The following is a 55878-nucleotide window of genomic DNA, read 5'->3' as shown; positions in this document are numbered from 1 at the left end:
TTTCGGGTTGACGGTTTGCGCATGCACAGGGCTTGTCCAGGATTTCGGAAATGTGCCGGGGCCCGGAGGCCCCGGCGGTTATGCCTTATCAGGCATCTTCAGTGGCGGGACCACGGACTTCTTCGGCAGGGCTGGCCTGACCTTTGATGAAGAAGCTGCCGAGGTAAACCACCAGGCCGGCCATGAAGAAGGAACCGGCTACGAATCGCATCCAGTAGAACAGGGCAATCTGATCCTGGCCTGCCATGAACGACATGGCCTCACCGCTTTCCGGAATGCGCTGCAGCCAAACCTGCAGTACGCCGGCACCGGTCAGGAACAGGGTGATGAACACCATGGAGATGGTCATCAGCCAGAAGCCCCACATTTCCACAATCTGCGCCGTGTTGCTGTTGCCGTAAGGACGGCCACGCATGATCGGCACTGCGTAGGAAATGATGGTCAGCACGATCATCACGTAGGCGCCGTAGAACGCCATGTGGCCGTGAGCCGCTGTAATCTGGCTGCCGTGGGTGTAGAAGTTCACCGGAGCCAGGGTATGCAGGAAGCCCCACACGCCAGCACCGAGGAACGCCATCACGGTAGTACCCATGGCCCACAGCATGGCGGCCTTGTTGGGGTGGTTGCGGCGGCGACGGTTGATCATGTTGAAGGCGAATACCACCATCATGAAGAACGGCAGCGGTTCCAGTGCAGAGAACACAGAACCCAGCCACAGCCAGTACTCAGGCGGCCCAATCCAGAAGAAGTGGTGCCCGGTACCGATGATGCCGGTAATCAGTGCCATGGCGATGATCACGTACAGCCACTTCTCGATCACTTCGCGGTCCACACCGGTGAGCTTGATCAGCACATAGGCCAGGATAGCGCCCATGATCAGTTCCCACACGCCTTCTACCCACAGGTGCACGACAAACCACCAGAAGTACTTGTCGGTAGCCAGGTTGCTGGGGTTGTAGAAGGAGAACAGCCACAGTACCGCCAGGCCAACCAGGCCGGTGATCAGTACGATGTTGACCACGGTCTTGCGACCTTTCAGGGCAGTCATGGCAATGTTGAACAGGAACGCTACCACAACCACGGCGATACCAATCTTGGTTATCGTCGGTTGTTCCAGGAACTCCCGCCCCATGGTGGGCAGCAGCTTGTTCATGGTGACCTCCGCCAGGGTGGCGTAGTCTACGAACAGGTAGCCCAGAATGGTCAGGGTGCCGGCTACAGCGAACACCCAGAACAGAATCCACGCCAGCAGCGGGCTGTGCAATTCAGTTTGAGCTTCTTCCGGAACCATGTAGTAGGTTGCGCCCATAAAGCCGAACAGCAGCCAGACAATCAGCAGGTTGGTATGAACCATCCGCGCAACGTTGAAGGGAATTTCCGGAAACAGGAAATCGCCCACAACGTATTGGAGACCCAGAATCAGGCCGAACACAATCTGGCCGGCAAACAGAATCAGGGCAAAGATGAAGTAGGGCATTGCTACCCTTTGAGATTCGTATTTCATGTCTGCTCCCTTACCCTTCGATGTTGGGTGGCCAACCGTTGTCGTCGATCTTGGATGTCCACTCCAGGAAGGCGGCCAGGTCTTCGATCTCAGCATCGCTCAGATTAAAGTTAGGCATCTGGCGCCGGCCCGGGATATTGGTGGGCATGGCGTTCATCCAGGCTTTCATGTAGGACTTGAAGACCTCGGTATCACCACCGCCGCGGCGGTCGAATACGTTAGCCAGTTCCGGAGCGAAGTAAGCACCCTCGCCCATGAGGGAGTGACAACCCACACAGTTGTTGTTCTCCCAAAGATGTTTGCCGCGAACTACTTGCTCGGTAAGCTCCTCGCGGTTATCCCGCTCGGGCATAGCTCGCAGCTGAGTGTCAAAAGTCAGGGCCAGGAACAACAGGACGAAGAATGCACTCCCCCCCAGATATATGTTCCTGGCCATGCTTTTGGTAAAGCGCTCGGCCATTGGTCTCTCTCCTTGGTTGTTTCAAATACCTGACTGCCCCACTAGGATATAAAGATGCATTCCTAATGCTGTTGATGATTATCAAAGAATGCCCGGTGTTTCTCTATTGCGCCGGGGAGTTACCTCCAGATGGGTAGGTGATAGACTGCGCCGCCGTCCTGTCTGTAAACAATCTGTCCATATGGAGTGTCGATGGCCGCTGCGTTTGCCCTTTTCTTCAAGCTGATCCCGCTTTACGTCACGGTTGGGCTGGGCTGGATTGCCGGCCGTTACCTGGAAGCCAGCGGCCGGCATATTGCCGGCATCATGCTGTACATCGTCACGCCGTCTGTGGTGTTTTCCGGTGTTATGGCGGCGCCGCTGTCGCCGGAAGTCATCCTGTTGCCGTTCCTGGTGTTTGGAATTTCCTCGTTACTGGGCATTGTTCAGCTGAAGCTGGCGAGAAAAGTCCTGACCGATGGCAGTGCCAACATCATTCCCCTGTGCGTGGGTTCCGGTAATACCGGGTACTTCGGGGTGCCGGTGGCGCTGCTGCTGTTCGGAGAAGAAGGGTTGGGGCTTTATATCGTGTGCATGTTGGGCACCACCCTGTTCGAGAACTCGGTGGGCTTCTACCTGGCGGCCCGGGGCCGATACAGTATCCAGGATGCGCTCTGGCGGGTGCTCAAGCTGCCTTCGGTGTACGCTTTCCTGGCGGCCGTGGCCCTGAACCTGGCGGGGGTGGGCATTCCGGACATCTTCGTGCCGTTGTTCGACAACCTGCGCGGCGCCTACAGCATTCTGGGCATGATGATTATCGGCATGAGCATTACCAGCTTCCGGGGGCTGGCGGGTAACGTCCGGTTCACGGCGCTGGCATTTTTCGGCAAGTTTGTGGTCTGGCCGCTGGTGGCGATCCTGTTCTGGTGGGTTGATTCCACGATTCTGGGCGTCTACGAGCCGGCAGTGCACCAGGCCATGTTCCTGATTTCCATCACGCCGATCGCGGCCAACACGGTGGTGATTGCGACCCTGCTGGATACCTCGCCCAGGCAAGCCGCGGGCACGGTTCTGCTGACGACGCTGTTCGGCCTGGCGTTTATCCCGGTGATGATCTCTCTGGCGTTTTAGGCCATCCGTTCAGTGGGTTGTCCCGTTCGGGCAAGGGGCACCGCCCCGTTCCCATTGAATGGTGGTGTGATGGATGTTGAACTCGGCCGCCAGCATGGCCGAGGCCTGGTGGATGGCCTCGTCATCGCCTTCCGGGTCCGGCTTGACCAGGTGCACCGTCAGGGCATTCTCGGTAGTGCTCAGGGCCCAGATGTGCAGGTGATGGGCAGACTGCACGCCGGGCAGGTGCTCCAGGTGCTCGCGCACGGCAGCCGGGTCGATTCCCCTGGGAACGGCATCCAGCGCCAGGTTGATGGATTCTTTCAGCAACTGCCAGGTACCCAGGAAGATCACAACGGCAATAACCAGGCTGATCACCGGGTCGATCCAGGCCTGGTCGGTGAACATCAGTATTGTGCCTGAAATCACCACCCCGACCGATACCGCAGTATCGGCGGCCATATGCAGGAAGGCCCCGCGAATGTTCAGGTCACCCTTCTGGCCTTTCATGAACAGCATCATGGTGATGCCGTTGATCACCACGCCGATGCCGGCCACCACAACCACCACAAGGCCCGCGATTTCTCCCGGATTGCCGAGCCGCTGGAGGGCTTCCCAGGTGATACCGCCCACCGCGGCAATCAGAATCAGGGCATTGAACAAGGCTGCCAGGATGGTGGTTTTCTTCAGGCCATAGGTTTTGCTGGTGGTGGCCGCTTTGCTGGCAAGCCAGCTTGCGGCCCAGGCCAGGAGCAGGCCCATCACATCACTCAGGTTGTGCCCGGCATCGGCAATCAGCGCCAGGGAGCCGGACAGCACGCCGTACACCGCTTCAATCACTACAAACAGGGTGTTCAGGATCACCGCAATGGCAAAGGCGCGGTTGTGGGTGCCGAACTGGTGGCTGTGATCGTGGCCGTGGCTATGGTCGTGGCTGTGCATGGTTTCCTCGTTCGGGGAATGTTCGGGCGGCGGCTTAGCCCTTCAGGGCCAGGATGCGCCGGGCTCCGCTCAGTACAATGAAGCCGACAATGGTGCCGATGACCAGGTCTGGATAGTTAGAGCCAGTCCAGGCCACCAGCGCGCCGGCAACAATAATGCCCAGGTTGATGATCACATCGTTGGCGGAGAAGATGTAGCTGGCCTTCATGTGGGCGCCACCTTCACGATGCCGGGAAATCAGCAGCAGGCAGGCGGTATTGGCGATCAGGGCGACTACCGCGATAGCCATCATCAGCGTGGACTCCGGCTCGCTGCCGAAGACAAACCGCCGGCCCACCTCAAGCAACACCCCGAGCGCCAGGATAAGCTGCAAAATGCCGGCAACATGGGCTGCCCGCACCTGCATCTTCACGCCATGGCCCACGGCGTAAAGCGCCAGGCCATAGACTGCGGCATCTGCAAACATGTCCAGCGAATCTGCAATCAGCCCGGCAGACTGGGCGATCAGCCCCATCACCATCTCAAACACGAACATCAGGCCATTGATGGCCAGCAGGATCCAGAGCGTGCCGGCTTCCTGTTGCTGGCTTGCCCCGGAATCGGCAGCTGCCTGAATGGCTTCCGTACTGGCCTTGCGGGTATCCCGGAGCTCTGCTCCGAGCCCCAGGGTGGAGAGCTTGTCGGTAATTGGCGAGGCCTCTCCGTTATGCAGTACCTCAAGGGTGCGGCCCGGCAAGTCAAACGACAGGCCCTGAACGGCGCTGAAACCGCCCAGCGCCATGCGAATCATCCGCTCTTCGGAGGGGCAATCCATCCTGGGAATCCGGTAGGTGCTCAGCCAATCGCCGGACGCGTCATTGATATCGCTCCGGGCCGTTTCGCCTGCTGCAGGTTTACTGTTGCTGCAGCAGTTGTTGCAGGAAGTGCTCATTCATAGCTCCGGTTCATGAATCGGGTCATCCTATTAGAAAACCTGTTAGTTACTGCAGGGTCAAGACAGTTTACACAAAGAAGGATCATGGTCTTAACTGTAAGAGATGCTCATCAATAATGATGAAGAGGTGGATCTCATGAACAGGTTTACACGAATAGTCGCATACTCCGTTTTGGTGTCAGCCCCCTTGCTGGCTTTTGCCCAGGGCAACTCTGGACAAATGCCCCGTGGAGGCATGATGAATCAGGGTGGCATGATGAACCAGGAGCAGATGCAGCAAATGCATCAGAACATGTCTCAGATGCAGGAGATGATGCAGGAAATGCGCAACGCCAAGTCCGACGCCGAGCGCCAGCGTATCCGCGAGCAACACATGGAGTCCATGCAGCAGCATATGCAGTTGATGCGTGGAGGCGCAGGCCCGGGCATGATGGGACAGCGCCAGGGGCCGTCGGATGGTGGCCAGGGCATGGGTAACCAGCCCAAAGGCCAGGCCGGTGGTATGGGCCCTCGTTCCGGCGGTGCCGGTATGGATCCGGAACAGCGCCTGGAAATGATGGAGCAGCGTATGGAGCACATGCAACTGATGATGGAGCAAATGCTGGAGCACCAGGCGCAGAGCCAGAGAGGGCGGTAAACAAACTTGGAGTTTGTTGTTTTTCCGTTGAGTGATTTAATCAAATAAAGACAGCTGGTTGTCCTGTGTCTGCTTGGCTGCCGCTTTCGGCCGTGTTTGGTGCGGCCCCTTGCGGCTGCCGTGGCGGTCCAGCACCCGGCCAGTCTCTTCCCGGCTTATGTGTTGTTTTCGGAAGTCGCCCACCGCCTTGCGCGCTGCCCGGGCCGCCTGTTCATGGTCGCACACCGGGGCAATGTAGGTGTTGCCGCCGAACTTCGCTTTCTGGGTAGGCGTCATCAACCAGGGAGTATGGATCATTTCCCGGGGCACCCCAGCCAGCTCGGGAATCCAGCGCCGGATAAATTCGCCGTTCGGGTCCAGCTTCTGGCTTTGCAGCACCGGATTATAGATGCGCAGGGCATTGATGCCGGTCAGGCCGGATTGCATCTGGGCCTGGGAATAGTGAATGCCCGGCTCGAAATCGGTGAACAGTCGCGCCAGTTGCAGGGCCGGATCACGCCAGTGCAGCCAGAGTTGATAGCTGGCCACGGCCATCAGCATCGCCCGCATCCGGAAGTTGAGCCAGCCGGTATATTGTAGGCTGCGCATGCAGGCATCCACCAAAGGCCAACCGGTTTGCCCTTGCTGCCAGCGCTGTAGCCGTTCGGAATCGTTCGGCCCGGTTTTCATGCCCTCCAGTTCCCGGTGCATGGCGCGGAACTCCAGCTCCGGCTCGTCTTCAAGTTTCTGGATGAAGTGGCAATGCCAGTGCAGACGGGAGCGGAAGCTGGTCAGGCTTTTCTGTTTCCGGGGCAGGGTATTCCGATGATTGCCGGCCGCTGGTGTCTGGCTGCTGCCAGTATTCGTCTTCAATGACGTACAACGGAATCACCGGTTCAGCCAGAGTCGCGGCAGCCACCAGCGGGGGCGTGATCGCGGGTGCGTAGATCCCGCTTGAACCAGACCACTGTGGTCATGGCTGCGTGCTCCGGGCGCGGCGGCAGCGTTCACTGCAATAGCGAACATTGTCCCAGTCTTTTGCCCACTTCTTGCGCCAGGTGAAGGGGCGCTGGCAGACCGGGCAGGTTTTTTCGGGCAGGTGTGGTTTTTTGTGCATCCGGGGTTTTTGGTTTTTACTGAGGGTATGGGTTTTGATGGATATACGTGACTGAAACGGCAAAGGTTTTCTTATGACCAAACTGAACGAAGGACTGCAGCCCCCATCGGTCCTGATCTTCGACTGGCACGGCACGCTGGTGGACACCCACGATGCCATGTTCAGTGCCATGGAGGAGATGCTGCCCCAGCTTGAAGAGCTGGGCTTGGTAGAGCAGCTCTTACCGGAAGACCAGTGCCGCACCGAGGACGACGCCCGGCTGGTACGCTACATCCGCATCTTTCGCCGCTTGCACCCGCGCATTCTGGCGGAGCGCCGGGTGTCCCGCACGGATATCTTCAACGCCATCTTCGGCCCCAACAAGGCGGCCAAGTTGCAGGCGCACAAGGCCTACAACAACGCCTATCGAAAGTATTTTGGCCAGGTTAGGCCGTTCCAGCCCGGTGCCTACGAGTACTTGTCAGCCCTCAAGGCCATGGGCATCAAGCTGGCGGTGTCCACCAACCGTAACCGGGAGTTCCTGGACAAAGAGCTGGATATGGTGGACGAAGGCCGTTGGCGCAACCTGTTTGATGCCACCGTGTGTGCCGACGATGTCACCGAATACAAGCCGGACCCGCAAGTCATCCTGAAGGTGCTCGAGCAACTGGAGCTGCCGGCAGACCAGAAGGCCTGGTACATCGGCGACAGCTACGTGGATATGCTCACCGCCCACCATGCGGGGGTGTCTGGCGTGTTCTACAACGGTGCTTGCTGGGAGCCGGAACGTATCGACAGCTGGTTCACCAGGCGCGATGCACCGGCCGCCGTTCTGGACAGCTTTGAAGGCCTGATGGACCTGATGGCGCTGCTGGAGCGGGAGCAACCGGATGCGTTCAGCGTCAGCCCGGCAGAAGTGCGCCCGAAGCCTTTCCCGGCACCGGAGCGGCCGGAGCCCCGGATCGAGCCGGACTGGCACCCGGCGGTGGTAAAACTGATTCGCCCGGCGGTGATCCTGTTCGACTGGCATGCCACCTTGGTAGATACCCTAGATGCCATGTACCACGCCGTGGACGACATGTTGCCGGACTTCCACAAGCTGGGACTGATGGACCGGATGGTGGCGCCGGAAGACAGCAAGACCCCGGAAGATGCCCGGCTGGTGGCCTACGTGCGCGAATTTGCCAAGTTACACCCGAAAGTGAAGGCAGACCGGAAAATCTCCCGCACGGATATTTTTGAAGTGCTGTTCGGCGACGACCAGGACGCCAAGCAGATTGCCCACAAGGCCTTCAACCATCACTACCGTAACCACTACGGCACGGTGAAAGCATTCGAGCCCCGTGTAAGGGATGTGCTGGAGGGCCTGCACCGGCTGGGGATACAGGTGGGGGTGATTACCAACCGGGACCGGGAGTTCTTCGAACACGAACTGGCAGCGGTGGAAGACACCGGCTGGACCCATCTGTTTGAGGTGGATGTGTGCGGAGACGACACCCCATTGCGAAAGCCGCACCCGGACCAGCTGTTACTGGCGGTACAGAAGCTGGATTACCCGCCGGACCCCAGCGTCTGGTACGTGGGAGACTCCACCACGGATGTGATTGCAGCCAAGCGGGCAGGGATGACGGCGGTATTCTTTAACGGTGCCCAGTGGGACTTGCCCTGGCTGAACCGGATTTTTCCGGGCACCCACAAACACCCGGACAAACCGGATGTGGTGGTGAATGATTTCTCGGAGTTCTGGGCGCTGGTGCTGGCCTGTGAGGTAGGCCCGCCCTAATCGCTGGCGCCTTTCAGGGCTTCTTCGATGGCAAGCCCGATGGACAATACGCCTTCTACGCCGTTGTTCGGCTCGTCCAGCGGCAGGGGAAAGCTGACGATCACCTGGAACCGGCTGGTGGATGCATCGTAGCGAATCGGGGATACCCAGAAGTCTTGCCTGCGGGTTAAGCCCTGACTGGTTTCTTCAACCAGGTCCTGGAACTTTGCTTCATCCCCCTGCCAGTAATCGGAGGACAGTTGGCTCATGGCTGACAGGGCACCCTGGCTGTCGATCAACAGAATCTCGGTAACCAGAGGGGCTTGCTTCGACTGCCAGTTTGCCAGGGCCCGGGAGGCTGGCAGTTCCAGGATCTGGCGGGCCAGGGGTGTCATGCTGGCCGGGGCCAGTGCCTGCCAGACGGTGTCCTGGGTGAGGATGTCAGTAAAGGTGTTGTAGTGGCTGCCCTGGTGCAGGGCTCTTTGCAGGTCTACCTCGCCTGCCAGGCTGCGGGCCAGTTCTCCGGCTATCCTGGTTACCTGCTGGTGTTCCTCGCCGGATAACTGTGTCTGGGTGCCCATGCAGGCGGGCAGGCTCAGATTGAACCGATTCATGAAATCCGGGTGCCGGGTGACAAATTGCGGGTTCAGGTACAGGTGTAACGGGGCGTAGCGCAGAAAGGTGTGCTGAATACCCTGATGCAGCTCCGGCTGGTTTTCCCGCAGCCCGGACATCACTCGCTCGTCCAGCAGGGCCAGGTCGATGCGTTTTCGTTTCAGCAATGCCGGCAACTGGCTGGCGCTGCCCACAGCAACAAAGGCTTCGAGCCCTTGCTGCCTCAGCCAGAGTTCTTCATTGCTGCCACCCACCACGCCAATGCGGGCGTTTTCAGGTACCGGTTGCTCGCCGGTATAGAACCAGTGCCATTTCTCCAGGGCAACCGGGTGGCTTGCCCAGGCGCTCTGGTCCAGCTCCGGTGAGCGGTCGACTGCAAAGTAGCCGTCTACCAGGTTGCGCTTCAGCGAATACAGGGCGCGGTTCTGGGGGACCAGTCTGATCTGGGTATGGGCTCCGGCCTGTTCCATGGCGCAGCGTATGGTGTCTGCGGTTTCCCCGGCAACCTCCGGGCCATTGGGTGTCTCATTGGCGTATTGGTAGGGCGGGGAATGAAAGGTGTAGAGGGTGTAAACCCGATGGTCCGCTGCCGCCTGGGCGGCAGCCACAGCCAGAAACAATCCGATTGTCAGAGACCGAATCTGCATAGTTTGGCGAGCATCCCTGTGACCAATTTGTGAAAAGTGACAGAAGCATAGCAGTGATTGCCCAATATTTCTGCTGGCAGCGGGGCCCCGGTTCACAGGTTTTCGATGTCCTTTAACAGCTCGTCGGCCCGGGCCAGAATCGCTTGCCGGCGTTCCGGGGCTTGTTTGTCCCAGTTCCGGTACATCATGGTCATGCGCGGATTGTTGGCAAAATCCTGCCGGTGCCGGTCAATAAAGTGCCAGTACAGGCTGTTGAACGGGCAGGCCCGCTCTCCGGTGGCATCCTGCACCCGGTAGTGGCAGTTCTGGCAGTGGTCAGACATGCGCTGGATGTACTTGCCGCTGGCAGCGTAGGGCTTGGAGCCCAGGTAGCCTCCATCGGCGTGCATCACCATGCCCAGGGTATTGGGCAGCTCCACCCAGTCGAAGGCGTCGATATACACCGCCAGGTACCAGTCGCAGATGGCTTCCGGTTTCACCCCGGCCAGCAGGGCAAAGTTGCCGGTAACCATCAGCCTCTGAATGTGGTGGGCATAGGCGTTACGGGCAGTGGCGTCGATGGCCTTGTGCATGCAACGCATCCGAGTGTCGCCGGTCCAGTAGAACCATGGCAGCTCCCGTGTATTGCCCAGGCGGTTTTCCTCGGCGTAGGCGGGCATCAGCAGCCAGTAGATGCCGCGCACGAATTCCCGCCAGCCGATGACCTGGCGGACAAAGCCTTCCACGGCGTTCAGTGGCGCCCGGCCGGCGTGCCAGGCTCGTACCGCTTCCTCGCAAACCTCCATCGGCTCCAGCAGCCCGGTATTCAGGTAGGGCGACAGAATGGAGTGGAACAGCCAGTCTTCGTTGTCGGACATGGCATCCTGGTAGTCACCGAAGCAGGGCAGGGCAAAGTCGATAAAGTGGCCAAGGGCCTGGCGGGCCTGTTCGGCGTTGACGGCGTAGTGGAAATCGTCTGTGGTGCCGAAATGTTCCGAAAAGTGCTCGTTCACCAGTTCGATTATGTCAGTGGTGATGGCATCCGGTTCCTCCCGGAACGGAGCCGGGGCAGGAGGTTTGCCGGTCCATTTCTTGCGGTTATCGGCGTCGAAGTTCCAGTGGCCACCTTCGGGCTGGCCATCTGACGTCATCAGCAGGCCGGTTTTCTTGCGCATTTCCCGGTAGAAGAACTCCATGCGCAGCTGTTTCTTGCCCTTGGCCCAGCGGGCGAACTCGTCAATGGCGCACACGAAGCGGGTATCCGGGCGGATTTCGACATTCAGGCCCAGCGTTTTATGCCACTGGCTGACCTGGTTGTGTAAACGCCACTCACCGCACTCCGTGGTGATCACGCGTTCCGGTCGGTGTTCCCGGGCCAGCTCCGCTATCACCTGTTCAAGAGATTGAGCCGGGTTGTCCGGGTGGTAGTGCTGGTAATGCACCCGCCAGCCTTCGCGTTCCAGCTCCTGGGCAAAGTGCCGCATGGCGCTGAATATGAATGCCAGCTTCTTCTTGTGGTGGTTGGTGTAGCTGGCTTCGCTGTGGACTTCGGCCATCACGATCAGGTCGTTTTCCTTGTCTGCGCCATCCAGCGCGGAGAGTCGGGGGCTGAGCTGATCGCCCAGAATCAGTATGAGATTGGCCATGTCGGGCTCCGGCTGAGTTTATCCTTTAGAGGTAGGCAGAATACGCCATGGGCGCAAGGGTGGTTCATTGGTTAAGTTGATACACTCAGCTGATTCGCATCAAATCGTGACAGCCGCCGGTCAGGCATAATGCGCGCTTTCCGGCATGCCAATCCTATTCGACGTTAGAGTTTTACTATGGCTTCTGATACTGCTGCAGCAAACAACCTGCCCGCTTTCATCTGGGACGAGGCGCTCATCCGCCGCTATGACCTGAGCGGCCCCCGCTACACGTCTTACCCCACGGCGGTGGAGTTCACCCCGAACTATTCCATTGAAGACATGGTTAAAGCGGCAGGCCGCAGCAAGGCCTCCGGCGGGCCAATCTCGCTCTACACCCACCTGCCGTTCTGTGCGCACCTGTGCTACTACTGTGCCTGCAACAAGGTAATCACCAAGAAGCGCGACAAGGCCATGCCTTATGTTGAGCGGGTACTGAAAGAGGCAGCCATCCAGTCAAAACTGTTCGGTGCCGACCGGCCCGTCCAGCAGCTGCACTGGGGCGGTGGCACACCCACCTTCCTGCCCCGGGATGTGATGCAGCACCTGATGGCTGGTTACGGTGAGTTGTTTAACCTACAGTCCGGCGATGAGCGGGACTACAGCGTGGAAATCGACCCCCGCGAAGTGGACGAAGATACCCTGTCGACCCTGTGGGAGCTGGGCTTCAACCGCATCAGCCTGGGCGTGCAGGATGTGAACCCGGAAGTGCAGAAAGCGGTAAACCGCATCCAGCCCCGGGAGATGACCGAAGCAGTGCTGAACGAAGCCCGCCGTATCGGCTTCCGCTCCATCAACCTGGACCTGATCTACGGCCTGCCGCATCAGACTCCGGAAAGCTTTGCCGAAACCCTGGAGTCGGTGATCGAGATGTCTCCGGACCGCCTCTCGGTGTTCAGCTACGCGCACCTGCCGGATCGCTTCTACCCGCAAACCCGGATCCAGGCGGATACCCTGCCGAGCCCACAGCAGAAGCTGACCATTCTGCACAACACCATCAACCGTTTACTGGAAGCCGGCTACGAATACATCGGTATGGACCACTTCGCCAAGCCGGACGACAGCCTGGCGGTGGCCCAGCGCGAAGGCCGCCTGCACCGAAACTTCCAGGGTTACACCACCCACTCCGATTGCGACCTGGTGTCTCTGGGTGTGTCTGCTATCGGCCAGACCGACGATGCCTACTTCCAGAACAACCACGACCTGCCGTCGTGGGAAGCGTCCATCGATGCCGGCCAGCTGGCCATCATCCGTGGCGTAGGCCTGACCCGCGACGACCGCATTCGCCGCTGGGTGATCGGTCAGCTGATCTGCCAGTTCCGGCTCGATCGCAAGCAGTTCGCCGATAAGTGGAACGAAGATTTCGACCGCTACTTCGCGGATGAAATGAGCCGCCTGAAGCCGATGATCCAGGACGAGCTGATTGCGGATTCCGGTTCCGTGCTGCAGGTTCAGCCGGCCGGACGGCTGCTGATCCGGGCCATTTGCCAGATCTTCGATCTGTACCGTAAAGAGGGCGCCAGCCAGCGGTTCTCACGGATTATCTGATCGTACACTAATATTCTGTCCTCTAAAGACTGGACTAGGGAGTGCCAAATGCGTATGGTTTGGCGCTCCCTCCTCCGGGCTGTTTCTATTTGTGGTGAAGAGGACAGAAAATACCATGACATCTAAAGACTTTCGTGGCCTGCTGGCCCATCTGAGCTTCCCTTAGCAAGTCTGACCTCCGGGCGCCCCTGCCCACCTTTCGTTACCCCGTTGCCCCGCTGCAACACCTCCGCGTGTGCGGACTTTCCAGACGAATGGCTCCACCCTGGCGAGCAACTAGTGCGTTGCAGACTGCCGGTGGGTTTCTGTCGTTTTGAACAGAGGTTGAGATTTGAACGAGAACGGATTTACCCAATTTTCGACAATCACCGTATTGTTGCTGCTTGCCGCCTTCTACGGTGGTACCTACCTGCTGACCTTGCTGATTCGCAAGGAAAAAGAAGATACCTCCGGCTTTATGGTAGCCGGCCACCATGTCGGTTTCGGTATGGGCGCGGCCAGTATGACCGCCACCTGGATCTGGGCCGCGTCTTTCTACGCGGCAGCCACCTCCGGGTACACCTACGGGGTGTCCGGGCCGATCCATTATGGCCTCTGGGGCGCGCTGATGATCCTGTTCATCTACCCCTTCGGCCGCCGGTTCCGCAAGCTGGCCCCCAACGGCCATACCCTGGGTGAGCTTATCCACGCCCGTCATGGTTCTTCCAGCCAGCTGATCCTGGCCGGGTCCAACGTGCTGGGCAGCATTATCAGCCTGATGGTCAACTTCACGGCCGCCGGTGCGCTGGTGTCGGTGCTGTCGCCGTTGTCGTTCGAAACCGGTGTGATTGTGGCCGGTGTGGGCGTGTTGGCCTACACGCTGACGTCCGGTTTCCGGGCCTCGGTGTTTACCGACTTTGCCCAGCTGGTGGCGCTGATGGCGATTGCCATCATTATTATCCCTGCGGTTCTCTACTCTGCCGGCGGCCCCAGCGTCATGGTGGAAGGCCTGAGCAAGATGACCGACGAGCAGGCCAACCTGTTCTCGGTGGAAGCCATCATGAACCAGGGCGCACCTTTCTTTGTGGCGGTCCTGGCCTATGCCATCGGTAACCAGACCATTTCCCAGCGCCTGTTTGCGGTGCGCGAGAAGAACATCAAGTCCACCTTCGTGACCGCCACCATCGGTTACGGTGCCATTGTGATCGGCCTGGGCATGATTGGCCTGATGGCGCTGTCGGTTGGTGTAGAGCCCATCGACGGCAAGATGAACAACCTGATTCCGCAGATGGTGTCTACCTACCTGTCGCCGTTCTTCGTGGCCTTGTTCTTTATCCTGGTGATCGGCTCGCTGTCGTCCACCGCGGATTCTGACCTGTCCGCGCTGTCTACCATCATGATGGCGGATGTCTACGGCAAGAATATCGCCAAGGACAACCCAAACCCGAAAGTGATGATGCTGGTTGGCCGCATCACCATGATTGTGGCTACCGTGGCGGGGCTGATCTTTGCCAGCTTCTCGCTGGATATCCTGGTGATGCTGGTGTTCGTCGGCGCACTCTGGGGTGCCATCGTGTTTCCGGTGATCGTCAGTTGCTACTGGGACAGGGTCACCAATTCCGCCTTCACCTGGTCGGTGGTGGTGGCCATGGCGCTGTTCTGTATTGCCCGCTTTGAGCTGCTGGAAATGACCGGTATGACCGTACTGGCCTTCGAAGTCCTGGCGTCTGTCGGCGGAGCCGTGGTGATCGGCATGATGGTGTTCGGTTTCTTTGGCCGCGCGGCAGGACTGGTTGCCGGTGCCATAACACTGGTGGCCATGCTGATGTTCGCCACCGGGTTCCTGAGGGACTACATGGTGCTGGTAGCTTCACTGACGGCCTACGGTGCCAGTGCCGTGGTGTGTACCGCCATGACCCTGCTCAGCAAGGAAGAACGCTTTGACTTCGACCTGATCAAGAAACGGGTTGGTGACTATGACGACGCCGACAGTGAAGACACTGCCGGCCTGATTCCGGAGGGTGCGAAATGACAAACGAACTGGTTTACGGTGCTTATATCCTGGTGTGGCCGGCCATCACCCTGGTGGTGCTGGGCGTGATCTGCGGCGCGGTAGCCCGGGATGTCCGCCGAGCCCGCAACAACGATGATGACCTGATCTGACCCCGGTCTGACAATGGTCAATGCGCCGGCAGGCCCGGGGCAGTAGGTTAGCTCCTTCACCATGTGGAGGAGTGTAATGGAACTTGTCTGCCCTGCCGGTAGCCTGCCGGCCCTGAAAACCGCTGTGGACAATGGTGCCGATGCGGTTTACTTCGGTTTCCGAGACAGCACCAACGCCCGCCAGTTTGCCGGCCTGAATTTCAACGAGAAACGCGCCGGGGAGGGCATTGAATACGCCCATTCCAAAGGCAGCCGGGTGTTCTGCGCCATCAATACCTATCCGCAGCCAGACGGCTGGGAGCACTGGAAAGGCGCGGTAGACCGGGCTGCATCCATTGGTGTGGATGCCATCATCCTGGCCGATATGGGCCTGCTGGACTACGCCGCCAACAAATACCCGCACATCCCCCGCCACCTGTCGGTACAGGGGTCGGCCACCAGCCACGAGGCCCTCTCGTTCTACAAAGACAACTTCGATATCCGCCGCGCCGTATTACCCCGCGTATTGTCGCTGGACCAGGTACGGGGTGTCGCTAAACACAGCCCTGTTGAACTGGAAGTGTTTGCCTTTGGCAGCCTGTGCATCATGGCGGAAGGCCGTTGTTATCTGTCGTCCTATCTCACCGATGAATCCCCGAACACCCGCGGTGCCTGCTCTCCGGCCAAGGCCGTGCGCTGGCAGGAAACCCCGCAGGGGCTGGAGTCGCGCCTGAACGATGTGCTGATCGACCGCTACGGCCCCGGTGAAAACGCAGGTTATCCCACGCTGTGCAAAGGCCGCTTTGAAGTGGAAGGCAGTGTGTACCACGCCATTGAAGAACCGGTCAGCCTGAACACCATGGATATCCTGCCGGAGCTGCAGGAACTGGGCATCAGCGCGGTGAAAATCGAAGGCCGGCAACGCAGCCCCGCCTACATTGCCGACGTGGCCCGCACCTGGCGCCAGGCGCTGGACGGGCTGGCAGCACACCCGGGCATGTTCACGGTAGAGGATGCCTGGCGTAACACCCTGTCTGGCCTTTCCGAAGGTGGCCTGACCACCATCGGCGCCTACCATCGCAAGTGGAAATAAGGTTGTATCCATCATGATGAAGCTATCCCTGGGCCCGATCCTCTGGTTCTGGTCTAAGCAAAGCGTGTTTGATTTCTATGCCAAGGCCGCGGAATGGCCGGTCGATACCATCTATCTTGGCGAGGTGGTGTGCTCCCGCCGCCGGGAACTGAAACCTGATGACTGGCTGGACCTGGCCCGGGATTTGAAAGCCTGTGGCAAGAATGTGGTGCTCTCCACCCTCACGCTGATTGAATCCGAAGCGGACCTGCGCCGTCTGCGCCGGTTCTGTGAACAGGACGAATTCCTGGTGGAAGCGAACGACCAGAGCGCCCTGCAGGTGGCTGTCCGCAACAAGATTCCGTTTATCACCGGCCCGTCCATGAACATCTACAACGTGGCCACCCTGAAAATCCTGGCCAGGCAGGGCTTGCAGTGCTGGAACCTGCCGGTGGAATTGGGCAAGGAAACCCTGGGGCAGTTAATCAGCGAGCTGAAGGCTGAAGGCCTGGACCTGCCTGCCGAAGTGTTCTCCTGGGGCTTCCTGCCGCTGGCCTGGTCGTCCCGCTGCTTTACCGCCCGCCATTACAACCTGCCCAAGGACAATTGCGAATTCCGTTGCCTGGAGCATCCGGATGGCATGGAACTGCGCTCCCGGGAGAGCCAGGAACTGTTCCGCATTAACGGCATCTCCACACTCTCCGGTTCCCGCTATGACCTGATGCGGGAGCTACCGGATATGGAGCGCATGGGGGTCAGCACTGTGCGCCTGAGCCCGGAACATCAGGGCATGGACGAGGTGGTCAAACGTTTTGATCAGGTCCGCCGGGGGCAAGTGCCGGCCGCCGACCCGCTGCAGCTGGTAGAGGCACCACCCTGCAACGGGTATTGGTATGGCAAGCCGGGCATGGACCTGGTAGGTGCCTGAGCACTAGCAAAAGGCCGGGGCATTGAACCCGGCCTTTTGCGTCAGGACCCGTTATTCCGGGCCCAACCCAGATCCTCAAGAATGGCATAGAGCGCTGGCAAGGCCACCAGGATCAGCACGGTGGATACCAGCAAGCCGAACACCACCGAGATCACGAGTGGAATCACCGCCATGGCTTGGGTGCTGGTTTCCGCCAGCAGCGGCAGCATGCCAGCGACCGTAGTGCTGGTGGTAATCAGGATGGCCCGGAAGCGAGCCCGGCTGGCGGCACCGGCAGCTTCCTGTGCGCTCATGCCCTGTTCCCGGTAGCTCTTGATGAACTGCACCAGCAGGATGGCGTTGTTCACCACAATCCCGGCCAGTGACGCGGCACCGATCAGTGAGGGCATGGACAGGTTGTAGCCCATCAGCAGGTGGCCCCAGACGGCACCCATAAATGCGACCGGAATGGCCAGCATCACGATGACCGGCTCCAGGTAACTACGGAACTGGAACGACAGAATCAGGAAGATCCCCAGCAGGCCGATCAGCAAGCCCCGGGCGATGGACTGGCCGGTTTCCCGGGAGCGGGCGGTCTGGCCTTCGACCTGTAGGGTGATTTCCGGCCATTGCTCCTGAAGTTTCGGGAATACCTGGCTCTGCAAATCCGCCACGATGGCATCGGCGTTGGTTGTCCGGCCGTTCACATCGGCAGACACGGTGACCGTGCGCAGGCCGTCAATCCGGGTCACCTGCGCCCACTGGCGTTCCTCGGTTATATCGGCCACCTCCCGCAGGGGCACCATCTGGCCCTTGCCGGTGGTGATCGCGGTGTCTTCCAGGAACTGGCGGGTGTTGCGCTCGGCGCTGGTCTGGCGCACCAGGATTTCGATGTGCTGATCACCAATCTGCACCGTATCCACAATATCCCCGAGCAGCCCGGTTCGGATCTGGCTGGCCACGTCGGATGCCGTCAATCCGAGCGACAGGGCGCGGTCGTTCAGCGACAGTGTGCGCTGGGGCTTGCCGGGGCGAAGATCATCCAGCACGTTGAAGGTACCGTTATAAAGGGCAACTTCGTCGCTCAGATACTGGGCCGCGGCCTTCAGCTCATTCAGGTCAGTACCCTGCAGGCGCACTTCAATGGGGATGCCCGCGGGGCCGAAACCGGGTTCCTGGATATTGAGGGCAATCAGGCCGGGGATGTCTCCGATCTCTTCATGCCAGCGGTCGGTGAGGGTGGCCAGGTCCACGGTGCGCAGCTCCGCGGTCAGCAAATCGGCCATCACCGTGGCCACGTGGGCGCCTTTTTCACCGGCACCGGCGTGCTGGTTGAAGCGGGTCTGGATGTTCTGTACCAGTGCTTGCTGGTCGGGCTGGTCTGGCGTGTATTCCTCGTTGAGCCGGAGCATGGTCGAGGTGATGCGTTCGGTAATGGCCCGGGTCTGGTGCAGGGGGGTGCCCTGGGGCATCAGTACCCTGGCTTCCAGTACATCTCCGTCGATTTCCGGCATGGCTTCCATGCGCACATGGCCGCCGGCCATCAGCCCCACCGAACCCAGCAGTATCAGCAGCATGGCGGCCAGTACGCCGTAGCGGAACCGGATGGCGCGGTCGGCCAGTTGCCCCACTTTCTCCCGGACGTTTTCAAAGCCGTTGTCGAAGGCGGAACGAAAGCGGGAAGGGGCCTTCTCGCGCCTTTTGCCCAGGCCGCTTTTCAGGTGGTGAGGCAGTATCCAGAAAGCTTCGATCAGCGAGGCGGCCAGGGCGGCAATCAGCACCACTGGCAGTACCTCCAGCACCGCTCCCAGCTCTCCGGCCAGAAACGCCAGCGGGATGAACACGGACACCGTGGTCAGGAAGGAGGACAGCACCCCGGGCAGGATCTCCTGGGTTCCTTTGGCAGCCGCCTCCAGCGGGCTGTTGCCGTCGGCGTGCCACTGGGCAATGTTGTCGGTAATCACCACCGAATCGTCCATCACAATACCGATGGCCATGAGCAGGGCCACCAGGGTGATCATGTTCAGGGACAGTCCGGTGAGGGCCATCACCACAAAGGCACCGGCAAAGGCGGCTGGCAGGCCGAACAGCGCCCAGAAGGCGAGACGGGGTCGGAAGAACAGGGCCATCACCAGGCCCACCAGCACCAGCCCCGTGATGCCGTTGCCCACCAGCATTTGCAGGCGGTCCTTCACAATCGAGGTCATGTTCTGGGTGATTTCCAGCTCGACATTGCCACCACGGCGGGCTTTTTCCTCGTCGATAAAGGCTTCCAGGGAATCCATCACCCGCAGGGCATCGTCATGGCGGTTTTTGTGGATCTCCAGAACGATGGCGCGCTGGCCGTTGAAATCCACCCGTTCCTCCTCCCGTTCGTGGGCCTCGGTGATGGTGGCAATGTCGCCCAGCGTCAGCACAGCGCCGGCTGCTCCACCGATAACCGGCAGTTCGGCCAGGGCCTGCAGGGAACGGCGTTCATCCACAAACCGCAGCTGGATGTCCTGGCTGTCGGTCTCGATAGTGCCCAGGGGCATGTCCAGGTTCTGGCTATTGATGGCCCGGGCAATATCCCGCACGCCCAGGCCGTACTGGCGCAGCAGGTCCCGGGACACTTCGATGTGCCACTGGCGCTGGGACAGGCCCACGGGAATCACATCGGCCACCCCTTCCATGGCGAACAGGCGGTCTTCCAGCTGGCTGGTGTAGGCCTCCAGGTGAGAGAAACTCATGGGCCCGTACACCGCGATGGCCGCGACCAGGCTGGTGCGGTAAAGCTCCCGGATGACCGGGTCTTCGGCCTCTTCGGGCAGGTCGGTCAGGGCTTCGATTTCCGTGCGGATATCATCCAGGAACCGGCCCATATCGCCCCGGGGTTCCATGCTGGCAATGGTCTGGGCCTGGTTGTCCCGGGCGGTACAGGAAACCTCCTTCATGTAATCCACCCGCTGTAGCGCTTCGCCCAGCCGCTGGCAGATGGCTTCCTCCACATCCGCAGCGGTGGCACCCCGGTATTCCATGGTGATGCTGACTTCCGGCGGCAGGTAGTCGGGGAAGGTTTCCCGGGTCAGGTTGGGGGCAGCGAACAGGCCTACTGCCAGAATCAGGATCAGCAGCAGGTTGCCGGCGGTCGGATGCCCCGCGAACCAGCGGATCATGGCTGATCTCCCGGAGCAAGCAGGGTGCCGTCGATGGCAGGAACCAGGTCATCCAGAACCAGCCGGTCTCCCGGTGCCAGTCCGTCATCGATAATGACATCTTCACCTTGTTGCCAGGCGACAGACACTGGCTGGCGCTGCAGGCGGTTGTCCTCATCGGCAAGGTAGACCACACCCTGATGCACCGCGCTGGCCGGGATGACGATGACGGGCTCGGGAGTCTGCGCGGTAATGCTGGCCTGCACGAACATATTGCGGACCAGGGGCGGGCGTGCTGGCGGATTGGCGTTGCGGTAGGGTTCGTCTACAGAAATAACGGCCTGGACTGTGCGGGTGGCCGGGTCCAGGCTGCTGGTGACCCGGGTGAGTTTGCCGGGCCAGTGGGCATCCGGCACGTTGGTGGGGGTTACCCGGATATCAAGTTCGCCCAGGGGCAATTGGTCATGAAAGTCGGTGAAGTGGTTGGTGGAGCCCGTTTCCGGCAGGCTGCGCCCGGACAGCTGCGACAGCACCCGGCGCAGTTCCGCCACTTCCAGCTGCACGGTGGCTTCGGCGCGGGTGATGTCGTCGGCAATAAACAGCGTCTGCCCGGGGCTGACATGCTGGCCAGTGTCGATGTCGGCCTGGTGGACACGCAGATCCCAGGGCGCTTCAAAACGGGTGTCGTCCAGGTCTTCCCGGGCACTGGCCAGGGCAGACTCGGTTCTGGCCATACGGGCTTGCAGGGTCTCCCGCCTGGCAGGAATCAGGTTCTGCTGGTTGCGCAGGGTCTGGATTGCCTGCTCCTGTTGCAGGGTGGCCCGTTGTTGTTCGTCGTAGCGGGTTTGCGACAGGGCACCCCGCGCCACCAGGGTTTCAGCCCGGTCCAGCTCCCGCCGTGCCAGTGTTAACCGGTGTTCTTCCAGCTTGAGTAACTCGCCGGTATTGCGTTCTTCCTGGTCCAGTTGTCGCAGCTCCGCTTCAATGCCAGCCAGGTCGGCCCTGGCGGAGGCTTCGGCCAGTTCATAGCGGGTCGGGTCGATCTCAAGCAGCCGTGTGCCCCCTGGGATCAGATTGCCACTTTCCAACTCTGGGTGTTTCCAGATAACCCGGCCACCCACATTGGCCACCGCATTCCAGCTTCGGGCCGGCAGCACCTGACCATAGCCGCGGGCTTCGGTACGGAACTTACGGGGAGTGATTTCCATAATCCGCACCGGCGTCGCAGTTGCTTGAGCCTCGACCCTTTCCGGGGGTTGTTTCAGCTTTACCATGATGACCACAAAGGCAATGCCGGCAATCAGGGCCAGCGCCAGCGTCAGTTTATTTTTCCGGGTCATTGCTCATCTCCTGAAAACTGGCGCTGTAAAGTTTGAAAATTCGGGGGGCAGTCTGCTCAAGCGTCGCAATCTCTCCGCTGACCATTGCCTGAACCACCAGCCCCTGAATGGCGCCGAGGTACAACACCGCCGCCGCTTCGGTATCGATACCGGCGGCTATGCGCCCCTGTTCGATGCCTAGCTTCAGTAAACCGACCACCTTTTTGCGGTAGCGGGCAAGGGCCTGGCGGACGATGGTTTTGGCGGGGCCGTTGCCGGGTTTTTGCAGCTCACCCAGCATCAGGCGGGGAATGCCCGGGTGTCGGGCGATAAAGCCCACATGGGCGCGAAACATGGCTTCCAGGGCCTGATCAGCGTGTTCGTGCCGGTCCGCCTCCCGGAACACCTGGCTGGTCAGTTGCTCCGAGACCCAGCCTGCCACGGATTCCCACAACCGGCTTTTGTTCGGGAAATGCTTGAACAGCGCACCCTGCGACAGCCCCACTTCATCGGCAATCCGGGCGGTGGTCAGGGTGGCCGGGTCCTGTTCGGCACACAGCTGGACGACCGCCTCGATAGTGGCGGACTGGCGCAGTTCGGTGCTTTGGTAGGTTCGTTTTTCGGGCGCTTTTGTGGTTGCCATTGGAGCTTCCCTGAAAGAAAGTAATCAATTGCTTTATTCTGGTAGGTGGTTGCCGATTACGCAAGAAACAAGGTGGGCAAGTCATGGTTCAGGGTGTAGGTAAAAGCCGTGTAAAGGCCATCCGGTTTGATTTACCTCAAGCATTACGATCGGTGGTAAGCGTAGTTTGCTATTTGTTGATGGCGACGCAGAGGAAATTGTCATGTCGCGTATTCCGTTGTTTTTCTGGGGGCTGGTTGCAGTCGTCAGTGCTGCCTGGTTCGCAGCCGATAGCCTCTGGGTGAGCCCGTTTGCTTACTTCCCGTTCCGGTCGGTGTTTGTGCAGTATTCGGGGATTCTTGCTCTGGTCATGATGGCGGTGGCCCTGTTGCTGGCGCTGCGGCTCCGGGCTCTGGAACGTTGGGTTGGTGGCCTGGACAAGGTGTACCGGCTGCACAAATGGCTGGGCATTGGCTCGCTGGTGCTGGCCACGTTGCACTGGTGGTGGGCGCAGGGCACCAAGTGGATGGTGGGCTGGGGCTGGCTGGAAAAGCCGGTCGGAAAAGGGGCAGGGCAGCAACTCACCGGTCTTGAAGCCTGGTTCCGCAGCCAAAGGGGGGTGGCAGAAACTTTGGGAGAATGGGCCTTCTATGCGGCTGCCGTGCTGATTGTGCTGGCGCTGGTGAAGGCCTTTCCCTATCACCTGTTCCGTAAAACCCACAAATTGCTGGCGGTGGTTTTCCTGCCCCTGGCCTGGCACAGCTTTATCCTGATGGAGTTTGATTACTGGGCAGCGCCTATTGGCTGGCTGACTCAGGCCGCTGTTGTGGCTGGCAGTGTTGCAGCCGTTTTACTGCTGGTGGGCTGGCCGGGCAAGGTTCGGAAGGTACCGGGGGAGGTGGTTTCCGTGGCTCACTATCCTGATCTGAAAGTCTTCGAATTTCTGGTGAAGGTGGTGCAGGGATGGTCCGGCCATAGTCCCGGGCAGTTTGCCTTTATCACCTCGGATGCTGCGGAAGGCCCGCACCCTTACACCATTGCATCAGACTGGAACCCGGAAACCCGGTGCCTGAAGTTTGTGGTCAAGGAACTGGGGGACCACACCCGCCGGGCCAGCCGCCGGATCTGCGAGGGTATGCCGGTTGCGTTGGAGGGGCCCTATGGCGGCTTTGATTTTGAAGATGATTGCCGCACCCAGATCTGGGTAGGGGCGGGCATCGGTATTACTCCCTTTATTGCCCGGATGGGTCGCCTGGCGGGTTGTCCTGACAATCGCACCGTTTACCTGTTCCATCCAACCGCGGATGTCAACGAGGAGGCCCTGGCAAAGTTGCGGGCAGATGCGGAAGCCGCGGGCGTTAACCTGGTCATTCGATGCAGCCGCACCGAAGGCCGACTGACGCCGGAGGAAATCCGGGATGCCGTGCCCGACTGGCAGCAGGCCAGCCTTTGGTTCTGCGGTCCGGTAGGTCTGGCCAAGACCCTGTTCAGCCAGTTCCGGAAATGGGGTATGCCGGCGAAACGGATGCACCGGGAGTTTTTTGATATGCGTTGAGGGCTGCGCTTACTGGTGCTGGAGCCAGCCTTGCTTCCGAGCTTTCTGATACAGACTACGCCCACACCAGTTCTGCTGCTGCCAGAAGAACCGGAAGCGCCAGGCGAGCTCTGGAATCCAGAAGCGCTCGGGCGTTTCCAGTGAGGGCTCTCCGGGCGTCAACTCCAGGTCGGCGGTAATGACCCCGGGGCCTTCTTGGCGGTGGCGGCGGGCCAGCCGGTTGCCTGTATGGTCGATAATCTGCGCCTCTCCCATCAGTTCTCCCTGATATCGGGGAGAGGGCAGGCCGAAAGGTGCCATTGGGATGGTGCCTTCCAGCGGGCCGCAGTGTGCCGCGTGAATGTTGGCAACGCCCAGCATGCGCGCAAACTGACCCGGTGCCTCCGCCATGTAGTCGGCATTCATGCTGGCCATGGTGTCCATAAAACCCCTCAGAACTGGCCAGTTGAATGGCGGCGACCACCAGTGGCTGCCGGTCATGGCGAAGTCGATTTTGCCTTTGAGCCGATGCACGGTGCCGGTGCGAATGGTTTCCCAGCATACGGCAGTGCCGACCAGCCCAAATGCTGTGTCGTGCAGGCCATGATCACTGCCACCGGTGTAGTAGGCATTTTCGATCATGGTGGGCAGGTCTTTGTCATGCCGGCTGACGGTGCCATCAGGCTGCACCAGAGTGTAGCAATTGTAGACATCGGCAGACTTGCCCGTGCCCCGGTGCTCCAAATAGGACCCGCCCACCAGCAGGTTATGGTCGGTGGCGTATTCTCGGAGTAAATCCAGCGCCGGGTTTTCGGTCGGCAGGCTGGCGGCCCAGAGTCTCGGGTTTTCAACAATCGGGGTGGTAAAAAACTCTGGTACGGCAACAACCCGGGCCTTCTGGTGAACCGCTTCATCCAGTAGCTCCCGGATATGATCCAGGTTGTAGTTAAGGTCACCCAATCGCCCTTGCATCTGTAGGGCAGCTACCCGGGTTTTCGTCATGCTGTGTCTCTGCTTTTTATGAGTGATGGATCGCCGCGCCGGCATACAGTCGCAGCTGAAGCTTGTGGCTGTGGAAAACAACCCGGGGCTTCAGGTTATCAATGCCCAGCGACCGGAGCCGTTCGGCCATCGGGTGTTGGCTGCTGCCCACCCGGGCGCGAACACTGCCCGGCAGGCACGCCTTGCCGCCGCCACGGGTGATCACCTGGGTGCGTAGCAGTTCCTTGTTATGCCATGAGTAAAGCACCAGATCCAGTTGCGGCCCAGGTATTCCCGGTTGGCCTTCGAACAGGGCCTCGGCTTTGGCGTAATCCACTTCCCACATGCCAAGAAAATTGGAGTTGTCATAGTAAAGGATAGGCAGGTCAACCTTGCCTTCGCTGGTTTCGAAGGGGGTCAGCGGGTACTGAAAGAGCGGGTCTTGTTGCCACTTGCTCATGGTTAAACTCCTGCGGGCTGCCAGGCGCGGCTGGCCTCGGTATGCACCAGGCTGCGGATGGCCCGGGTTTCGGCCGCCATGGTGGCCAGCGTCTGCTGAACATCCTGATAGTGAATCAGCGCTTTGCCGCCGAGTTGATAGTCCCGAGCAAAGGCGATAGCTTTTTCGGTGGCGGCTCGGGCAAAACCAACACCCATAGCGGCCACCGGTATGCGGGAGGCATTCAGGGAGGCCCGGTTCAGAGCCCAGCCTTAACGCAAACCGCCGACGACATTTTGGTCGGGCACGAAAACATTGTTGAGTTCCAGCTCGGCTGCTCCGGACGCGCGCATGCCCATTTTCAGTTCGGTGCGGGCCACCTTGAAACCGGGTGAGTCCGCCGATACGTAGAAGCAGGTCCAGGACTCCATGCCCTCGCCCTCGAGTGCGGCGAATACGGTCAGGCTGCGGGCCAGATCACCGCCACTGATGTAACACTTGCGACCATTCAACACCCAGCCGCCTGGTTGCTAATTTTAGTTTTCAGGCCAAATGCCTGCGGGCTGGGGACATTCCATGAGCTACTTCGACGAATATCGGCGCGGAATAACCAGTGCCCGGCTGATGGTGGATTACTTTCAGGCGCAGGGCGCCAGTGTGACACGGCTTCTGGCAGGAACTGGGCTGGCCGTGGGTGACCTCAACGATCCCAATACCGACATTCTGGCTCGCCAGGAGCTGCGCCTGGTCGCGAACATTCTGGCTCAGGTGCCGGATGCGCAAAGCCAGGCGGCGGCTCTTGGCAATCGCTACCACTTTTCTGCCTATGGTTTGTGGGGCTATGGTCTGGTGTGCTGCAACACGGCGGCACAGGCACTGTCACTGGCCCTGAACTATCTGCCGCTGACCTATGCGTTCAGTGGTATCGGATACCGGGAAGAAGGCGATAAGGGATTTTTGTGTTTCACGCCACCACCTCTGGAACCGGAGGTCAGCCAGTTTGTGCTGGCGCGGGATATGGTGGCGGCTGCCTTGCTGGTTCGGGAGCTGTTAGAGCAGTACCGCAATGCTGAGGCCTGCCGGCTGTTGCAGCAGAGTGATCTGACCATCAGTGACATTGCACTCCGGCTGGGGTTCAGTGATACCTCTACGTTTTCCCAGGCATTCAAACGATGGCAGGGCGTGGCGCCAAGCGTTTACCGAGTGCCTCCTCCCTCTTTTTAATCCATTCTGTGAAAGTGACTCGGCCAGGCTCACCGTCAGGCAGACCTGCACATTCACGACCTGGACATGCTCAGTGGTTACTGTGCCGGCTGGTCTTTGCGTACCCTGTTGCACGAGGGCCTGAACGGTGTGCCAGGCAAGGTGGAAGCGGCCCCGCCCAAGCACCTCTCAAGCGCCATCGGCCAGATGGTCAATTTTCTTGGCACCCTGCAGAACGAATGGGCCGGCGCCCAGGCCTTCAGCTCCTTCGACACCTACCTGGCCCCGTTTATCCGCAAGGACAACCTGGACTACGCCACCGTGCGCCAGTGCATCCAGGAGTTTGTTTACAACCTGAACGTGCCATCCCGCTGGGGCACCCAGACTCCGTTCACCAACATCACCTTCGACTGGGTCTGCCCGGACGACCTGCGGGAACAGATACCCATTATTGGCGGTGAGGAAATGCCATTCAGTTACGGCGAGTTGCAGGCCGAGATGGACATGATCAACCAGGCCTACATTGAGGTGATGACGGCGGGGGAAATCACCTGGCAGCAAGCTCTGGAGCACCTTTTAAAGCGCCGTGGCCTGCTGGATGCGGTGGTGTTCAGCGGCGGAGAGCCGACGATCCAACCCGCGCTGTTGCCCGCCATGCAGCAGACCCGGACACTCGGATTCCGCAACGGCCTTCATACCGGTGTGCCGCAACTCAGACGGCTGACGCCTTTGTTGCCGTATCTGGACTGGGTTGGGCTGGATATCAAGGCGTTACCTTCTGATTACGAACTGATCACCACCAATCGCCGGGCCGGGCTGGACAGCTGGGCCGCGATTGATGCGCTGCGAACGGCCGATGTGGACTTCGAGTGTCGGTTAACCTGGCATGGTGCCTGCCCCCTGAGCGGTGAAGATCGTCTGCGGGTTTGCAGCACCCTGCGTCCGCTCTTTGAAACCCTGGAGTTTCGGGCGTAGGCTGGGATTGCTATTTTCAGGATGGGGGGAATATTGATGGACATTCGCCTGAAACGCGCCTACGACACCGCCGCCCGCTCTGATGGGCCCCGGGTGCTGGTGGATCGCATCTGGCCCAGAGGTGTAGCCAAGGAGGATGCTAGCATCGATCACTGGCTGAAAGGGCTGGCGCCCTCCACCGAGCTGCGTAAATGGTTTGGCCATGACCCGGACAAGTGGCCGGAGTTTCAGAACCGGTATCTGGAAGAGCTGAAGCAAGCGGAGGCTGAGGAAGATCTGCAGGCTTTTATGACACTCTTGGAAGACCACAAGCGGATCACGCTGGTATTCGCCGCCAAAGATACCGAACACAACAATGCGGTGGCGCTGCGGGAGTTTCTGTTAACCAATCGCCTGCCGTAACATTGAATGTATCCTCACTCCGCGGCAGGGCCCAGCAATCGCCGCTGCCAGTCTTCGATTTCGCCGTGGGCCAGGCGGTTTTTCGCAAGCTGGATCAGGTTGGGCGAGAGAGTGGTCAGGCTTGCCATGCCGCGTAACGATTCCAGCTCCAGTGGCCGCTGGTAGAGTACTTCCAGCACCCGGCTCAGGGGCCAGTCGGAATTGTCTCTTTGCTCCAGTTGCAGGCTGTCGTGGGCGTGAATCATGCCTTCCTGCAGCACCCGATAGTACCACCCGGTACGCAGAGTCTCCTGAAACCGCCGGGACATATCGGCGATACCAAACCGGGTATTCAGCCGCCAGCAGGGCTGCCTGGGCTGAGATACCTGCAACCGCGCGTCGCCCAGCCGGAACACATCCCCCACACAGACATCGGACTCCGTTAGCCCTTCGGTGACCAGGTTTTCCCCAAAGGCGCCCGGTTGGCAGTGCCCGGCGGCGGGTTCGGGCAGGCCATTCTGCAGGCCCCGGTAGTGCTCCGAGGCGAAATGATGCAGGGCCTTTTCAGGGCCGCCGTGATGTCGTGGGTCGCCGTGTTCATCCTGCTCAAGGCCGGTAGTGGTGAGGAAGGCCTGATCCACCGGCTGTTTGTAGATGCCGGTTTCAACACCGCTGGTGGCCAGAGTCTGCAGGCGCCCGATGCGCAGTTGCAGCAGCTTGATCGGGCCGGGTTTGCGGGCGTGAGTCATCGTCAATGTCCTTGCTGCGGGTTTTGCCAACAGGCCCGAGCGCTTGGTGACATTGTCACTGAGCCGGGCGGGTAATGGCGATAAGCTTGGTTACAGGTTCCAGATTCCGGTCAGGGCGCCTGCGCTCAGAATCAGCGAGCCGCCGATTTCAGCAACAATCAGGGCCACCATAAAGCCGTGTACCAGCCAGCCTGGCAGGGAGGCTGTGCCTAGCCGGTGTGGCTTACGTAACTGGTTGCTGGTGTCGCGCAGAATGCCGTGGATTATGTAGGTGCCAATGGCCAGTGCGAAAAAGCTCAGGGCAGAAGCGGCCGCCAGGGTGTTCAGCCAATCCGGGTAAACACTGTAGCGGGTCAGCCAGGCCAGTAAGAGCGCGGCAAAGCTGTACATCAGGGAGCTGCGGTGGGCAATGTCCACATAGCGCGGTGCCGCAGCCCTGGGGCTTCGGGCCATGCAGGCGTACTTCCAGACACCGGTCAGCAGGCCGGTGATAAAGAAAAGCGCAGCGGCGCTGAGGCAGAGTTTTTCGGCCAGTGACATGAACACGTCCTGTTTTGGATAACGGGGATGGTTTAGGTTTTTATACCAACTTGGGAGATTGATTATGACGGTTAATGAAGGCCTTCGCCTGATGGCCGGGGTATTTACCCTGGTGTCGATCCTGCTTGCCCATTACGTAAGCCCTTACTGGTTATTGTTCACCGGCTTTATAGCACTCAATCTGATTCAGTCGGCGTTTACCAGATGGTGCCCGGCGATGATGATCTTGCGCAAGCTCGGGCTACGGGATGCGTGATTCAGGCCTGGTTTGACCGGGTTCGGGGGTGTTGATCGGGGTTTGATCGCCGTGGTGAATGCGCAGGCTGTTGCCGAGCACACACAGGCTGCTCAGGGACATAGCCACTGCGGCGATCACCGGCTGCACCCAGCCTGCTACCGCCAGCGGCAGAGCCAGGCCGTTGTAGGCGATGGCCCACACCAGGTTCTGCCGCATCAGTCGCCGCGCCTGGCGGGCAAAATCGAGCGTGCTGGCAACGGTATCCAGGCCACCGGTAAGCTGCACCGCCGCGGCCGATTGGGCGGCCTCCGGGGCGGTGTTGATGGCGATGCCGATGCGGGCAGAAGCCAGCGCCAGGCCATCGTTCAGTCCATCGCCGATAAACGCGGTGGGGTAGTGATTCTGCAGGTTTTCGACAAACCGCAGTTTTTGCTCCGGTGACGCTTCGGATATCACCCTGGCTGGCGGTATGTTCAGGCGTTTTGCCAGCGCCAGGCTGGAGCGTCGGGTATCGCCACTGAGCATATAGATGGCGATGCCCCGGGCTTTTAGCTGCTTGACCAACCTGGCAGCCTCGGGATTCAGCCGTTCCTGAAAATCAATCCGGCCTGCGTACTGGTCATCAAACGCCAGGTGCAGGCTCATGCCGGTATCTGCCAACTCTGGCAGGCTCACTCCCTGCTGTTCCAGCCAGCGACTTCGGCCAGCCAGTACCCGATGCTCGGCTAACCGCCAGAGGGTTCCCTGGCCGGGTATGGCGGTGCGGGCCCCCATGTCTTCGGGCAGGCTGGGGGCACCTTCCAGTGCCAGGCCCCGGGCCGTGGGATGGCTGGAGCCCTGCAGGGTATTGATGGCCAGTTGCAACAGGGCCTGAGGTGTCCAGCCGGGTTGTGGATGGCAGGCTGCGATGGCGGGGCGGTCGGTGGTGAGCGTGCCGGTTTTGTCGAAAACCACCACCTCAATATCAGCCGCCAACTCAAAGGCGGCTGGATCCTGCAACAAAATGCCCCGGGTCGCCAGCCGGGCATACCCCATCATTATCACCAATGGAATGGCCAGGCTTAGGGCGCAGGGGCAGCTGATGATCAGCACGGCCAGCCCCCGGGCCAGTGATTCGCCCGGCGCTGCTCCCTGAAACCAGGCCAGCACTACCGAGGCCAACGCTGCAACCACTACGGTGGGTAAAAGCACCCGGGCAATGCGATCGGTCAGCCGTTGCAGCGAAGTTTTCCGGCACAAGAGTTGATGTATGGCACGGGTAATACCATCGATTCGCCGCTGGCCGACCCCTGCGGTTACCTGGATTTGCGGGCAGCCCTCAATAACTACACAGCCAGCATACACCCGGTCGCCGGGCCGAACCGGGACGGGCTGGCTCTCGCCGGTGATCAGCGCAAAATCGATCAGTGCTTCGCCCGCGCCGATCTGGCCATCCAGGCAGAGCGGTTGCCCGGCCTCCGGCAGAATATGCATGCCCGGTGTTGCCTGGTCTGCCGGTATTTGCCGGCAACTGCCGTCGTCGAGAGTCACCGGGCTGCTGTTGCTCTGGCCCAGATAGCGGTGAATGATGTCGGTGGCCCGGCGCCGTACATTGGTATCCAGCAGCCGGGCAATCAGTTGAAAGGTAATCAGCATGACTGCCGCATCAAAGTAGACGTGGCTCTCGCTCTGGCTCAGGCGCCAGGCGCCAGGCGGATAGCAGGGTGGCGGCCACCACCGCAAAGGTAATCAGGGTATCCAGCCCGGGCACGCCCATGCGCAGGGTGCGCCAGCCAGCCCGGTAGAAGTGGGCACCGGAGTAGGTGAGGACCGGCAGGGCGAACACGCCGCTGGCCAGAGCCAGTGGCCAGGTGGCTTCCGGTTCCACCAGCCCCAGCGGAGCCAGGTAAACCAGCAGTGCGGGCATCATGCACCACATCCCGAACACTACGGCAGCGGCCAGTCGCCACTGCAGTTTTTTTCGGGCCAGATCGACCCCCTGGCTATTGGCGTTCGGAGGCGCATCCTGCAGTCGATAACCCAGCCGGCGAACCACCTGCGCCAACGTTGCAACGCCGGTTTGAGTGGTATCCCAGCGCAACAGGGCGGTGCCGGCGGCAAAGTTGACGGCCGCATCCAGCACCCCCGGCTGGCGTTTGAGCAGGCTTTCCACCGCGGCTGCACAGCTGCCGCAGTACATGCCCCGAACGAACAGGATGGTGTCGTCTGGTTGTTGCTTGCTTGCTACGCCTGGCGCGTTCACATTAGGGGGCCTGATAGGTTTCCTTCAGTTCATCGGCTGACCAGGGTCCTCGCTCGCCAACGCCAGCCTGATGTTCCTCCACCTGGGCCCCGGTGATGGGTTCTGCCTGGTTTCCCCACTCCTGACGAATGTAACTGAGCACAGCGGCAATTTCGTCATTGCTCAGGGTACCTTTGAAGGCGGGCATCATGCCGTTGTAGGTCTGGCCTTCAACCTCAATCTCGCCTTGTAAACCATCATGGACAATGGCAATGGGGATGTCGCGGGTGGCCACCACCCATTTACTGCCGGCAAGCGGCGGAAAGGCTCCTGGCACACCCTGGCCATTAGCCTGATGGCAGGCTGCACACTGGGCATTGAACACGGTTTTTCCGTTGATGCCACTGCCGCCTTCGCCGCCAGCACTGCTGACGTTTACCTCTGGCGCAGTGCGGCTGTCGCCGCCCAGTAATGGCTTGCCGATGTTGTAGGCGTAGTAGCCCACCCCCCAGATAATCAGCACGGCAATCCACAGCAAAACGATCATCGGGGTCTTCCGCATCCCTTCTTCGGGTTCCGGGTTTTCTCTCTGGCGTGCGCGTTCGTTGTCGGTTATCACGGTGGCAGTTACTCCTGGGTCTTTTCAGGTTCGGGCAGCGTCGGTGCCGGATAGGTTCGATCCAGAGCCAGCAGATAGTCCACCAGGGCCAGCGCCTGTTCTGTGGGGACGATGTAGCCTTCTTCCGGAGCATAGGGTTCCGGCAAGCGGACGACCGTGTCGTCCTCACCCACCGAGCGAACCCAGCGGAACAGGAACCGGTAGGGTGGCATGATGCTGTCTTTCACCACCGCCTGCGGGTTATAAAGATGGAGCAGGTGCCAGTCTTTACTGGGCTGGCGGGCACCGATATTGAACAGATCCGGCCCGGTACGCATGGTGCCCAGCAGGTGGGGCGTGTCGTAGGCATAGTCGCCGGGCACAGACGGGCGGCCCCAGCCGCGGTCTTTGTCGCCGCTGGCGAAGGACGGATCGCGGGGCTGCTGGCTGTGGCAGTAAACGCAGCCATTGGCAATGTAGATTTGCCGCCCTTCGAGTTGCCGCTCGGTGTAGGGTTTCAAGTCTGGTGGCACCTGTTCTGCCGACATTTGCAGATAGGGCATAACCACCAGTGTCAGTGTGGCCAGCAGCAGAATCAGCGCGGCGCCGACCATGATTGCGAGTGCGCGTTTCATTGGCTTACCTCCCGGGCCGGATTACGAAACAGTGTGGGCTGGTCTTGCAGCCGGCCTTTTCGCAACAGCATGGCGACAAAATGGAACGCAAAAACGATGTGGCCAGCAGTCATCAGGCTGCCACCGATAGTTCTTGCTTCGAGGTAAGGCAGAGTCATTCTTACAATATCCATAAACGGTGTGTCGGCGGTGAGCAGTTCCACGCCCTGTTTCCAGCCACCAATGGTCAGAGACACCACGTAAATCAGGATGCCGATGCTTACCAGCCAGAAGTGCAGGGCAATCAACCGCCGCCACGGCCATTCCCAGTTCATCAGCCGGGGCATGATGAAATAGACCGCGCCAAACAGAATAAAACTGAGGAAGGCGTACATGCCCAGGTGGGCATGGGCCACGGTGTAATGCGTGAAGTGGGTGATCACGTTGACGCTGCGCAGGGCTTCCATGGAACCCTGTAACGACGACACCGTGTACATCAACGCGCCGATCCAGACAAACCGCAGCGTGGGTGAGTCTTTCAGCCGGTGAAAGTTGCCCATCATGGTGCCGTGGTGGTTGATGGCAACGGTGATCACCGGGATCGACATCATCACGCTGTGCACAATCGACAGGGTGACCAGCCAGGTGGGAATGGGGCCGCCCACCAGATGGTGAATACCCACCTGGCTGTAGAACAGCGCCAGCGACCAGAAACCGATCAGTGACAACTGATAGGAAATAATCGGCCGCCCGAGGATTTTAGGAATCATGTAGTAGGCGATGCCGATGCCAATGGGAGTTACCCAGAGCCCGAGCACGTTGTGAGCAAACCACCAGTTAACGGTGGCGCCCGAGGTGCCGGGAAAGACGTAAGGCAGGTTGGCGATCAGAAACAGGAACGGGAACCACACCAGTGCCGCCAGAAAGTACCAGCTGGTGACATAAAGGTGAGAGACCGTCCGTTGCTTAGCGGTCAGCAGCAGCGGCACAGCGGCGAGCGCACCTCCGGCAACGAACAGCAAATCTACTTGCCAGGGAAATTCCAGCCATTCCTTGCCGTCGGACAGTCCCAGATTGATAGCCCCCAGCCCAAGCACCAGCCCGATGTTCCAGAGCACTGCGCCGATAACCGCAAAACGGCCACCGGCCAGGCGGGTTTTGAACAACCGCGGAATCAGAAAAAGGGCAATGGCAATCCCGGCCATGGAGGCCCAGCCATAGGTAACCGCATTCAGATGCATGGGGCGAACCCGGCCGAAGGTCAGGAACTCGCTGTTGGCTAGCAGCTCCGGCATATGCATCTTGGCGGAGGACAGCAACCCGTAAGCGGAGCCAAGCAACAGCCAGAACACGCTGGACGATAGCCAGCTCAGCGTGGCCAGCCGGGACGATTGATCGGCATCGTAACGGGCCCGATATTCGGCATCCGACAGCTCCTGCTTTTGTCGTTGCGGTGCTTCTGCGGGGTCTTCTCCAATGCCTTCCTCGCCGGGCGAGAAGATCGTTCGGGCCGATTTCTGGCCGTGGCTGAACTGGTTGTTGGCGATCGACCAGATCAGCAGCAGCAAGCCGACGGTTGAGAGCAGGAAGGTGATGATCAGGAGAACGGCAATGGTGGGCGTCATAGATCTTCCCGATTAGATTTATTTAAAATGCGTTAATTTGACCGTGTTCAATGTGAGTGAAGCGGATGTGCCTGATAGACTCTTTCCAGCACAACCCGTGGTAACCATAAGATTAACCAGCGGAGGTATCGAGCGGTAAATTGATTCAGATCAATTTATCCTGGTCGTGAGGGTGATTTTTCGGGGAGAAGCGCTTTTTGATGATCATTTCTAGCACTTAAGATGTATTGAAAATAAATCTATCGTAGTTCTTAATGTCGAGATGGTGGCCTTGGTGTTCGATTAAAGGAGCTGCCATTGGATGTCCAAATAACAAGAGATGAGATCAAGGAGCTTCAGATGACCCATCTAAAACGACAGTCATTGATGATACTGGCTGCTGTACTGTTGGCGTTTCCCCTGGCTGGCCACGCCGAAGACGAAAAAAAGACCGACGTTTGGCTGCCGAGCCTGATCACCGAAACCCCGCAGCAAGGATTTGAACTGGCGATCAAGCTGTCCCGTATGGGGGTGAAAAGTACCCAGTCGAACAAGGAGGTGCTGTTTCGCGAGCGGGCCGAGTATTCCCAGGATGGTGAGGCACTGATCCACGCCTCAGAAGTGATTGCGGTGCACTTTCAGACCGTGGCTGCTGCCAATAACTACTGGAAATAAGACGCTGAGCACCCGGCCAGTACCGCGTCTGGCCGGGCCTGTCTCACCCCCGTGTTTTTACCAGCATGGTCTTGATATGGCCAATGGCTTTCATCGGATTCAGGCCTTTCGGACAATAGGCGGTGCAGTTGCCGATACCCCGACAGCGAAACACGCTGAACGGATCTTCCAGTCGGGCCAGTCGTTCCTGGGTGGCGGTGTCTCTGGAATCCACCAGAAAGCGATAGGCTTGTAACAGCCCGGAAGGCCCGATGTACTTTTCCGGGTTCCACCACCAGGACGGGCAAGCCGAGGTGCAACAGGCACACAGAATGCACTCGTACAGGCCGTCCAGTTTGGCCCGGTCTTCCGGGCTTTGCAGTCGCTCGATGGCCGGTGTCGGCTCATCATTAATCAGCCAGGGCTGCACCTTCTCGTACTGTTTGAAAAACAGCGACTGATCCACCACGAGATCCCGGATCACTGGCATACCCGGCAGTGGCCGAATCTCCAGCAGGTTCTTTTTGCCCAGTATATCGGCCACACGGGTGATGCAGCCTAGCCCGTTTCGACCGTTGATGTTCAGCCCGTCGGAACCGCACACGCCTTCCCGGCAGGAACGGCGGAATGTCAGCGTGGTGTCCTGGGTTTTCAGGTGTTCCAGCACATCCAACACCATCCGATTGCGGAAACTGGCGTCAACTTCGCTATCCTGATACCAGGGTACCGAGTCCTGTTCCGGGTTATAGCGGTAGATTCGTACCTTTAACGGCTCCATTGTGTTGCCCTCCTGAAATTCATTTATTTCAAGTGTGGGTTTAAACTCAGGATAGCAGATAGGCACACAGTCGATTTGATCGGTATGTTTATTCTTGCAGCCCCTCAGCCAATGGCCTTGTGGGCAATGTCTCCCTCTTTGCCTTTGAGCATGTAATCAAAGTAAAACGGCGGCAGAACTCGCTTCTTTACGTGCCAGTAGAATCGGGATTCCTTGAACGGGCTCAGGGGCAGCGTGGGCGTTACCTTACCGCCATAGATGAACTCGGCCAGCATAACGGTGCCATAGCCGGTCACTACCGGGCATGAGGTGTAGCCATCATAGCTGGCATCAAGACCACGGCCTGACAATCGGGCCAGTATGTTGGCAGCGGCAACCGGTGACTGTTTGCGAACGGCTGCAGCGGTTTTGGAGGTGGGCAGAGAGCTGGCATCACCCAGGCTGAATACGTTGTCGTAACGAACGTGTTGCATGGAATGCTGATCTACCTCTACCCAGCCTTCGGCATTGGCCAGGGCGCTGTTCCGGATAAAGTCCGGCGCGCACTGTGGCGGTGTAACATGCAGAAAGTCGAAGTTCTCTTTCACCTCGCTGACTTCGCCGGCGCTGTTGGTGAAACGGAAGGTGGCAACCTTGTTCTCGCCGTCAACGGCAACCAGATTGTGGTTCATCAGCAATCCGACATTATGTCGTTTGGCGACCTGAGTCAGGGGTGGAACGAAATCGGGCACGCTGAACAGCGCACCACCGGCTGCGTAGAACTTCAGTTCGCTGCTGCCGCTGAGGCCTTTTTTGCGCACATAATCTGCTGCAAGGTAGGCGATTTTCTGGGGGGCACCGGCACATTTGATGGGTGCTGGTGGTTGAGTAAACAGGGCTTTACCGCCCTGGAATGCCTTCAGGCATTGCCAGGTGTATTCCGCCATTGCCGGGTCGTAATTACTGCAGACGCCGTTGCGCCCGATTGCGTCTCGCAGGCCTTCCACTCCGTCCCAGTTCAGTTTCAGGCCCGGTGTCACTACCAGAATGTCGTAAGCCAGTTTGCGGCCATCCGAGAGCAGCAGGGTGTTGGTGTCAGGCTGCAATTCGGTAACGGCAGCTCTTACCCAGCGGGCGTTGTCTGGCAGGGTTTCGGCCTGGGGGCGGGCCGTTTTGGCAAGCGAATAGGCACCGCCGCCCACCAGAGTGAATGCGGGCTGGTAATAATGAACATCGCTGGGCTCAACAATCGCAACGTCCAGCCCCGGGCGCTGGCGGAGTAGCGAGGCGGCAACGCTGGTGCCGGCGGCGCCGGCGCCGATAACAACGACGGTGTGATGCTGGGTAGTCTCCGGTTTGGCCATAATGCTATTCCACTTGTCGGTTCTATAGATTAAAAGGTTTGGAAGGAAGCATAAATCTAAAACCAAATATCATAAAATGATCGAGGTCATCTCCGGCTTATTATTTTTGAATATGCTTAAACCTTTGTAAAAACAAATGCTTAAGATGTAAATCGATAAATTGGATAACCAAAATAAAGATAATCTGATTTATCGGGGTTGTGTTGGCTTCCTAGAGTGCCCGTGACATTTTCGGCTCAGCCCGGGTAGGTCCCGTGTGGCCATTAACGATGTGTTTCGGTGGCTTTTCATGACAAACAATCTCAGTTCATCTCCGCTGTCTGCAGAGCAGCAGCAACGCCTGGGCCAGTTACTGGCTGAGCTTGGCTCTGATCAGATTTACTGGCTTGCCGGGTACCTGGCAGGCTATTGCTTTTCCAACTCCCCGTCAGCAACCGCGTCTCAAGCTTCAGCTGTCGGTGGCCGCGAGTTGACCATCCTCTTCGGTTCGCAGACCGGCAACGCCGAAGGCGTGGCGGAGCAACTGGCGGTCCGGGCGGCGGAGAAAGGCGTAGCCGCAAAAGTTGTTGATCTCGCAGACTACAAGCCCAAGCAGCTCAAGCAGGCACAGTTCCTGGCACTGGTGACATCCACCCAGGGTGAGGGTGATCCCCCCGACAACGCTCTGGATTTCCACGAATTCCTGATGGGCAAGAAGGCCCCGAAACTGGATCAGTTGCGCTATAGCGTGCTGGGGCTCGGGGATTCCAGTTACCAGCATTTCTGCCAGACCGGCAGGGATTTTGATCAGCGTTTGGCGGAGCTGGGGGCCTCCAGGCTGGCCGAACGTGTTGATTGTGATGTGGATTATGAAGACCTGGCAGAACAGTGGATTGAGCGAGTGCTTGAGGCCGTTGCGTCTGAGGCCGGCGCTTCCCAGCCGGTCGCCTCTGCCACAACGGCCGTTGGTTCGGCAGCCGCATCGCTCTATAGCCGAAAAAACCCGTTTCAAGCGACGATCCTGACCAACCAGCTGTTGAATGGCCGGGGTTCTGACAAGGAAGTTCGGCATATAGAGTTTTCCCTGGAAGATTCGGGGCTGCAGTACAAGCCGGGCGATGCCCTGGCGGTGTGTCCGGAAAACAGCCCGGCACTGGTGTCACAACTGTTGTCAGCACTGGACTTTGACAGTGAAGCCCCGGTGGATATCAATGGCGTGGCCGGTACTCTGGGCGAGGCCCTGGCCCGGCACCGTGAGATCACCCTGCTGACGCCACCACTGATCAAACAGTGGGCAGAGTTGGCGGGTCAGGAAGAGTTGAGCGCCCTTGCTGACAACGCTGGCGAGCTCCGGGACTGGACGGGGGGGCGGGATCTGCTGGATCTGGTTCAACGCTGGCCGGTGCCATCACTGCAGCCGCAGCAACTGGTGGACCTGTTGCGCAAGTTGCCACCGCGGCTGTACTCCATCAGCTCCAGCCAGGCCGCTGAGGAAGATGAGGTCCATATTACCGTCGCCGCCGTGCGCTATCGCAGCCACGAACGGGATCGTGAAGGCGTGGCCTCCACCTGGCTGGCAGGCCGCCTGGAAGAGGGCGCTACCGTGCCCGTATACATCGACCCGAACAAGAACTTTGCACTGCCGGACAACGATGAGGCTCCGGTCATCATGGTCGGCCCCGGTACCGGCGTGGCACCCTTTCGCGCCTTCATGCAGGAGCGGGAAGAACGGGGGGCAACGGGAGATAACTGGCTGATTTTCGGTGACCGCCGCTTTCGCAGCGACTTCCTGTACCAGAGTGAATGGCTGAAGTGGCGCCGGGATGGCCTGTTGACCCGGCTGGATGTGGCCTTTTCAAGGGATCAGCAGGAAAAGCGTTATGTTCAGCATTGCCTGCGGGAGCAGGGGGCAGAAGTCTGGGCCTGGCTTGAGCGCGGCGCCAGCCTGTATGTTTGCGGTGATGCCGAGTGCATGGCACCGGATGTCCATCAGGCACTGCTTGATATTGTTTGTGAGCAGGGCTGCAAAACTGCAGAGCAGGCTGAAGATTACCTGCGCCAATTGAACCGGGATAAACGTTACCAGCGGGATGTGTACTGATGAGTGAGAAACTGCCAGAAGCCGAGATAATCAAGCGCGAGAGCGACTACCTCCGGGGCACTATCCTGGAAGGTCTGCAAGACCGGGCCACCGGAGCCTTGCCGGAGGATGACACCAAACTGACCAAATTCCACGGCAGTTACCAGCAGGATGACCGTGATCTGCGGGACGAACGCCGGCGCCAGAAGCTGGAGCCTTTGTATCAGTTCATGGTGCGCCTGCGCCTGCCGGGTGGGGTGCTGTCCAGCCAGCAGTGGCTGGGGCTGGACCGGATTGCCGATGAGTGTGCCAATTCCACTCTGCGGCTGACCACCCGCCAGACTTTCCAGTTCCACGGTGTGTTCAAGGAAAAAATGCAGACCTTCATGAGAATGGTCAACGAACTGGGGCTGGATACCCGGGGCGCCTGTGGCGACGTCAATCGCAACGTGATCAGCAACGTCAATCCGCAGCTGTCCCACCTGCACCGGGAGATTCACGAACTGTCCCTGGCCATCAGTGACCGCCTGCGCTGGCGCTCCGGTGCCTATGGTGAAGTGTGGCTGGGCGAAGAACGAGTGGCAGCCCTGGGGGAAGAGGAAGAGCCGTTCTACGGCTACAAATACCTGCCCCGGAAATTCAAGATAGCCCTGGCCATTCCGCCGGAGAATGACTGCGATGTATTCGCCAACGACATCGGCCTGATTGCCATTGTCGAGGATAACCGGATACAGGGCTTCAACCTGGTGGTTGGCGGAGGCATGGGGCTCACCTATGGCGATCCGGCAACTTACCCACGGCTGGCGACCATGGCCGGGTATGTGCCTAAAGACCAGATAGTGGATGCCTGTCAGGCCATCTGTGCCATCCAGCGGGATTTCGGAGATCGCACCAACCGCGCCCATGCCCGCTTCAAGTACACCATTGATGACCATGGCATGGACTGGTTCCGGGAAAAGTTTCAGGAATACCATGGCCAGGCTTTTGAGAAGCCCCGCAGTTTCAGTCTGAGCAGTAATGGCGACCGGTTTGGCTGGGTAGAGGGCGAAGACGGGCTGCAACACCTGACCCTGCTGATTCCCACGGGCCGGGTGGCGGATACAGAAGAGGGCGGCCAGATACGCACAGCGTTGCGCAAGATTGCCGAGCTTCACTCGGGTAATTTCCGGATTACCTGCAACCAGAATCTGGTGATTGCCGGGGTCTCCGCTGAGCAGCGGCCTGCCATTGATGCGCTGGTGGAAGAGTACGGCCTGGATGCCGGCAACCGCAGCACACCCCTGCGCCAGCACTCCATGGCTTGCGTTGCCTTCCCGACCTGCGGCCTGGCCATGGCCGAATCCGAGCGTTTTCTGCCGGGGTTTATTGATCAGATTGAACGCTTGATGGCCGATGAGGGGCTGGAACCAGACGCTATCAACATCCGGGTAACCGGCTGCCCCAATGGCTGTGCCCGGCCCTACCTGGGCGAAATTGCCCTCACCGGCAAGGCTATTGGCAAATACAACCTGTACCTGGGGGCGGACTTTGCGGGCCAGCGGATGAACCGGCTGTACCGTGAAAACATTGATGTTGATACGGTTCTCGCCGAATTGCGGCCGCTGTTCCGTGTCTACCGGGAGCAACGCCAGGCGGGAGAGCATTTTGGCGATTTTCTGGTGCGCACCGGGGTGGTTGAAGCCGAGCGTACGCCGGCTATGCTCCATGAAGCGCTGAAATAACTCTGGAGATGATCAATGGATACCCCGGAGAGTCTGGAATGGCAAAGGCTTGCTTTTGTTGAGAACCGTGATGGTATGGCAGCGGCGTTGACCTTCGCACGGCAGGGTGTTGCCCAGTATGCGTCTGCCCTTCGGGAGTCGGATTCCGGTGGCAACCAATACGGTGCCGCTTTTCGGGAAAGCCTGCTGGCCTCTATCCGGGTGTACCGGGAGTATCTTCAGAAAAACGAAACCCCGGCTTGACCGGGGTTTCATGCGGACCGTAAGCGTTGGTGGTGCGTCGTTAGTACATTTCCAGCCGCCCAATATCCCTGGATTGCAGGCGGGCTTCTGCCTGTTGGTTGGCTGCCAGCTCCCTGAAGAGTTCGGCCTCACGATTATTCTGGGCAAGTTTGGCCCGCAGCACATCCCGCTCCAGGTAGATTTGTTCGGAAAGCCTGAAATCCAGAGCTTTCAGTTCATGGTAGAAGCGCCTCCATGAACGACATGCCGACTCCGGTGCACGGTAGTTTCGGGTCAGGTCGCGGAGCTTTTTCAGTTGTTTTTTGATGATTGAATGTTCTTCGTTCATTTGGGCGATGGGCGTTTCCGGGCGTGGGGGCTGGTCATGCGCCATCTGGTTCAGTACGTGAGTGTTCTCCTTCTCGATATGGTCTCGAAACAGGCGCTCCAGCTTTTTGACCGCCAGCGTGATGCCTTTCGGTACGTCCGGGTTGGCTCTGTGAACCGCTTCAATCTTGCGGGCGAGCCGGTGGATTTCGGGCAGTTTTGCGAGGTGAGCAGCATCGTACCCCCGCAGTATCAGCTCCAGCAGTACGTCAGTATCCAGCTCTTCAATAGATGTCTGCTCCATGACTGTGTCAAACAGCTCCTGGCATAACTTCCCAAGGTCAACATTGGCAATGGAGGCGACCATAGCCACGGTGGCCAGGCGGTGGTTCTCGATATGCGGCACGTATCGGCGGAATACATCGAGTGTTTCCGGGCATTTGCTTGCCAACTGGCTGACCGTGGTTTCGCTGCAGCGTCCGAGAATATCCTGATGGTTCATTGCTCATACTCCTCTCTTGCTTTAACATATATATAGAATGCAGGTTATAGGTAGTCAAGAATTATTCTCATTTTCTGTCAAGTGAGGGAGGTGGTTAACCGTGGAGATCAATGCTGAAGTGACGCCGGAAGCCAAGGTCTATCTTCTGAATTTATTAGAAAAACAGAATGTTCCTGGTATGGCGGCCCGGGTGATGTGATTGCGGCCGATGTTAAAGACAATATTCTGCAGGTTCCGTTTGTGAAAGAGTGCAAGGTGGAGATTGTGTTTGATCCACCCTGGAGCTACGACAACCTGGATGAAGAAGCCCGGCTTGAGCTGGGAATGATCTGAACCGGCTAGAGACTTTATGAATCTTAATGATCAATGAAGAAGCGCATATGGCCACTCAGACAGACGCCTGTCTACCGGAGTTAACGTCCCCTCCAAAGCCGGTTTTCGACAGTAAGCGCGTGCCCGGAAATCCGGCTATCTGGGTCGGAATCTTCTCGGAGTTGACGGAGTTTGCCATCTTTTTTGTGGTCTACTTCATCGCCCGTGCTCACCACCCGGATGAGTTCAACTCCGGCCCCCTTCAATTGCACACCCTTGCAGGAACGATCAATACCCTGGTTCTGATTACCAGTAGCTATTTTGTGGTCAAAGGTATCTATGCACTGAGGGCTGACCAGCCGGAAAAAGCCGTGCGCTGGCTCTGGGGCACACTCGCGTGCGGCGCTGTCTATCTGGCTATCAAGTGTCTGGAGTACCTTTGGAACCAGGAGCAGGGCATTCAGACAAACACTAGTAATTTTTTTGCAGTGTATTACTACACAACCTTCAACCATATGCTGCACGTATTCTGGGGTAGCGGGGGGATTCTCTGGGCGATTCTCCGGATTCGTTCAGGAGGGTTTACCGCCACCAACCACAATGGTCTGATTGCCGCTGCTTGCTACTGGCACATGATTGATCTGGCCTGGATTCTGATTTTTCCATTGATGTATGTCCTTCGGTAAACCGGCGATAACTTGTAAAAGGAGATCAGAATGAACGTGACTGACAAAGCGCGGGTCGCTGGCAGGCATCTGGATCGCATGTGGGTGATTCTGGTCGGGCTCACCCTGGTCAATGCATTGATTGCTGAACGGGCCGAACCCGGGTTGGTGATTACGTTGGTTATTGCAGCAATGATTGTGGTCAAAGCCAGGTTGATCATTGATCACTTTATGGAACTGAAAGAAGCATCCCCCTATATCTATTATCTGATTACCGCCTATTTTTACGTGTTCTCACTGCTCGCAGTCTTGGTCTGGCTCTTCCCTGAAACATTGGCAAGCTGGACGACTCTGCGCTGAGGGTGTCGAGCGCGGGACATCAATGCTGAAGTGGCGTAAAGTGTCGTAACCGGATATCCAATAAAAACCGAGAGCTATAAGCTCCTTAGCACGAGTGCCCCTATGCTCGCCCCCGCTTCAGTCAGTGATTATCGCCTGTTGGCCAGGCGCAAACTACCGCGCATGTTGTTCGACTATCTGGACGGCGGTGCCTTTTCTGAACATACCCTGGCTGAAAACCGGCGCGCCTTTGAACAATGGTGTTTTCGCCAAAGGGTGATGACCGACGTTTCCCGTATTGATACGTCCGCCACTTTGCTGGGAACGGCTGCCGCCATGCCCCTGGTCATGGCGCCCATGGGTCTGGCCGGGATGTTGGCCAGGCGGGGTGAGGTGCAGGCAGCAGCGGCCGGTGCCAGAGCCAACATTCCATTTTGCCTGAGTACCGTGGGTATCTGTGCGGTGGAAGAGGTGGCCCGGGACGTTCCGGATGCCAATCGGTGGTTCCAGCTCTATGTGCTGAAAGACCGGGGCTTTTCCGAGGAACTGTTGGCAAGAGCCTGGCAGGCCGGTTTCAAGACTCTGGTCTTCACCGTCGATCTGGCCAGGTTGGGCCTGCGGTACCGGGATGTTCGCAACGGCATGAACGGCAACCTGCCGTTGCCCGCGAAAGTGCGTAAGGTGCTGGATCTGCTCGGCCATCCCCGCTGGCTGGCGGATGTGGCCATTGGTGGCAAGCCGCTGACGTTTGGTAATCTGGCCAGTGTGGTGCTATCGGGCCGCAAGCCGGAGGATTTTAAAGCCTGGGTTGAGAGCCAGTTTGATCCCTCGGTCACCTGGAATGATCTGGACTGGATACGCCAGCACTGGCCGGGCAAGCTGGTGATCAAAGGCATTATGGAAGTGGAGGATGCCCGCTCGGCTCTTAAGGTGGGGGCCGATGCGGTGGTGGTGTCCAATCACGGTGGTCGCCAACTGGATGGTGCGCCGGCTTCCCTGAGTATGTTGCCCGCCATCGCAGCCGCCATCGGTGAGAAGTGCCAGGTGTTGGTGGATGGTGGCGTTCAGACCGGCCAGGATGTTGTCCGGGCATTGTGCCTGGGGGCTAGTGGTTGCCTGATAGGGCGCCCCTGGGGCTATGCCCTGGCGGCCGGTGGTCAGGCGGCTGTTGAAAACCTGCTGACCAATATCCGGTATGAAACCGAGCTGACACTTTCGCTGATGGGCAAAACGGCGCTTGATCAGTTGTCCCGGTCAGACCTTTTGTCGCTGGACGAGCTGCAGGCGCTTAGCCGCGCCTGAGCTTGTTCAGGACTTGGTGAAGAGCAGTTTCCGTGGGCTGAAATCCCATTCCAGGCTGTCCAGCAGGTTTTTCAGGGCCAGCCCCAGTTCGGTGTCGCCTTCAATCACCAGGCGGCGCTGGAAAAACAGCTGGTCCGGGTCCTGCTTGCGCTCGGCGAGGGTTTTGAACGCGGCCAGGGAGCCACGGATGGTGGCTTCGCCCGGGCCGTCGACAATGCGCAAACGCCCGGCCCAGAAACCGAAGGTTATCCCGGGGTGGCCGCCGTTTACTTCCAGCCGGATTCGCCGGCCCTCGAAGTCATCAAATTCCCCCTCGGCCATGGCCTGGGCAAACAGCCGGTTAAGCGGAGCTTCCGCGACCAGCTGTTTGAAAGGCATGGGGATTGACCGGTCAATGGTGCCCAGAGCCGGTGCCGGCGAGGGCAGGAACTCTTTCAGCACTGCCAGGGATTGATCCATCAAGGGGCTGTGCAGGGCAGCAATGGGGGGTAGCGAAAAGGCCATGGTTTACTCCGGGCGGTCAGAAACCCGCCCAGAGTAAAGCAAAAAACCCAGGGGTGATTTGATATAACTCAGCCCTTGTGCAGGCCTTCTTCCACAGCCCACACGGCAACCTCTACCCGGGAGCGCAGGCTCAGTTTCTTGAGCAGGTGTTTTACGTGGACTTTCACTGTGCCGTCGCTGATGTCGAGTTTGCGGCCGATCATCTTGTTGGACAGGCCTTCGGCGATCAGTTTCAGGATGTCCTTTTCGCGTGGGGTCAGGCTGTCGAAATCCGGGCGCGAGGCCTGTTGCGGCTTGTTGGAGCGCAGGGCTTCGGCCAGCAGGGTGGTCAGCCGGTCGCTGATCACCATTTTGCCAACGGCTGCCTGGTGCAGCTGGGCGATCATGTCGTCCGGTTCCATGTCCTTGAGCAGATAGCCATCAGCGCCGGCGCGCAGGGCGGCAACCACGTCGTCTTCCTGGTCTGAAACGGTGAACATGATAATGCGGGAGCTGATGTTCTGGGCCCTGAGCCTTTTCAGGGCTTCAATGCCGTCCATCTCCGGCATGTTCAGGTCCATCAGGATCAGGTCGGGCTCTATCTCGGTCGCCATCCGGATGCCGTCGGCGGCGTTGCTGGCTTCGCCGACAACTTCCATATCCTGTTCCATGCTGATCAATTGCTTGATGCCCTGGCGCAGCAAGGGATGATCGTCTATCAGCAGGATACTTGCGGGTGTTTCAGACATATTCTTTCTCGTTTAAGGCATTTGTCGGTTCAGGCGGTTGATGACTGCACGGCAATCAGGTTCCGGCTTTTGGGAACGAATGTTAACTCAACTTCCACGCCGCCTTCCTCCCGGTTTTTCACTTCTACGGTTCCGCCCAGAGTCCTGGCCCGGTCCTGCATGATCACCATGCCGTAGTGGTTCACGGGTTGTCCGCCTCCGGGCAGGCCTTTGCCGTTATCCCTGATACGGGCACAGACTCTGGGAGATTCAAATACGACCTCTACAGCAATGTCGGTGGCATCGGCATGCTTGACAGCATTGGCCAGGCCTTCCCGGATAATCTGCAGGGTGTGGATCTCTTCGTTGGGCGACAGGGTCTGGGGCGGCAGGTTGTACTCCAGTGCCACCGACCGGCCCAGCCGTTCAGAGAACTCATCGATGGTTTTGCTCAGGGCGCTGGCCAGGTCCGGTGTATCCAGTTTCAGGCGGAAGGTGGCCAGTAGCTCCCGCAACTGGCGGTAGGCACTGTTCAGGCCGGTGCTGAGTTCGTCCAGGATCTCGCTGTGCAGTTTTTCCTGGTCACCACTGATATTGAGCCGGCGCAGCCGTGTTACCTGCATTTTCAGGTAGGACAGGGACTGGGCCAGGGAGTCGTGCAGTTCCCGGGCGATGACGGTGCGCTCCTCGGCCAGGGTTTGTTGCTGCTCTTCGGTAATCTGGCGTTCCAGGAATATGGCCGTGGCCAGCTGGTCGGTCATGGTTTCCAGCAGTCGGCGGGACATGTCCGGCAGGCCCTTGTCTGCGGGGTACCAGACTTCCAGTGTGCCCAGCAATTGGCCCGGAGTGCGGATGGGCAGCAACAGGCGACGGCCGTCGTTGCCTTCCAGTGGCAGGTCGTCGTACACCTCGGGTGTGACCAGGCACGCATTGCAGTGGTGGTCCCGGCAGTAGAACGGGCGCTTGCTGGTGGCGGTGGTTACCGCCTCGATGGGTTCTGGTGAGCCTTTTTCATGCAGGTACAGGCGGATAGGGCCGATGCCCAGAAGCCGCTCCAGCTCCTGCAGGATTGGAATGGCACCGCTGCACAGGTCGTGGTTGGCGAACAGGCCGCGGCTGGCAACGTGCATGGCCTGCAGGGCGGAGTGGCTGATTTCCAGTTCTTCGGTTTTCCGCTGTACCCGGCTTTCAAGTTCGTAGTAGGTCAGGGCCAGTTCGCTGGTCATCTGGTCAAAGGCCTGGCCCAACCGGGCCAGTTCGTCGTTGCCTTTCAGGTTGGCCTTGTGGGAGAAGTCCTGCTCACCCACGGCAGTGGCAATGTGGATCAGTTTGCGCAGCGGGCGGAGTACCCGGTTTTTCAGGTCCAGGAACAGTGCCATCACAATCAGGATGGAAAAAATCATGCTGATGATCTGGATCAGCAGCAGCAGGTCGATACGGGCTTCCGTGCGTTGTTCCAGCATGGCAACCAGCTGGTCGACTTCGCTGGTGTACTGCTCGATGGATGCCACGATAGCGGGGGTCAGCGGTGTGCCGGCCTCATGCTGCTCGATTTCCGGCTTCAGCCGGGTCAGCCACAACTGCTTGACCTTCTGGTACTGCAGAGCCAGCGGGTGGTCGGTGCTGCGTGGTATGGAGCGCACAATGGCGGAGGTTTCCAGCCGGTTCTGGTAGCTGGCTGTCTGGGCTTCGATACTGGCATCGCCGTTGGTCAGGTCTGTAGTGGCGGAGCGGGCTGCAAGCTGGAACGCTGCCATGCGCAGGGCGCCGGCCTGGTTAATGGCGGTCGCGTTGCCCTCGATGCTGCTGGAAATGCCGAGGGTAGTGGCCATGCTGACAATGGCGGTCAGAACAATAGCGCCGATCGCAACGGCCAGTCGGTTTACCAGCGGGCTTCTGGAGGTCATGCGTAGCAGGTGTTCCGGATAATAGTCATATAAAAGGCAGCTTCGAACGGATTATGGCTGAAAGCCGCTACTCGGGATACCTCTTTGAGGATAGTCAATTACCCCGATAGTTGGTAACCCATCATAGCTTTTGACCTTGCGCTACGTAAAAGCCGAGACTGAGGATTGGTGTTTTGCAGGGTGAATAAATGCACGCGCTCCCGGAACAGGACGACGAAGAACTGGCCTCGCTGGCGGTGGTATTGCCGTTGGCACTGGCAGGCTTTGTGGTGGCTGCCGGTTGCTGGACGCTGTTTGCGGTGGCGGGCGTGCATGTGAAGGCCCAGCTGGCGCTGTCCAGTGTCCAGTTCGGAGTGCTGCTGGCGGCGCCGATGGCGGTCAGCGCCCTGCTGGCCATTCCGGCGGGCCTGTGTGCCCGGCGTTTCGGTGCCCGGGCAGTCATGCTGTTTTGCCTTACCGGCCTGGCATTGTGTATGGCGCTTCTGCTGGTGGCCAACAGTTACCCTGCACACCTGATTGTGGCCGCGGGCCTTGGGTTGGCGGGCGGTTTTTACAGTGCCGGCCTGCATTATGTGACCAGCCATTGCCGGCAAAGGCTGGGGCTGGTTCTCGGAATTTTTGGCGCCGGGGTTACCGGTGCGGCCTTTAACTATTACCTGGTTCCGCTGTTCCACGAGGCATACTCCTGGCAGGGGGTGCCCCTGGCCTACCTGATCGTGCTGCTGCTGGTGATTGCGTTGGTGCTACTGCTCACTGACGCACGCCAGTATGGCTCCGCAGAAGGAGCTCGCTATGCCGGCCGGCCGGTGTCCGAACTGCTGCGTAACGGGCGCTCGCTCCCGCTGTGCCTGTATTTCGGCGTGGTGGCCGGCAGCTTTTTTGCCCTTGCCCTCTGGTTGCCGGACTTTCTCTCTGCCCAGTTCGGCTTGCAGCTGGGGGCGGGTGCCCGCATGGCCCAGTGGTTTGTTATTCCCGGCGCGCTGGCCCAGATTGCCGGCGGTGCGCTGTCAGACCGGCTGGGCAGCACCCCGGTGACCGCCCTGGCACTGATTGCCAGCCTGGTTGCCCTGTTTGTGTTGTCCTACCCGCCCATGACCCTGCACATCCGCGGGGTGGAAGGGGATATCGTGGTCAACTTCGCGTTGCCGGTTATCCTGGAGCGGGGGCTGGTTATCCTTCTGGGGGTGGCCCTGGGCTGCGCCATGGGCAGTTTGCAGCGGGAGGTCATACTGGCCAACCGGGCCGAGGCGTCGCTGTTTGCCGGCCTGTTGCTGGTGAGCGCTTGCTCCGTGGCCTTCCTGCTGCCCGTGGCCTTTGGTGCCATCAACCAGTGGCTGGGCATCCGCACGGCGGTTTTCATGCTGTTGTTCGGTCTTTTAGGGCTTTGCCTGCTGATGTTTGCGGTAGGCACCCGCCATCGCGTTTATCAATATTTGAGTTAGATCAAATGTCAGGCGGTAATTGCCCGGATACCCCCATCGGGGGAGGGAATTCGGCGTGTCTACCCTCTAGTATTAAAACAATGATTTTGTATGCATGAAAATGCACAGGGGATACACTGATGGCCATGATGCAAGTTGCAGACAACCGATACTCCAAGCCCGTACTGGTAGCCGTAAACCAGACCCTGAGCGAACAGGACGGCGTTGATGCGCTCCGTAACCACACCTTGTTCCGCACTCTGCGAGACGAAGATCTCGACGGGCTGATCCAGCAGTCCCGCCGGCTTCGCCTGGGCCATCACCAGCTGCTGTATCGCCAGGATATGCCGGCTCACCATTTTTTCTTTGTCATCTCCGGCCGGCTGCGGCTGTACCGCCTGGACTCCTCCGGCATCGATCGCACCCTGGACAGCCTTGCGCCCGGTGACTGCTTTGCCGAGGTGATGATCTATGCAGACCCGCCCAAGTACGCCTGCTATGCCGAAGCGCTGAAATCCAGCGAAGTGCTGATGATCCCGGTGAAGGCCTATCAGGATTTGCTCACCCAGCACCCGGAATACGCACAGGCTGCGCTGCGCCACTATGCCCAGCGTGCGGTAACCCGGTTCCATGACCTGGAAATCATGACGGTACAGAGCGCCCGTGACCGCCTGGTGCGCTATCTCATCGATCTGCTGCCGGAGGGAACTCGCAGTGGTGGAGAAGTGGAATTGCCGTTGCCCAAGTGCCTGGTAGCCTCCCGCCTTGCCATGCAGCCGGAAACCTTCTCACGGATTCTGGCCGACCTGAAGTCCAGCGGGCTGGTGCGGGTTAATCGCAGCCGCCTGTTCATCGCCGACCCCCAGCGGTTGATGGATCTCAGTCTCTGATTCCGGTTGAGGCCTTCGGACCTCTATACCCATAGAGGTATTTGATTTATCAGGAATCTCGTCCACCCTTGTAGTCATTCAAACATGTTTGGGGAATTCTTTGTGATTGCTGTCACCCGGATTGCTTTGTCTTTCTTGCTGTTGTTTCTGGCCAGCACCGTTTCCGCCCAACCCCTCTCTGACTATGACCCCCTGGCCGGGCGCCAGGTGATCGAGAGAGCCATTCCCGAGGTGACTGATTTCAGCCCGGTTGAGGGTAACCGGGCCGTACAGGAACTTTATGCCGGGGAAGAGCTGGTGGGCTATGCCTATCAGACGATCGATTTTGTCCAGACTCCGGCCTATTCCGGCAAGCCCCTGAACGCCATGGTGGTGCTGGATACAGAAGGGGTGATCAAAGGCTCCAAGGTTATCCACCACGACGAACCGATCCTGCTGATCGGTATTCCCGAGCAAAAAATGCATGACTTCACCGACCAGTACGCCGGGCTGAAAGCAGACCAGAGGGTAACGGTAGGTGGCAAGTCATCCGAGCGCCGTGTGGCGGTAGATGGCCTGTCCGGTGCCACGGTGACCGTGATGGTGATCAATGAAGTGATCATGCGCACCGCCCACCGCGTAGGTGGCGAACTGGGCCTGATCGAAGTGAATGCAGGCAGCAAGCGCCCGCCGGTAGCGGAAGTAGACACCGAGTCGTTCCAGGACAAGACCTGGGACGAGTTGACCGGTGACGGCTCCGTTCGCCGCCTGCTGCTGACCCGCGGTACCGTGGACGACGCCTTTATCGGCGGCCCCGCTGAAGGTGTGGAAGCTGCCGCTCCGGATGAGCGGGACGACGCGCTGATCGACCTGTACGCCACCTACCTGAATGCCCCCACCATCGGCCGCAACCTGCTGGGCGAGAGCCAGTACCAGTGGCTGATGTCCGAGCTGGAAGAGGATGAGCACGCCATCGCGGTGATGGCCAATGGCGAGTACTCCTTCAAAGGTTCCGGCTACGTTCGTGGCGGTATCTTTGACCGGGTGCAGATTCGCCAGTTTGGTGACACCTTCAACTTCCGGGATCTCGACTTTTACCGCCTCAGTGATGTCTATGCCGAGGGCATGCCTGACTTTTCCGAGATGGCCATTTTTATTGCCCGGCAGCAGTACAAGTTTGACCCGGGTACTCCCTGGTCCCTGGAGCTGACAGTCAAGCGCCAGACCGGCCCGCTGGACAGCGAATTCGCGGTATTCCCGCTGGAATACCAGCTGCCGGACCAGTATTACACCCGTGCCGAACCGGTTCTGACCGAAGAAGAGTGGCTGGAAGAGCAGCCCCTGTGGGTGCAGGTGTGGTACCAGAAAGAGTTCCAGCTGATGGTGTTGGGCGCAGGCATTGCCGTGCTGCTGTTCATCCTGTTCTTCCAGGACTGGCTGGTACAGAAGCCGAAGATGATGCGCTGGATCCGTCACGGCTTCCTGGTTTACACCCTGTTCTTCATCGGTTGGTACGCTTTGGGGCAGCTGTCTATCGTGAACGTGCTGACCTTCGTGAACAGTTTGATCAGCGGCTTTACCTGGGAAACCTTCCTGATCGACCCGATGCTGTTCATCCTCTGGTCTGTGGTTGCCGGCATCGTGCTGCTCTGGGGCCGTGCGGTTTACTGCGGCTGGCTGTGCCCGTTCGGTGCCCTGCAGGAGCTGATCAACGAAATTGCCCGCAAGCTGAAGGTGCCCCAGTACACCGTGCCGTTTGCCTGGCATGAGCGGCTGTGGGCGATCAAGTACATCATCCTGCTGGTGCTGTTCGGTGTGTCCCTGGAGTCCATGGCCACCGCTGAGCAGATGGCCGAGGTGGAGCCGTTCAAAACCGCTATCACCCTGCATTTCGACCGTAGCTGGCCGTTTGTGACCTACGCCGTGCTGCTGCTGGTGGTGAATATCTTCACCCGTAAGGTGTACTGCCGCTATCTGTGCCCGCTGGGTGCCGCGCTGGCGCTGCCCACCAAGCTGCGTGTGTTCGACTGGCTCAAGCGCCGCAAGGAGTGCGGTAACCCTTGCCGCCTGTGTGACCACGAGTGTGAAGTACAGGCGATCCACCCGGATGGCACCATCAACTACATGGAATGCCACTACTGCCTGGATTGCCAGATGACCTATTTCGATGACCACAAGTGCCCGCCGCTGATTGTTAAGCGCCGTGGCAAGCGCCGTGGTCAGAACGCACCCGGCCGCCCGGAAGAAATCCCGGTGGTACAGGTGAGCTGAGTAGTCCCGAGGAGCCAAACATAAGGCCCCGGAAAGCCATGAGAAGCAATAACCGCCATAACCAATAACGGAGTTGGATGCTATGAAAAAAAGAGATGATCTGACCAAGGACACGCCGGAGGCACCGGAAGGTGGTCTGAGCCGTCGTCGCTTTATGGGCGCCGCAGCGCTCGCAGGCGTAGCCGGCGCAACCGGTCTTGGTTCATCCATCATGACCCGTGAATCGTTCGCCGCTGCCGCCAAGGAAGCCAAGAACAAGATTCACGTCGAGCCCGGCGAACTGGACGAATACTACGGTTTCTGGAGTGGTGGCCACCAGGGTGAAGTACGTGTTCTGGGCGTGCCGTCCATGCGCGAACTGATGCGGATTCCGGTATTCAACGTGGACCCGGCTACTGGCTGGGGTATCACCAACGAGAGTAAAGAAATTCTCGGCGGCGACCAGCAGTACCTGAACGGCGACTGCCACCACCCGCACATCTCCATGGAAGATGGCCGTTATGATGGCAAGTACCTGTTCATCAACGACAAGGCCAACACCCGTGTAGCCCGTATCCGTCTGGACATCATGAAGACGGACAAGATCACCCACATTCCGAACGTCCAGGCCATTCACGGTCTGCGTCTGCAGAAAGTGCCGCGCACCAAGTATGTCTTCTGCAACGCCGAGTTTGTTATTCCGCAGCCGAACGACGGCAGCGAATACAGCCTGGAAAACAGCTACACCATGTTCAACGCGATCGACGCGGACACCATGGAAGTCGCCTGGCAGGTAATCGTAGACGGCAACCTGGATAACACCGATGCCGACTACACCGGTAAGTACGCAGCCTCTACCTGCTACAACTCCGAGAAAGCCAACGACCTGGCCGGCACCATGCGTAACGACCGCGACTGGGTGGTTGTGTTCAACGTCGAGCGTATTGAAGCCGCCATCAAGGCCGGTAACTTCAAGACCATCGGCAACTCCAAGGTTCCGGTTGTAGACGGCCGCGGCAAGTCCGACGTTACCCGTTACATCCCGGTAGCGAAGAACCCGCACGGTCTGAACACGTCTCCGGATGGCAAGTACTTCATCGCCAACGGCAAGCTGTCTCCGACCTGTTCCGTTATCCAGATCGACAAGCTGGACGATCTGTTTGACGACAAGATCGAGCTGCGTGACACCATCGTGGCCGAGCCGGAGCTGGGACTTGGGCCCCTGCACACCACCTTCGACGGTCGTGGCAACGCCTACACCACGCTGTTTATCGACAGCCAGGTATGTAAGTGGAACATTGCCGATGCCATCAAGCACTACAACGGCGAAGAAGTGAACTACATCCGCCAGAAGCTGGATGTTCACTACCAGCCGGGCCACAACCACGCGTCTCTGACCGAGTCCCGCGACGCCGACGGCAAGTGGCTGGTGGTATTGTCCAAGTTCTCCAAGGACCGCTTCCTGCCGGTTGGCCCGCTGCACCCGGAGAACGACCAGCTGATCGACATTTCCGGTGAGGAAATGAAGCTGGTACACGATGGCCCGACCTTTGCCGAGCCGCACGACTGTATCCTGGTGCGTCGTGACCAGATCAAGACCAAGAAGATCTGGGACCGTGACGATGCCTTCTTCGCCCCGACTGTGGAGCGTGCCAAGAAAGACGGCATCACCCTGGAAGCCGACAACAAGGTTATCCGCGACGGCAACAAGGTTCGTGTTTACATGACCTCTGTAGCGCCGCAGTTCGGTATGACCGAGTTCAAGGTGAAAGAAGGTGACGAAGTGACGGTTACCGTAACCAACCTGGATACCATCGAAGACGTAACCCACGGCTTCTGTATGGTAAACCACGGTGTTAGCATGGAAATCAGCCCGCAGCAGACAGCGTCTGTTACCTTTACGGCCGGCAAGCCCGGTGTGTACTGGTACTACTGCAACTGGTTCTGCCATGCGCTGCACATGGAAATGGGCGGTCGTATGCTGGTCGAAAAGGCCTGATCACTGCTCCTGGCAAGGAGTCCCGGTTTCGGGGCTCCTGCCTTCACCTTTTTCTGAGAACATTTGATGTACCAGATTCTGCGTTATGGGGTGGCCCTGTCAGTCGCTCTCTTATCGCTTGCCGCTCATGCGAACCTGCAACAGCAGCTTGATAACCTGGAACCGGGTTCGGCCATCGAACTTCCTCCCGAAACACTTTCGCCACTGGCTGTCAGGGTGCCGGGTGTTACTGTGTCCTGCGCGCCAGACACTGTGATTGATGGCGGGGGCAAGGGCAACGCTGTGCATATCCTGGCCGAGGAAGTCACTTTATCCGGCTGCACGGTGCGCAACTGGGGCAAGGACCTGAACGAACTGGACGCGGGCATTTTTGTCGCCCGGGAAGCCAGGGGATCCACCATCGAGAACAACCAGCTGCAGGGGCCGGCTTTCGGCATCTGGCTGGATGCGACACCGGATGTGACGGTGCGCAACAACCGAATTCGAGGCGATATCAGCCTGCGGTCCCAGGACCGGGGCAACGGTATCCACCTGTTCAATACCACCGGGGCGCTGATTGAAGACAACGACATCAGCCAGACCCGTGATGCCATCTACATCGAAACCGCCAATAACAACAAGATCCTCAACAATGTGATGACGGATCTGCGGTATGGCATCCACTACATGTATTCCATGAACAACCTGCTGGAAGGCAACCTTACCCGAGGCACCCGCACCGGCTATGCCCTGATGCAGAGCAAGCGCCTGACCGTCATCAACAACCGCTCGGAAGACGACCAGAACTACGGAATCCTGATGAACTTCATCACCAACTCCACCTTGCGGGGCAACGTGGTGAAGGGCGTGTCTGAAGGGCAGACCGGTGACGTGATGATTACCGGGGGCGAAGGCAAGGCCGTGTTTATCTATAACTCCCTGTATAACACCTTCGAAGGCAACCTGTTTGCCGACAGCAACATCGGCATTCACCTGACCGCCGGCTCGGAAGACAACGAAGTTTTCAACAACGCCTTCGTGAACAACGAGCGCCAGGTCAAGTATGTGGCCACCCGCACCCAGTCCTGGGCCAAAGAAGGCAAAGGCAATTTCTGGAGTGACTACCTGGGCTGGGACCGCAACCAGGACGGCCTGGGCGATGTACCCTATGAGCCCAACGACAACGTGGACCGGCTGCTGTGGAAATACCCGGAAGCCAAGGTGCTGATGTTCAGCCCTGCGGTCGACACCCTGCGCTGGGTGCAGGATGCCTTCCCGGTAGTGAAATCTGCCGGTGTGAGTGACCCCCATCCGCTGATGCGAATTCCCGAGTACCTGGAATCGGAGATCCGATGAACTGTTTTCGACTTGATAACGTCAGCCACCGTTACGACAAGGCGACGGTGCTGCACGGTGTTGACCTGCGGCTGGAACCGGGAGAAATTCTCGGCCTGTTCGGCCACAACGGGGCTGGCAAGACCACCTCGATCAAACTGATCCTGGGGCTGATGAAGCCTACCGAAGGCAAGGTGTCAGTCCTCGATGGTGAGGCCGGCGACCCGAACGTGACCCAGCATATCGGCTACCTGCCGGAGAACGTGATGTTCTACCCGCAGCTGACCGGCCGGGAAATTCTCAGCCACTTTGCCCGCCTGAAAGGCGCGCCCCTGCGCCAGGTGCCGGAACTGCTGAAGCAGGTGGGCCTGGGTGACGCCATGGACGCCCGCACCAAAACCTATTCCAAGGGCATGCGCCAGCGCCTGGGCCTGGCCCAGGCCCTACTCGGCAAGCCCAAACTGCTGATGCTGGACGAACCCACCGTCGGCCTGGACCCGGTGGCTACCGCAGACCTGTACCGGTTGTTGCGTGACCTGCGCGACGAAGGCACC

At 59.2% G+C, this 55878-nt stretch carries 55 protein-coding genes and 1 pseudogene (2 of these 56 cut by a window edge); 27 read left to right on the top strand and 29 right to left on the bottom strand.

Going from position 1 to position 55878, the window contains the following annotated elements:
• From AQ621_RS12410 to AQ621_RS12400, 3 genes are all read right to left on the bottom strand, one after another.
• Nucleotides 1–27, bottom strand: the 5' portion of a protein-coding gene (locus AQ621_RS12410; protein ID WP_058341712.1) for a 4Fe-4S binding protein. 924 nt of this gene lie to the left of the window's left edge; the window shows 27 of its 951 coding nt (coding positions 1–27); the start codon lies at nt 25–27; the stop codon falls past the left edge of the window.
• Between the two features lie 61 nt (nt 28–88).
• Nucleotides 89–1504, bottom strand: a complete 1416-nt coding sequence (locus tag AQ621_RS12405) for a cbb3-type cytochrome c oxidase subunit I (protein ID WP_058341711.1) — start codon at nt 1502–1504, stop codon at nt 89–91.
• A 10-nt stretch (nt 1505–1514) separates the two neighbouring features.
• Nucleotides 1515–1964 carry a c-type cytochrome gene (locus tag AQ621_RS12400; RefSeq protein ID WP_058341710.1) on the bottom strand — a complete coding sequence of 150 codons (450 nt, stop codon included), beginning with the start codon at nt 1962–1964 and terminating at the stop codon, nt 1515–1517.
• Between the two features lie 192 nt (nt 1965–2156).
• On the opposite strand from AQ621_RS12400, the gene AQ621_RS12395 reads away from it, so the two are divergent.
• A complete protein-coding gene (locus tag AQ621_RS12395) occupies nt 2157–3074 on the top strand; it encodes an AEC family transporter (RefSeq protein ID WP_058341709.1) in 918 nt (305 codons plus the stop codon).
• A gap of 9 nt (nt 3075–3083) precedes the next feature.
• Here the strand turns inward: AQ621_RS12395 and AQ621_RS12390 are convergent, their stop codons facing one another.
• Nucleotides 3084–3995: a cation diffusion facilitator family transporter gene (locus AQ621_RS12390; RefSeq protein ID WP_058341708.1), complete on the bottom strand. Its 912-nt coding sequence runs from the start codon at nt 3993–3995 to the stop codon at nt 3084–3086.
• Nucleotides 3996–4029: 34 nt separating this feature from the next.
• The gene (locus AQ621_RS12385; protein ID WP_058341707.1) at nt 4030–4926 is read right to left on the bottom strand and encodes a cation efflux transmembrane domain-containing protein; all 897 of its coding nucleotides are present in this window, start codon (nt 4924–4926) and stop codon (nt 4030–4032) included.
• Between the two features lie 238 nt (nt 4927–5164).
• On the opposite strand from AQ621_RS12385, the gene AQ621_RS12380 reads away from it, so the two are divergent.
• A complete protein-coding gene (locus tag AQ621_RS12380; RefSeq protein WP_227508328.1) occupies nt 5165–5566 on the top strand; it encodes a DUF4175 domain-containing protein in 402 nt (133 codons plus the stop codon).
• A 36-nt stretch (nt 5567–5602) separates the two neighbouring features.
• Here the strand turns inward: AQ621_RS12380 and AQ621_RS12375 are convergent, their stop codons facing one another.
• Both AQ621_RS12375 and AQ621_RS17375 read right to left on the bottom strand, forming a co-directional pair.
• Nucleotides 5603–6418, bottom strand: a complete 816-nt coding sequence (locus AQ621_RS12375) for an FAD-binding domain-containing protein (protein WP_227508327.1) — start codon at nt 6416–6418, stop codon at nt 5603–5605.
• Nucleotides 6419–6518: 100 nt separating this feature from the next.
• Nucleotides 6519–6662: a DUF2256 domain-containing protein gene (locus tag AQ621_RS17375; protein ID WP_081697541.1), complete on the bottom strand. Its 144-nt coding sequence runs from the start codon at nt 6660–6662 to the stop codon at nt 6519–6521.
• A 73-nt stretch (nt 6663–6735) separates the two neighbouring features.
• Between AQ621_RS17375 and AQ621_RS12370 the strand changes: the two genes are divergently transcribed.
• Nucleotides 6736–8424 (top strand): HAD family hydrolase, encoded by a 1689-nt coding sequence (locus AQ621_RS12370; protein ID WP_058341705.1) that lies wholly within the window; start codon nt 6736–6738, stop codon nt 8422–8424.
• Here the strand turns inward: AQ621_RS12370 and AQ621_RS12365 are convergent.
• Nucleotides 8421–9665 (bottom strand): substrate-binding periplasmic protein, encoded by a 1245-nt coding sequence (locus AQ621_RS12365; RefSeq protein WP_058341704.1) that lies wholly within the window; start codon nt 9663–9665, stop codon nt 8421–8423. The genes AQ621_RS12370 and AQ621_RS12365 overlap by 4 nt on opposite strands.
• A gap of 92 nt (nt 9666–9757) precedes the next feature.
• Nucleotides 9758–11290 (bottom strand): cryptochrome/photolyase family protein, encoded by a 1533-nt coding sequence (locus AQ621_RS12360; protein WP_058341703.1) that lies wholly within the window; start codon nt 11288–11290, stop codon nt 9758–9760.
• Nucleotides 11291–11467: 177 nt separating this feature from the next.
• Here AQ621_RS12360 and hemN point away from each other — a divergent pair, with 177 nt between their 5' ends.
• From hemN to AQ621_RS12340, 5 genes are all read left to right on the top strand, one after another.
• A complete protein-coding gene (gene hemN / locus AQ621_RS12355; RefSeq protein WP_058341702.1) occupies nt 11468–12877 on the top strand; it encodes an oxygen-independent coproporphyrinogen III oxidase in 1410 nt (469 codons plus the stop codon).
• A gap of 331 nt (nt 12878–13208) precedes the next feature.
• Nucleotides 13209–14888: a sodium:solute symporter family protein gene (locus AQ621_RS12350; RefSeq protein WP_058341701.1), complete on the top strand. Its 1680-nt coding sequence runs from the start codon at nt 13209–13211 to the stop codon at nt 14886–14888.
• Nucleotides 14885–15019, top strand: coding sequence for a putative transporter small subunit (locus tag AQ621_RS17835; protein WP_022987857.1), 135 nt, complete (start codon nt 14885–14887; stop codon nt 15017–15019). Before AQ621_RS12350 ends, AQ621_RS17835 begins: the two co-directional genes overlap by 4 nt.
• Nucleotides 15020–15095: 76 nt before the next feature.
• Entirely contained in the window at nt 15096–16091 is a 996-nt protein-coding gene (ubiU, locus tag AQ621_RS12345) for a ubiquinone anaerobic biosynthesis protein UbiU (RefSeq protein ID WP_058341700.1), read from the top strand.
• A 13-nt stretch (nt 16092–16104) separates the two neighbouring features.
• Nucleotides 16105–16998 carry a U32 family peptidase gene (locus tag AQ621_RS12340; RefSeq protein WP_058341699.1) on the top strand — a complete coding sequence of 298 codons (894 nt, stop codon included), beginning with the start codon at nt 16105–16107 and terminating at the stop codon, nt 16996–16998.
• A gap of 41 nt (nt 16999–17039) precedes the next feature.
• Here the strand turns inward: AQ621_RS12340 and AQ621_RS12335 are convergent, their stop codons facing one another.
• Genes AQ621_RS12335 through AQ621_RS12325 form a run of 3 tightly spaced genes read right to left on the bottom strand, consistent with a single transcriptional unit; the run spans nt 17040 to nt 22073 of the window.
• A complete protein-coding gene (locus tag AQ621_RS12335) occupies nt 17040–20132 on the bottom strand; it encodes an efflux RND transporter permease subunit (RefSeq protein WP_058341698.1) in 3093 nt (1030 codons plus the stop codon).
• The gene (locus AQ621_RS12330; protein WP_058341697.1) at nt 20129–21451 is read right to left on the bottom strand and encodes an efflux RND transporter periplasmic adaptor subunit; all 1323 of its coding nucleotides are present in this window, start codon (nt 21449–21451) and stop codon (nt 20129–20131) included. The genes AQ621_RS12335 and AQ621_RS12330 overlap by 4 nt, the downstream gene beginning before the upstream one ends.
• On the bottom strand, nt 21435–22073 hold the full coding sequence (locus tag AQ621_RS12325) for a TetR/AcrR family transcriptional regulator (protein ID WP_058341696.1): 639 nt from the start codon (nt 22071–22073) through the stop codon (nt 21435–21437). Before AQ621_RS12325 ends, AQ621_RS12330 begins: the two co-directional genes overlap by 17 nt.
• Nucleotides 22074–22275: 202 nt before the next feature.
• Between AQ621_RS12325 and AQ621_RS12320 the strand changes: the two genes are divergently transcribed.
• On the top strand, nt 22276–23607 hold the full coding sequence (locus AQ621_RS12320) for a ferredoxin reductase family protein (RefSeq protein ID WP_058341695.1): 1332 nt from the start codon (nt 22276–22278) through the stop codon (nt 23605–23607).
• A gap of 9 nt (nt 23608–23616) precedes the next feature.
• On the opposite strand, the gene AQ621_RS12315 is transcribed toward AQ621_RS12320, so the two are convergent.
• The 4 genes from AQ621_RS12315 to AQ621_RS17720 are packed head-to-tail and all read right to left on the bottom strand — an operon-like array spanning nt 23617 to nt 25518.
• A complete protein-coding gene (locus AQ621_RS12315; RefSeq protein WP_058341694.1) occupies nt 23617–24588 on the bottom strand; it encodes a carbon-nitrogen hydrolase family protein in 972 nt (323 codons plus the stop codon).
• Nucleotides 24589–24604: 16 nt separating this feature from the next.
• The gene (locus AQ621_RS12310; RefSeq protein ID WP_058341693.1) at nt 24605–25027 is read right to left on the bottom strand and encodes a hypothetical protein; all 423 of its coding nucleotides are present in this window, start codon (nt 25025–25027) and stop codon (nt 24605–24607) included.
• Nucleotides 25028–25029: 2 nt separating this feature from the next.
• Complete coding sequence (locus AQ621_RS17725) at nt 25030–25269, bottom strand: acyl-CoA dehydrogenase family protein (protein WP_201785345.1); 240 nt, start codon at nt 25267–25269, stop codon at nt 25030–25032.
• Between the two features lie 9 nt (nt 25270–25278).
• Nucleotides 25279–25518, bottom strand: coding sequence for an acyl-CoA dehydrogenase family protein (locus AQ621_RS17720; RefSeq protein WP_058341691.1), 240 nt, complete (start codon nt 25516–25518; stop codon nt 25279–25281).
• Nucleotides 25519–25582: 64 nt separating this feature from the next.
• On the opposite strand from AQ621_RS17720, the gene AQ621_RS12295 reads away from it, so the two are divergent.
• From AQ621_RS12295 to AQ621_RS12285, 3 genes and pseudogenes are all read left to right on the top strand, one after another.
• Complete coding sequence (locus AQ621_RS12295; RefSeq protein ID WP_058341690.1) at nt 25583–26230, top strand: AraC family transcriptional regulator; 648 nt, start codon at nt 25583–25585, stop codon at nt 26228–26230.
• Between the two features lie 18 nt (nt 26231–26248).
• Nucleotides 26249–26755: pseudogene (nrdD, locus tag AQ621_RS17830) on the top strand (anaerobic ribonucleoside-triphosphate reductase); the annotation flags it as partial.
• 465 nt (nt 26756–27220) lie between these two features.
• A complete protein-coding gene (locus AQ621_RS12285) occupies nt 27221–27586 on the top strand; it encodes a DUF488 domain-containing protein (protein ID WP_058341688.1) in 366 nt (121 codons plus the stop codon).
• Between the two features lie 14 nt (nt 27587–27600).
• Here the strand turns inward: AQ621_RS12285 and AQ621_RS12280 are convergent, their stop codons facing one another.
• Both AQ621_RS12280 and AQ621_RS12275 read right to left on the bottom strand, forming a co-directional pair.
• The gene (locus tag AQ621_RS12280; RefSeq protein WP_058341687.1) at nt 27601–28314 is read right to left on the bottom strand and encodes an MOSC domain-containing protein; all 714 of its coding nucleotides are present in this window, start codon (nt 28312–28314) and stop codon (nt 27601–27603) included.
• Nucleotides 28315–28404: 90 nt separating this feature from the next.
• Nucleotides 28405–28854: a hypothetical protein gene (locus AQ621_RS12275; protein ID WP_058341686.1), complete on the bottom strand. Its 450-nt coding sequence runs from the start codon at nt 28852–28854 to the stop codon at nt 28405–28407.
• Nucleotides 28855–28918: 64 nt separating this feature from the next.
• Between AQ621_RS12275 and AQ621_RS12270 the strand changes: the two genes are divergently transcribed.
• Nucleotides 28919–29110, top strand: a complete 192-nt coding sequence (locus AQ621_RS12270; protein ID WP_058342419.1) for a YgaP family membrane protein — start codon at nt 28919–28921, stop codon at nt 29108–29110.
• Here AQ621_RS12270 and AQ621_RS12265 read toward each other — a convergent pair.
• From AQ621_RS12265 to AQ621_RS12245, 5 genes are read right to left on the bottom strand one after another with little or no spacing between them, the layout of a single operon-like run.
• Nucleotides 29096–30727 (bottom strand): heavy metal translocating P-type ATPase, encoded by a 1632-nt coding sequence (locus AQ621_RS12265; RefSeq protein WP_058341685.1) that lies wholly within the window; start codon nt 30725–30727, stop codon nt 29096–29098. The genes AQ621_RS12270 and AQ621_RS12265 overlap by 15 nt on opposite strands.
• Before the next feature lie 10 nt (nt 30728–30737).
• The gene (locus AQ621_RS12260; protein ID WP_058341684.1) at nt 30738–31334 is read right to left on the bottom strand and encodes a cation transporter; all 597 of its coding nucleotides are present in this window, start codon (nt 31332–31334) and stop codon (nt 30738–30740) included.
• 1 nt (nt 31335) lies between these two features.
• Nucleotides 31336–31932, bottom strand: a complete 597-nt coding sequence (locus AQ621_RS12255) for a c-type cytochrome (RefSeq protein ID WP_058341683.1) — start codon at nt 31930–31932, stop codon at nt 31336–31338.
• An 8-nt stretch (nt 31933–31940) separates the two neighbouring features.
• Nucleotides 31941–32546 carry a cbb3-type cytochrome c oxidase subunit II gene (locus AQ621_RS12250; RefSeq protein ID WP_058341682.1) on the bottom strand — a complete coding sequence of 202 codons (606 nt, stop codon included), beginning with the start codon at nt 32544–32546 and terminating at the stop codon, nt 31941–31943.
• Nucleotides 32543–34150, bottom strand: coding sequence for a cbb3-type cytochrome c oxidase subunit I (locus tag AQ621_RS12245; RefSeq protein WP_058341681.1), 1608 nt, complete (start codon nt 34148–34150; stop codon nt 32543–32545). The genes AQ621_RS12250 and AQ621_RS12245 overlap by 4 nt, the downstream gene beginning before the upstream one ends.
• Before the next feature lie 339 nt (nt 34151–34489).
• Between AQ621_RS12245 and AQ621_RS12240 the strand changes: the two genes are divergently transcribed.
• The gene (locus AQ621_RS12240; protein ID WP_201785338.1) at nt 34490–34804 is read left to right on the top strand and encodes a hexameric tyrosine-coordinated heme protein; all 315 of its coding nucleotides are present in this window, start codon (nt 34490–34492) and stop codon (nt 34802–34804) included.
• Nucleotides 34805–34847: 43 nt separating this feature from the next.
• Here AQ621_RS12240 and AQ621_RS12235 read toward each other — a convergent pair whose 3' ends face one another.
• Both AQ621_RS12235 and AQ621_RS12230 read right to left on the bottom strand, forming a co-directional pair.
• The gene (locus tag AQ621_RS12235; protein WP_058341680.1) at nt 34848–35561 is read right to left on the bottom strand and encodes a succinate dehydrogenase iron-sulfur subunit; all 714 of its coding nucleotides are present in this window, start codon (nt 35559–35561) and stop codon (nt 34848–34850) included.
• Between the two features lie 104 nt (nt 35562–35665).
• Nucleotides 35666–36904, bottom strand: a complete 1239-nt coding sequence (locus AQ621_RS12230; protein ID WP_058341679.1) for an NAD(P)/FAD-dependent oxidoreductase — start codon at nt 36902–36904, stop codon at nt 35666–35668.
• Nucleotides 36905–37193: 289 nt separating this feature from the next.
• On the opposite strand from AQ621_RS12230, the gene AQ621_RS12225 reads away from it, so the two are divergent.
• Genes AQ621_RS12225 through AQ621_RS12215 form a run of 3 tightly spaced genes read left to right on the top strand, consistent with a single transcriptional unit; the run spans nt 37194 to nt 40927 of the window.
• A complete protein-coding gene (locus AQ621_RS12225; protein WP_058342417.1) occupies nt 37194–38984 on the top strand; it encodes an assimilatory sulfite reductase (NADPH) flavoprotein subunit in 1791 nt (596 codons plus the stop codon).
• Nucleotides 38984–40684: an NADPH-dependent assimilatory sulfite reductase hemoprotein subunit gene (locus tag AQ621_RS12220; RefSeq protein ID WP_058341678.1), complete on the top strand. Its 1701-nt coding sequence runs from the start codon at nt 38984–38986 to the stop codon at nt 40682–40684. Before AQ621_RS12225 ends, AQ621_RS12220 begins: the two co-directional genes overlap by 1 nt.
• Before the next feature lie 15 nt (nt 40685–40699).
• Nucleotides 40700–40927, top strand: coding sequence for a hypothetical protein (locus tag AQ621_RS12215; protein ID WP_058341677.1), 228 nt, complete (start codon nt 40700–40702; stop codon nt 40925–40927).
• A 40-nt stretch (nt 40928–40967) separates the two neighbouring features.
• Here the strand turns inward: AQ621_RS12215 and AQ621_RS12210 are convergent, their stop codons facing one another.
• A complete protein-coding gene (locus AQ621_RS12210; protein ID WP_058341676.1) occupies nt 40968–41735 on the bottom strand; it encodes a hemerythrin domain-containing protein in 768 nt (255 codons plus the stop codon).
• A gap of 195 nt (nt 41736–41930) precedes the next feature.
• Here AQ621_RS12210 and AQ621_RS17360 point away from each other — a divergent pair, with 195 nt between their 5' ends.
• The 4 genes from AQ621_RS17360 (at nt 41931) to AQ621_RS12195 (ending at nt 44353) form a co-directional block, all read left to right on the top strand.
• Nucleotides 41931–42068 carry an iron-sulfur cluster assembly protein gene (locus tag AQ621_RS17360; RefSeq protein ID WP_227508325.1) on the top strand — a complete coding sequence of 46 codons (138 nt, stop codon included), beginning with the start codon at nt 41931–41933 and terminating at the stop codon, nt 42066–42068.
• A 26-nt stretch (nt 42069–42094) separates the two neighbouring features.
• Nucleotides 42095–42733: a cytochrome c oxidase subunit 3 family protein gene (locus AQ621_RS12205; protein WP_227508324.1), complete on the top strand. Its 639-nt coding sequence runs from the start codon at nt 42095–42097 to the stop codon at nt 42731–42733.
• A 30-nt stretch (nt 42734–42763) separates the two neighbouring features.
• On the top strand, nt 42764–43072 hold the full coding sequence (locus AQ621_RS12200) for a cytochrome C oxidase subunit IV family protein (RefSeq protein WP_058341675.1): 309 nt from the start codon (nt 42764–42766) through the stop codon (nt 43070–43072).
• Between the two features lie 102 nt (nt 43073–43174).
• Nucleotides 43175–44353, top strand: coding sequence for an L-lactate dehydrogenase (locus tag AQ621_RS12195; protein WP_058341674.1), 1179 nt, complete (start codon nt 43175–43177; stop codon nt 44351–44353).
• A gap of 6 nt (nt 44354–44359) precedes the next feature.
• On the opposite strand, the gene ubiT is transcribed toward AQ621_RS12195, so the two are convergent.
• The 3 genes from ubiT to AQ621_RS12180 all read right to left on the bottom strand — a co-directional run bounded on the left by ubiT (nt 44360) and on the right by AQ621_RS12180 (nt 47471).
• Entirely contained in the window at nt 44360–44857 is a 498-nt protein-coding gene (gene ubiT / locus AQ621_RS12190; RefSeq protein ID WP_082641066.1) for a ubiquinone anaerobic biosynthesis accessory factor UbiT, read from the bottom strand.
• A gap of 68 nt (nt 44858–44925) precedes the next feature.
• Nucleotides 44926–45585: a two-component system response regulator NarL gene (narL, locus tag AQ621_RS12185; RefSeq protein WP_058341673.1), complete on the bottom strand. Its 660-nt coding sequence runs from the start codon at nt 45583–45585 to the stop codon at nt 44926–44928.
• Between the two features lie 29 nt (nt 45586–45614).
• Nucleotides 45615–47471 (bottom strand): histidine kinase, encoded by a 1857-nt coding sequence (locus AQ621_RS12180; protein ID WP_058341672.1) that lies wholly within the window; start codon nt 47469–47471, stop codon nt 45615–45617.
• 188 nt (nt 47472–47659) lie between these two features.
• On the opposite strand from AQ621_RS12180, the gene AQ621_RS12175 reads away from it, so the two are divergent.
• From AQ621_RS12175 to AQ621_RS12150, 6 genes are all read left to right on the top strand, one after another.
• Complete coding sequence (locus AQ621_RS12175; protein ID WP_058341671.1) at nt 47660–48913, top strand: MFS transporter; 1254 nt, start codon at nt 47660–47662, stop codon at nt 48911–48913.
• 119 nt (nt 48914–49032) lie between these two features.
• Entirely contained in the window at nt 49033–49782 is a 750-nt protein-coding gene (locus tag AQ621_RS12170) for a Crp/Fnr family transcriptional regulator (RefSeq protein ID WP_058341670.1), read from the top strand.
• Between the two features lie 84 nt (nt 49783–49866).
• Nucleotides 49867–52032, top strand: coding sequence for a transcriptional regulator NosR (gene nosR, locus AQ621_RS12165; protein ID WP_058341669.1), 2166 nt, complete (start codon nt 49867–49869; stop codon nt 52030–52032).
• Nucleotides 52033–52114: 82 nt separating this feature from the next.
• Nucleotides 52115–54010 (top strand): TAT-dependent nitrous-oxide reductase, encoded by a 1896-nt coding sequence (nosZ, locus tag AQ621_RS12160; protein ID WP_058341668.1) that lies wholly within the window; start codon nt 52115–52117, stop codon nt 54008–54010.
• Between the two features lie 66 nt (nt 54011–54076).
• Nucleotides 54077–55345, top strand: a complete 1269-nt coding sequence (locus tag AQ621_RS12155) for a nitrous oxide reductase family maturation protein NosD (protein WP_058341667.1) — start codon at nt 54077–54079, stop codon at nt 55343–55345.
• Nucleotides 55342–55878, top strand: partial view of an ABC transporter ATP-binding protein gene (locus tag AQ621_RS12150; protein WP_058341666.1) — the 5' portion only. The gene runs 396 nt beyond the window's last position; 537 of the gene's 933 nt are visible here — the first part of the coding sequence; it begins with the start codon at nt 55342–55344; its stop codon lies off the right edge, out of view. Before AQ621_RS12155 ends, AQ621_RS12150 begins: the two co-directional genes overlap by 4 nt.

The organism is Marinobacter sp. P4B1, assembly GCF_001447135.1.
Taxonomy (GTDB): Bacteria; Pseudomonadota; Gammaproteobacteria; order Pseudomonadales; family Oleiphilaceae; genus Marinobacter; species Marinobacter vinifirmus.
Note: the sequence above shows the minus strand (reverse complement) of the source record. Positions and strands in the feature narration are given on the sequence as shown.

What these genes read in the sequence shown, in the direction of transcription:
- AQ621_RS12405 (WP_058341711.1), bottom strand. Translation starts at nt 1,504, where the DNA reads ATGAAATACGAATCTCAAAGGGTAGCAATGCCCTACTTCATCTTTGCC.
- AQ621_RS12400 (WP_058341710.1), bottom strand. Translation starts at nt 1,964, where the DNA reads ATGGCCGAGCGCTTTACCAAAAGCATGGCCAGGAACATATATCTGGGG.
- AQ621_RS12395 (WP_058341709.1), top strand. Translation starts at nt 2,157, where the DNA reads ATGGCCGCTGCGTTTGCCCTTTTCTTCAAGCTGATCCCGCTTTACGTC.
- AQ621_RS12390 (WP_058341708.1), bottom strand. Translation starts at nt 3,995, where the DNA reads ATGCACAGCCACGACCATAGCCACGGCCACGATCACAGCCACCAGTTC.
- AQ621_RS12385 (WP_058341707.1), bottom strand. Translation starts at nt 4,926, where the DNA reads ATGAGCACTTCCTGCAACAACTGCTGCAGCAACAGTAAACCTGCAGCA.
- AQ621_RS12380 (WP_227508328.1), top strand. Translation starts at nt 5,165, where the DNA reads ATGATGAATCAGGGTGGCATGATGAACCAGGAGCAGATGCAGCAAATG.
- AQ621_RS17375 (WP_081697541.1), bottom strand. Translation starts at nt 6,662, where the DNA reads ATGCACAAAAAACCACACCTGCCCGAAAAAACCTGCCCGGTCTGCCAG.
- AQ621_RS12370 (WP_058341705.1), top strand. Translation starts at nt 6,736, where the DNA reads ATGACCAAACTGAACGAAGGACTGCAGCCCCCATCGGTCCTGATCTTC.
- AQ621_RS12365 (WP_058341704.1), bottom strand. Translation starts at nt 9,665, where the DNA reads ATGCAGATTCGGTCTCTGACAATCGGATTGTTTCTGGCTGTGGCTGCC.
- AQ621_RS12360 (WP_058341703.1), bottom strand. Translation starts at nt 11,290, where the DNA reads ATGGCCAATCTCATACTGATTCTGGGCGATCAGCTCAGCCCCCGACTC.
- hemN (WP_058341702.1), top strand. Translation starts at nt 11,468, where the DNA reads ATGGCTTCTGATACTGCTGCAGCAAACAACCTGCCCGCTTTCATCTGG.
- AQ621_RS17835 (WP_022987857.1), top strand. Translation starts at nt 14,885, where the DNA reads ATGACAAACGAACTGGTTTACGGTGCTTATATCCTGGTGTGGCCGGCC.
- ubiU (WP_058341700.1), top strand. Translation starts at nt 15,096, where the DNA reads ATGGAACTTGTCTGCCCTGCCGGTAGCCTGCCGGCCCTGAAAACCGCT.
- AQ621_RS12340 (WP_058341699.1), top strand. Translation starts at nt 16,105, where the DNA reads ATGATGAAGCTATCCCTGGGCCCGATCCTCTGGTTCTGGTCTAAGCAA.
- AQ621_RS12335 (WP_058341698.1), bottom strand. Translation starts at nt 20,132, where the DNA reads ATGATCCGCTGGTTCGCGGGGCATCCGACCGCCGGCAACCTGCTGCTG.
- AQ621_RS12330 (WP_058341697.1), bottom strand. Translation starts at nt 21,451, where the DNA reads ATGACCCGGAAAAATAAACTGACGCTGGCGCTGGCCCTGATTGCCGGC.
- AQ621_RS12325 (WP_058341696.1), bottom strand. Translation starts at nt 22,073, where the DNA reads ATGGCAACCACAAAAGCGCCCGAAAAACGAACCTACCAAAGCACCGAA.
- AQ621_RS12320 (WP_058341695.1), top strand. Translation starts at nt 22,276, where the DNA reads ATGTCGCGTATTCCGTTGTTTTTCTGGGGGCTGGTTGCAGTCGTCAGT.
- AQ621_RS12315 (WP_058341694.1), bottom strand. Translation starts at nt 24,588, where the DNA reads ATGACGAAAACCCGGGTAGCTGCCCTACAGATGCAAGGGCGATTGGGT.
- AQ621_RS12310 (WP_058341693.1), bottom strand. Translation starts at nt 25,027, where the DNA reads ATGAGCAAGTGGCAACAAGACCCGCTCTTTCAGTACCCGCTGACCCCC.
- AQ621_RS12295 (WP_058341690.1), top strand. Translation starts at nt 25,583, where the DNA reads ATGAGCTACTTCGACGAATATCGGCGCGGAATAACCAGTGCCCGGCTG.
- AQ621_RS12285 (WP_058341688.1), top strand. Translation starts at nt 27,221, where the DNA reads ATGGACATTCGCCTGAAACGCGCCTACGACACCGCCGCCCGCTCTGAT.
- AQ621_RS12280 (WP_058341687.1), bottom strand. Translation starts at nt 28,314, where the DNA reads ATGACTCACGCCCGCAAACCCGGCCCGATCAAGCTGCTGCAACTGCGC.
- AQ621_RS12275 (WP_058341686.1), bottom strand. Translation starts at nt 28,854, where the DNA reads ATGTCACTGGCCGAAAAACTCTGCCTCAGCGCCGCTGCGCTTTTCTTT.
- AQ621_RS12270 (WP_058342419.1), top strand. Translation starts at nt 28,919, where the DNA reads ATGACGGTTAATGAAGGCCTTCGCCTGATGGCCGGGGTATTTACCCTG.
- AQ621_RS12265 (WP_058341685.1), bottom strand. Translation starts at nt 30,727, where the DNA reads ATGCTGATTACCTTTCAACTGATTGCCCGGCTGCTGGATACCAATGTA.
- AQ621_RS12250 (WP_058341682.1), bottom strand. Translation starts at nt 32,546, where the DNA reads ATGAAACGCGCACTCGCAATCATGGTCGGCGCCGCGCTGATTCTGCTG.
- AQ621_RS12245 (WP_058341681.1), bottom strand. Translation starts at nt 34,150, where the DNA reads ATGACGCCCACCATTGCCGTTCTCCTGATCATCACCTTCCTGCTCTCA.
- AQ621_RS12240 (WP_201785338.1), top strand. Translation starts at nt 34,490, where the DNA reads ATGACCCATCTAAAACGACAGTCATTGATGATACTGGCTGCTGTACTG.
- AQ621_RS12235 (WP_058341680.1), bottom strand. Translation starts at nt 35,561, where the DNA reads ATGGAGCCGTTAAAGGTACGAATCTACCGCTATAACCCGGAACAGGAC.
- AQ621_RS12230 (WP_058341679.1), bottom strand. Translation starts at nt 36,904, where the DNA reads ATGGCCAAACCGGAGACTACCCAGCATCACACCGTCGTTGTTATCGGC.
- AQ621_RS12225 (WP_058342417.1), top strand. Translation starts at nt 37,194, where the DNA reads ATGACAAACAATCTCAGTTCATCTCCGCTGTCTGCAGAGCAGCAGCAA.
- AQ621_RS12220 (WP_058341678.1), top strand. Translation starts at nt 38,984, where the DNA reads ATGAGTGAGAAACTGCCAGAAGCCGAGATAATCAAGCGCGAGAGCGAC.
- AQ621_RS12215 (WP_058341677.1), top strand. Translation starts at nt 40,700, where the DNA reads ATGGATACCCCGGAGAGTCTGGAATGGCAAAGGCTTGCTTTTGTTGAG.
- AQ621_RS12210 (WP_058341676.1), bottom strand. Translation starts at nt 41,735, where the DNA reads ATGAACCATCAGGATATTCTCGGACGCTGCAGCGAAACCACGGTCAGC.
- AQ621_RS12205 (WP_227508324.1), top strand. Translation starts at nt 42,095, where the DNA reads ATGATCAATGAAGAAGCGCATATGGCCACTCAGACAGACGCCTGTCTA.
- AQ621_RS12200 (WP_058341675.1), top strand. Translation starts at nt 42,764, where the DNA reads ATGAACGTGACTGACAAAGCGCGGGTCGCTGGCAGGCATCTGGATCGC.
- AQ621_RS12195 (WP_058341674.1), top strand. Translation starts at nt 43,175, where the DNA reads ATGCTCGCCCCCGCTTCAGTCAGTGATTATCGCCTGTTGGCCAGGCGC.
- ubiT (WP_082641066.1), bottom strand. Translation starts at nt 44,857, where the DNA reads ATGGCCTTTTCGCTACCCCCCATTGCTGCCCTGCACAGCCCCTTGATG.
- narL (WP_058341673.1), bottom strand. Translation starts at nt 45,585, where the DNA reads ATGTCTGAAACACCCGCAAGTATCCTGCTGATAGACGATCATCCCTTG.
- AQ621_RS12180 (WP_058341672.1), bottom strand. Translation starts at nt 47,471, where the DNA reads ATGACCTCCAGAAGCCCGCTGGTAAACCGACTGGCCGTTGCGATCGGC.
- AQ621_RS12175 (WP_058341671.1), top strand. Translation starts at nt 47,660, where the DNA reads ATGCACGCGCTCCCGGAACAGGACGACGAAGAACTGGCCTCGCTGGCG.
- AQ621_RS12170 (WP_058341670.1), top strand. Translation starts at nt 49,033, where the DNA reads ATGGCCATGATGCAAGTTGCAGACAACCGATACTCCAAGCCCGTACTG.
- nosR (WP_058341669.1), top strand. Translation starts at nt 49,867, where the DNA reads ATGTTTGGGGAATTCTTTGTGATTGCTGTCACCCGGATTGCTTTGTCT.
- nosZ (WP_058341668.1), top strand. Translation starts at nt 52,115, where the DNA reads ATGAAAAAAAGAGATGATCTGACCAAGGACACGCCGGAGGCACCGGAA.
- AQ621_RS12155 (WP_058341667.1), top strand. Translation starts at nt 54,077, where the DNA reads ATGTACCAGATTCTGCGTTATGGGGTGGCCCTGTCAGTCGCTCTCTTA.